We start from the raw sequence: 57671 nt of genomic DNA on the forward strand, positions 1-57671 counted from the left end.
GGCTGCCCGGCCCTTCAAGTGGACCAAGACCGCAGACCAGATCATCGACCGGATCTGCCACTACTGCGCCAGGATCTCCGGACCGGCTCACTAGGTGTATTGCCTCGCAGGGTTGTTTGCGCGGGTGATGGGTGGGTTGCCGCCGAGTGCGGTGTGGCCGCGGTGGTGGTTGTAGGTGTGGAGGAAGTCTGTCAGGGCTGCTGTGCGTTCGTCGTTGGTGGTGTAGGGCCGCAGGTAGGCCCATTCGTCGGCGAAGGTGCGGTTGAAGCGTTCGACTTTGCCGTTGGTCTGGGGCCGGTAGGCGCGGGTGAGTTTGCCGGTCGCGCCGAGGTCGGCCAGGACGGCCTTCCAGGCCAGGCCCTTGCGGTAGGACCAGGCGTTGTCGGTCAGGACCCGTTCGATGCGGGTGATGCCGTGGGCGCGGTAGAACGCGGCCGCGCGGGTGAGGAAGCCCGCGCAGGTCGCGACTTTCTCGTCGGGGTGGATTTCGCTGTAGGCCAGGCGGGTGTGGTCGTCGACCGCGGACTGGATGTAGTCGAAGCCGACCTCGACGCCCTCGTCGATCTCGGCGACCGGCTGCGCGCCGAACTGCCCCTGCGCATCGAGATGGGCGGGAACCTCTTCTACGCCTTCTCCGACCCCGACGGCGGCGCGAGCGAGTTGATCGGCCTCCTCGCCGCGGCCGCGATCCTGTTCCTGGCGTTCGGTTCGCTCGTCGCCGCCGCGCTGCCGATCGGCATGGCGGTCTTCGGACTGACCGTCGGGGTCGCCACGATGACGGTACTGGCGGGAGTCACGGACGTCCCCACCTTCGCACCGGTCCTGGGCAGCATGGTCGGGCTCGGAGTGGGCATCGACTACGCGCTGTTCGTGCTCGCCAGGCACCGGGAGTACCTCGCGCGCGGGCTCGATCCGCACGAGGCGGCCGGACGAGCGGTGGCAACGGCGGGGCGGCCGGTGGTCTTCGCCGGCGGCACCGTCGTCGTATCGATCCTCGGCCTGGCGGTCGCGAACGTGCCGTTCATGACGGTGGGCGGGCTCGCCGTCTCGATCGTCGTCCTGACGATGGTGGTCGCGTCGGTGACGCTGCTGCCGGCCTTCCTCGGCGCGGCGGGCCCACGCCTGGCCCGGGCCGGCCGGATCGGCCGGGCTCTGCAGACCGGAAAGCTGGGCCGACTCGCACGGCGGCGGGACACGGTGGCGGGCGCCGCTCCCGCCGCCGGTTGGCGGCGCTGGATCGGGCACGTCAGCCGACACCCGGTGCTGTACGCGGTCGGCGCGGCGGGGCTGCTGCTGACGGCGACGCTGCCCGTGCTCGGCCTGCGCGTCGGCCTGCCCGACGACGGCTCACTGCCCCACAGCCGTACCGAGCGCCGCGCCTACGACCTCGTCGCCGAGGGGTTCGGCCCGGGCACCAACGGTCCCCTCGTCATCGCCGCGGACCCCGCCGGTGATCCGGGAGTGCTGGACCGACTCGTCGCAACGGTCTCGGCGGATCCGGGCATCGCATCCGTCGCGCCGACGCACATCGATCGGGCCACCGGCATCGCGACCCTCGTGGTGTTCCCGACCACCAGCCCTCAGGACAAGGCCACGGCCGACACCATCGCCCGGCTGCGCACCGACGTGATGCCCACGGCGATCGGGCACGGCCCGGCCAGGGCCCACGTCGGCGGCGCCACCGCGAGCCTGTCCGATGTGGGCCAACGCACCAGCCAACGCCTGCCGGTGTTCGTCGCCGCCGTGCTGGCGATGTCGTTCCTGCTGCTGATGCTGGTCTTCCGCTCGATACTCGTACCGCTCACGGCGGTACTGCTGAACCTGCTGAGCATCGGCGCGGCCTACGGCATCATGGTCACCGTCTTCCAGTGGGGCTGGGGCGGCGCACTCATCGGGCTGGAAGCGACGGTTCCGATCGTGTCGTTCATCCCGATGTTCCTCTTCGCCATCCTGTTCGGCCTGTCGATGGACTACGAGGTGTTCCTCCTCTCCCGCGTACGCGAGGAGTACCTGCGCACCGGCGACAACGGCACGGCGATCGTTGAGGGTCACCCTGCCCCACCACAACGGCCGCACCGAGGGCGCCAACTGCAAGATCAAACTTCTCAAGCGTCAGCGGTACGGCCGTGCCAGCCACCCCCTCCTGCGCCAGCTCATCCTGCTCAACTGACCGTCAGCGGCACTGATCAACGCCTACGAAAATCTTGGAAGACCCATCTTTAGGACAGTCCCAGCCGGTGACTTCAACGGGGACGGCAAGGACGACATCGCCGCCTGGTACGACTACTCCGACGGCCACGACAGCCTCAACACATTCGTCAGCCTCGGCACCTCCACCGGCACCTTCCAGGCCCCGTACTCCGCCTGGTCCAGTGCGGCAGGCAACTTCTACTACGCTTCCATGCCCCAAATGGTCGCCGGCGACTACAACGGCGACGGTCGTGACGACCTCGGCGTCATGTACGGCTATGGCACTGGCTACTCCCGCATGCTCACCTGGACCGCCAAGAACGACAACAGCGGAACGTTCAACGCCATGACCCCCAGCACCTGGACCTCCCCCACCGGTACCTGGGCCAACACGGATGTCCACTTCTTCAACACCCACAGCTGATCGCTGACCGCATGACCAGGCCCGGCGGGACCATCGCCAACAATCGATGGTCCCGCCGGGCCTTTCCTTGCCAGGTCAGCCTGGGATTCACCCGGCCTACGCCGCCGCGACCCCAAACTCACCGAATCGACACAAAGCGATGTTCCGTCTTCGTTCTCCGCAAATCCGCCGACGAAAGCTGCCGCTCGGCATGTCAGGGCCGACCTCTTTAAACCGGGCGACGGCTCTCCGACCTGCGCTACCGTCTGATGCTCCGACACCGCTTTCCTCGGAACTTCGCAGGTGCGAGGTTGTCAGTCCCGTCCGCCGCGACGGTGGACACCCAGGCAATCGGCCGAGGCACCACCACCGAAGTCAGCAGCTTGTAAAAGGCAGTCCGATCCACGTCCGCGGGATCAAAATCGACGCGCATGCCAGCCAGTATCCATACAACCCGCCCACGAACCGCGCCTCTGCACCCCGGCGCGGCCAAGCCTCGTGTTCGCCGAGAAGAGCCCCGCAAGCCCGCATGGGCCGCGTGCTCCAGGCCTGTCCCGCAGCGGATAGCGTTGAAGCGATGTAGGTGACGGGATCGGAGAGTGATGAACGGTACTGGAGCGGAGGTCGGCGGCCCGCGCGGGGTGTTCTCCGTGGACTCGACCGATCCGGGCGCCGCACCGCGGGGGCTCGACGCCTTCCGGCGCGGGTGGGAGACGCAGATCGGTGACGATGTCTTCCAACTGCCGGCCTTCAGCCCGGACACCATCGGGGACTTCCGGGTCAAGGGCCAAGTGACCAAGGTGCACGGTGCGGCGATCGCCGATCTGCACGCCGCGTCGGCGACCCGGACCGCGGACGCCCCGGGCGGCGATCAGGATCTGGTGGCAATGTACGTGGTGCAGCGCGGCGCATGGACTCTGGGTGGGCCGCCCGGTCACGGCGAGCAGACCGTTTCGGCCGGGCAGTTCCTCGTCCGGCACGTCGGGAACCTGACGGCCTTCGAGACGACGGCTCACCTCACGGCGAAGTTCTTCGTTCTGCCTCCCGGTGAGCTCAAGCCCCTGCTCGGAAACCGGGTCATCACCGGGCCGGCGGACTCGGCCGAGATACGCCTGCTGACGGCCCTGACAGACATGATCCACACAACGGTGGCCGACCTCGGCCCGGCCGGTGCGGAAGCCGCCCACGGGGCCCTGATCGAGCTGGCCAAGGCGGTGACGAAGGGCCGGTTCGACGACGTGGAACCCCGGCTGGCTCCCGCGCTCACCCAGGCGGCCAAGGACCTCGCGGACCGTCGGCTCGCTGATCCCGAACTCTCTCCCGCGATGCTCGCGCGCGAACTCAACGTCTCGGTCCGTACGCTGCACCGGGCATTCGCCGCGGTCGGAGAACAGGTGAGCACCTACATCCGCCATCGGCGACTGCGCGAGGCCCGGCTCGCCCTCACCGCGCCGTCGGGTCGCCTGAGCATCTCGGAACTCGCCGCACACTGGCAGTTCGCGGACGGCAGTCACTTCACCCGAGCCTTCAAGAAGCACTACGGTCAGACTCCCAGCGAGTACGCCCGTTCGACCGGAGCACACCCGCCGGGGCGCGGGTCGGCCGATAGCGCGTGACCAGGGTTAGGACCGCGGTTCAGCGGGTGTCCCCTGCTTTCGGCGTATGCGGCAGCCGTCCGCACAGGCACTGGACCGTCGAGCTCGCCGGCAGCTGGTCGAAGGCTTCGACCAGCTGCCGGCGGTCCGACCGGCGTCGAAATGAGCGCGTGATCGAATCGCCCTGGACGCTGAAGGAGGCTCAGTCGATCAGTTCGGCGGCCCGTTCGGCAATGGCGTAGACGGTCGCGTTGGTGTTGGCCGAGGGGATGGAGGGCATCACCGAGGCATCGGCGACCCTCAGTCCCGTTATGCCGTGCACGCGAAGGTTCGCAGGGTCGACGACGGCATCGGCGTCGGTTCCCATGCGGCAGGTGCCCGTGTAGTGGAAGTAGGGGCCGGTGGCCTTGCGGATGAACTCGTCCACGTCTTCGTCGCTCGTCCCGGCGCCCGGCACCGCTTCCTGCTTGCGCCAGTCGGTGAACGCGTCGCCCTCCCCGATGCGGCGCGCCAGGGCCAGGCCCTTGCGCATGACCACGAGGTCACGATCGTCGCTCAGGTAGCCCGGGTCGACAACGGGAGCGCTGCCGGGATGGGCGTCCGCCAGGCGCACGGTGCCGCTGCTGTGTGGAGCCATCGCGGCGAAAGCGATCGAGTAGCCGTTGGCCGGCGGCTGGCCCCATGCCGACGGGAGCGGTGCGGCGACGACGTAGACCTGGAGGTCCGGCCGGCCGGCGGCGGGGTCGCTGTGCAGCAGGCCCATCATTTCGGCCGGCGGGTTGGCGGGAATGAACGGTACGGGCTGGATGGCCTCGTACACCACTCCCGCCATCGGGTGGTCCTGCAGATGGGAGCCCACCCCCGACAGGTCGGCGACGACTTCGATGGCGTGTTCCTCGAGGTGTTGTGCCGGGCCGATCCCTGACAGCATCAGGAGGTGCGCGGAGCCGATGGCTCCGGCGGTCAGTACCACCTCGGCGCCGTCGGCGGACAGGTGCTCCCCGCCAAGGGTGTACTCGACGCCCGTGCAGCGGCCCGCGGTGACGAGCAGCCGCTGCACGGTCGCGTCCGTGACGACGTCCAGGTTCGGCCGGTCCAGGAACGGACGGATGTAGGCGTCGGCCGCGCTCTGGCGGGCGCCGCCGGGCAGATTCATGTCACTCCACCCGAACCCGGTCCGCAGCCCGCTGCCGATGTCATCGGCGCGTGCGAACCCGGCCTCCACGGCGGCATCGACGCCTGCCGTGGCCAAGGGATGGGGTTCCGGGACCGGGGCCACCACGACCGGGCCGTCCGTGCCCCGCACGGAGGCATCCCGGCCGCGCGTGCTCTCGCTGCGGCGGAAGTAGGGCAGCAGATCGTCGAAACCCCACCCCGGAGCGCCGAGGCCGGCCCATTCGTCGTAACCCGAACGGTGCCCCCGCAGGTGGTAGAGGCCGTTGATGCTCGACGATCCGCCGAGCGCCTTGCCGCGCAGAACGTCAGCGGTCCTGCCCGTACCGGCCTGCACGGTCGAGGAGCCCAGCCAGAGGGACGACGGATCGAACCCCAGGAAGCCCCAGGGAGATGCCATCGTCTCGGTCGCGTCCCGGGCTCCCGCCTCCAGGAGCAACACCCGCACGCCGGGGCGCTCCGAAAGCCGGGAGGCGATCACGCATCCCGCCGTCCCCGCTCCCACCACGACGTAGTCATATGGGCTCTTGTCCATCATGTCTCCGCTTTCCACGGCAGTCTTGTCCGACCACCGGTCTCCAGAAAATCAGCTCCTCGACGAGCAGGGAGCTGATGATGCCTGTGTACCAACTCGTTTTTGGTGTGCATCCGTCCAGGAACAACGCAGGTGTTCCCTCGGCCTTCGCAGCTTAGGAAGACCGGCACAGCACGCACTTGGACCACTGCGACGTCCCTTCGGAACCTGCGCGCCACACGTTCCTGCCGGCGACCCTGTGGCTGGATGGCGAGCCGACTGCAGGTGTTCTGATGACACCCATCGCGCTAACGGACTGACCAGCAGACATCACACAGCGTCATTTCTGAGCCGTGACCCCCGGATTACCTTCAAATTGCCGACTGTGATGGCGAGTTGACGGCTGGAAAGGGTTGGACGTCGAAACGTGGTCTAGTCCCAATACCGGTGATTTAGGGAGTTTTCTGGCGGGTCGAAGCGGCTTTGTTCGGGCCGACGAGTTGGATGGTGGGTCTGTCGCGCAGGGATGGGCTGCAGTGCTCGGCCCGTTTGAGTGCCCAGTTCGACATCTTGCGTTTGATCACGCGGGGGGTGGATCTCAACTTCCTTGTGGGCAGGGGTCGTTCGGCCATTTCATGCAGGCTCTGGGTGGTGGCCCGCGCGAGTCGGGAGGGGGGAAAGAGCCGCCTGTCCGGTGACGTGGCGGCGGACGGTGCGAAGAGTACGGGTGAAGGAAATCCGGTCCGGATCGTGTCCGTCCTTGAGGGCGGCCTGGTGCATCAGGTCCCGCAGGGCGTGATGCACCAGGAGAAAAGCGAAGATCTCCTGCTCCACCCCACGCGGGTGTTGGGAACGCAGGACGAGCCCGGGGCGGCCCTGATGGTTCTTGATCTCGTCCAGCGTGGTCTCGATTTCCCACCGCTGGGCGTAGAGCGCGGCAAGTTCCGCGGCCGGTGCGGCTTTCGGGTCCAGGATGCTGGTGATCAACCGATAGACGGTGCCATCACCTCCCAGTGTGTACTCCACGACACGCACTCGCTCGGGATCCGCCCGCCGGTAGTGGTCCCGGGCGGCGACGATCTCCAACACGTAAGAACCGTCGTCGAGGACGGTCACGATGGGCAGTACGACCACACTCCGCACCCGCCACAAGAGATCGGCGCCGCTCGCCCGAGCGGCCCGCCACAAATCCAGCCCGCAAAATCCCCGGTCCGCGAGCAGCAGCATGCCCTCGGTCAGCGCAGGGAACAGCCCCTTGGCCAGGACGGTCTCGTGGACCGACAGCGGCCCGACCTCGGCTGCGAACACCGCGTGAGTTCCACACTCGGCCAAGACCGCCACCCTGGCCTGCGGATACGCGCTGCGGCCCTGCCCGCGACTGCTGCCCGGCCGTCCGAAGAACTCCGCATTCCCCGCCGTGTCCGGAACGTCGAACACCGTCCCGTCCACCGCGACCATCCGCCACCGCCGGTACCAGGCGCCCGGGGTCCGCTCGACGGCCACCGGCCGGCAGACCCGGGAAAACAGCACTCGCAACGGCTCCGGCCCCAGCCGCAAACGGGCCCGGCCAATCGCCGCCGTCGTCGGCACCCGCCACGCCTTCGTCCACCGGCCCTCACGCTCCAGGCCCTGCACCAAGAGCCGGGCCACCTCCTCGTATCCCTGGCCGAAGAACAGGCACATCGCCAGGACGAAGTAGACAACCACCCGCGCGGGCAACAACCGGTGCCGTTGCTCAACCCGGCCGCACTCGGCGACGACCTCATCGATCAACTCGGGTGGGAAAGCCCGTGTCAGGACCCCCAACGCAATCCGATCCGACAACCGGTCACCCAACGACGACTTCACCTGTCCAGGCCGTGGCACAACCTACTCAACGACACAGACCCACCAAAGTCACCGGTATTGCCTCTAGATGGGGTGTTTACAAACCCACACCCAGTGGGAAACCAAGTGCCCCGCTACCGCATGCACCAGCACCAGTGGCTCAGGGCAAGGAAAATCATCCCCGCTGTCATCGCCATCACGATAGAAGCACCTGTCAATGATGACTCGGTTGACCTTGTGTCCCTCGCCTTCGAGAAACTTCTTGGCGAACTCGTCAGGAGCTGCGAGAAGCGCGGACTTTTCATCCGGACTCAGTTCAACGTTGTAGATTTCTACCTCTTGCACCGACTCTTGCGGAGCCTCGCGTGTCATTTTCGCCATGAGTACCACCTCACCGGATAACCCTCTGGGGTATGGCGCCCCCCTCCGCCCTGCCGACCATGCTCAACCCGAGCTCGCTCACGGACGGCTCGAACCGATTTTCGCCGTGCGTACCGCCTCCTCACCGCCCCTCTCTCCAGCGTGCGCTTGCGACGGGTCTACGCAACTCGGCAGCTCCACCAGAACCGTCCACTCATCAATGAACCGTTCCGGGTATGTCGGAGACTCTACGATGTGACTGTGACCTGCTGTTTTGGAGCGGTCAGGTCGTAGCTGGCTTCGTATTCGGCTGGTGGGACGTGCACGTCCCCTATCTCACCGTGTAGGCGGCGATGGTTGTACCAGTCGACCCATTCGGCGGTGGCGAGTTCGACCTCGGACAGGGTTCGCCAGGGCCGCTGCGGCTTGATCAGTTCCGTCTTGTGCAAGCCGATGGTCGACTCCATGAGCGCGTTGTCCAGTGCGTCGCTGACCGAGCCGATGGAGGCGGCGATGCCGTCCCGACTCAAATGCTCGGCCAAGGTGAAAGACGTGTATTGCTTGGGTTCAATGAGTCGTTGCAACACTCCTGATAAGAGAGGTGTGGGGTCTGGTGCAGCTTTGGGTGACAGGTGCGGTCACGCGGCCTGGAGGGCCGGTGTGGTCATGACGGTCTCGAATTCGACGGGAGTCAGCCGGCCGAGTGCGGCTTGTCGGCGGCGGCGGTGGTAGGTCCGCTCGATCCAGGTCACGATCGCGATCCGCAGTTCCTCGCGGGTGGTCCAGCTCCGGCGGTTGAGGACGTTCTTCTGCAGCAGGCTGAAGAAGGACTCCATGGCCGCGTTGTCGCCGGCTGCCCCGACTCTCCCTATTGATCCGGCCATCCGGTGCCGGTCGAGCGCCCGGACGAATTTCCGGGAGCGGAACTGCTTGTCGCAACACTGCTTGTTAGCGAGCATATGTGCTCGCTGAAGACCTCAGCGGGAGTTCTCCACTCCAGCGTTTTGCGGGGGCGTGTGTTGAGTGCCCGTGCAACGGATTCAAGTTCGCGAGGGCTCCACCGGGACAGGTCGGTGCCCTTGGGAAAGTACTGCCGCAGCAGGCCGTTCGTGTTCTCACTCGTGCCCCGTTGCCAGGGACTGTGAGGATCAGCGAAGTAGACTGCCATGCCGGTGTCCATCTTCAACTGGGCATGCTGAGCCAGCTCCTTGCCGCGATCCCAGGTTAGCGACCGGCGTAGTTGACCTGAGATCGTAGCCATTCGGGCGGTCAGGGCCTCCCTCATCGCCTCGGCGCCATAGCCGGCCAGAGCCGGACCGTTCTTCACCCTCGGCTCAACCCCGTAACCCTCCATCCGCGGAAGATGGACCAGGACCGTGAACCGCGTCGCGCGCTCCACCAGCGTGCCGATCGCGGACCGGCCCGTACCGATGATGAGATCGCCCTCCCAATGACCCGGAACTGCCCGGTCCTCGACCTCGGCGGGACGCTCGCTGAGGATTACGTCGGGCGTGACGTGGCCACCTGGATGGCTGCGTGCGCGTGACCGCGGCTCGCGCAGTGCCCGCCCGGTCCGCAGGCATGCGACCTGCTCGCGCTCGAGCCCGCCACGTCCCTGGATGTAAAGGGCCTGGTAGATCGCCTCGTGCGAGATCCGCATGGACGCGTCGTCGGGGAAGTCGACCGGCAGCCGGTTCGCTATCTGCTCCGGACTCCACGCCGTCGCCCAGCGCCGGTCCTGACGGTGGGGCTTGTTCCGCCCCTTCCACGCCTGCGTCGCGGGACCGGCCACCGGCCTCCCGTCCGGAGCGTGGATCACGCCGGCGAGCCGGTCCTGCACGTACTCACACAACCGCTTATCGGCAGCCAGCTTCGCCGTCTTCGGGCGCCGGGCCCGCCGCTCCGCATGCCACTGAGCGGTGGACGCTCGGTACTCCGGCCGATAAGCCCGCGTCGACGCGTTCCGCCGAAGCTCCCGCGAAATCGTCGACGGGGACCGACACGTCAGGCGCGCGATGTCACGGATTCCCAGGCCCTGAGCCCGCCACACGGCAATGTCCTCGCGCTCCGAAAACGACAAGTAGCGCCCCGACACCGTCGGCGCAAGGTTCGGTTGCACGCCCCCAGCGTGCCGGAACCACCTACCCCCGACGGCAGGCGACTCCCCGGCGACGGCGGCCGCTTCCTCGGTCCGCAGCCCCTCGGCGATCGCAACCCAGAACCGGACGCGATCCTCGCGCCAGACAACCGTCGGCCGACCGGGCGAGGGCATCTGCCCCCGATACTCGCGAACCCTTGCCTGCTGCGGGCCAACCCCCACCACTCCACCTCCGGCTATGAGGTGTTGCGACGATCAGTTGAATCCACCCTGCGATCCGCGATCGCTGTGCAGGATGCATCCGTCGACGTGCTCGCGCCGGGCCACGGCGTTGTCCAGGGCGGTCACGGCCAGGCGGGACTTCATCCGCGCGTCGATGGAGTAGCGCACGATCCTGTTGCTGAAAACGTCCTTGATCGCGCAGAGGTACAGCTTGCCGTCGCCGGTGGCATGTTCGGTGATGTCGGCGAGCCACAGCCGGTTCGGGCCGGTCGCGGTGAAGTTGCGGCTCACGAGATCGTCGTGCACCGGCGGGCCGGCCTTCCTGCCCCGGCCGCGTTTCTTCCCGAACACGCTCCACCAGCGGTTGTCCCGGCAGATCCGCCACGCGGTGCGGTCCGCCATCGCGGACCCGGCGCCACGCGCTTCATCGGCCAGGAACCGGTAGCCGAACTCCGGGTCGTCGCGGTGGGCGTCGAACAGCGCGTTCCCGCGATATGCCTCCTCCAGCACGGCGTCGGCCACCGGCTTGTCGAGCCAGCGGTAGTAGGGCTGTCCGGCGAGCTTCAGCACCCGGCATGTCACCGTGACGGGCATCGCGTCCCCGGCCAGCTCTTTCACGAGCGGGTAGATCCTTTTCCCGGCAGATGCGCCTGTGACAAATAAGCTGCGGCCCGGCGCAGGACGTCCGTTCTCCTGCTCCAGCAGCTTGATGCGCCGACGTGCTTCCCGCAGTTCCACGCTCTCCTGGCTGGAAGTTCCGGGCTTTGTCCCGTCGTCGATGTCCGCCCGGCGCATCCACTTCCACAACGTCATCGGATGAACTCCGAAGTCGGCGGCCACCTGCTCGACCGTCACACCCGGACCACGATTCCTCGCAACCCGCACAACGTCCTGGCGGAACTCTTCCGGGTATCGACCCAGCTACCGCGAGGGTCCACTGCTGGTTCGACGTAACGAGCGACAGCGCTGGACTCTCAGCATGTCCGCAACCGACCCACCCAACGAAAACGGCCCGCCGGAGATTCCGACGGACCGTCACGAAAGATCGAGGCTAAGCGTGGAGATTGACGCGGACCCACTTGGCAACGTCCTCCCGCGAGGCGAAGCGCTTGGCCGCGATGGCTTGCCCGAGATACCAACCGCACACGCTGAGCCGGAGGTCTTGGATGCTGTTGCCCGAGAAACTGTAGTTGATGGGGATCTTGGCCAGGTGCGGCTCGGCGGCTGCGAGATTGATCACCGAATTGTTCCCCAGAGCCGACAGAGCGGCCGCCCAGGCACTCATATCGGACGGTGTGACCGCCTCGAACTGGACGCGAAACCCGCTCACCACGCTCATGGCCGCCCCGGCCGCGGCCCCCACGATAGCTCCGATGGAACCACCCGGGAGTCCTCCCAGTGCACCGGCGGCCGCCGAGGGTGCGTCCACCGTGGGGTCTGGTGCCTTCTCATGACCGATAACCAGCCGCTGCACCACCTCCCGGTCGCTCATGGTGTCTGGAGCCCGGAGCAGCCATCGCACGGTGGGCCCTACCCCTCCGACCTCACGGCGGATCACGTCGGGCTGAAAATTCATGCCGACCGCCGAGAGGAAGTGGCCGACCTGATTGTCGCTATTCGGCCACGGGTCGCGGAATCCTGGCCCTCCCGGGGTGGGTCGGCTCTCGCCCTTGAATCCCCGGTCGTGAAAGCGGATCCGTGTCTGAAGACCGGGAATTGCGAAGTGTTCTGTGATGGCCAGGATCTCCCTGAGCCGGCCCGCTACCGTGCCGTCGTCGATGATCCCCGGATCCGAGAACAGTAGCGCCAGGGCCTCACAGTCGTCCGAGCCGGCGGCGAGCTTCTGGGCGCGGTCCATATTTCCCAGCCGGACCGGTGCAAAACCGGTGGGCGGGCCCGGTGACAGGACTTGGTTCTGCGGGGCGAGGGAGGCTGGCCGCAGGGCTGCTCCGGCGGGTGCCAATGCCACGTCGGGCGTGGGGGTGCTCATTGGCCGCTACCGCTGACGACGTGGGCACCATCGGGGCTCGAGGTGCTGGCGACGGTCACTCCGGTGTCCGAGGCGGAGACCGAGATCTTGCCGGGCAGGGCGACGGAGGGGGTAAAGAGGTCCTTGTAAATCTTGGATCTGACGTTGTCGCTGTCCGTGACGAGCTTCTGTCCCAAAGCCTCGCGGTCGTTGTCGAGTGCGCGTTCGCGGACGGCATTGAGTTGCAGTCCCTGCGAGTAATCGTCGAGGGCGTTTCCTTGACCCAACAGTGAGTCCACGACGACGCCCTCGGTCCGCATGACCGTCTTGTCCACGTTCAGGATGACGCCGGGAACGGCGATCTCGTTTCCGGTCGCGTCGCGGTAGGTGGACGTCGTCTTCCGCCATCGCAGGTAGGTGTCGGTTGACCCGGCCGCACCGATGGTGCGTGTTTCCACCATGGGCGGGTCGACCAGCTTGTCCTGGTAGTCGAAGAGCGTGGACAGTTGGTCAAGGACCATCTTGCGCAGGTCGCTCTTCTTCTCGGGCTTGACGTAGGTGTCCAGCAGGTCGTTGAGCCGGGACAGCGGAACCTCGTGTACCGATTCGCCGTAGCCGTTCCAGAAGGCGACGCGCACGTCAACCAGGTGCAGGATGGTGATGTGTTCCTGGTTCATTTGGCGGAAGACGAAGTTCAAGGTTCGTCCGACATTGATGTTCTCAAGCTGACGGGTGATCGAGGTCTCCTCGCCGCTTTGCGTCTTCACCTCGTCGGAGGTGTTGATCTGCACGTCCCGCTTCGCTGACGCCTTGGATGCATGCTTGTTGATCGCGTTGCTCGTGTTCTTGGCGAACTGCTCGCGCTGGGCTGCGGAGGAGCCTTTCACGCCGCCACTGACTTTCGCGCTGGCAAATCCCCAGGAGCCGGAGGCTTCTGCCTCGACGTGCCACTCAAGGCTCTTCTGCTGGGCCTGTTTGTCAGAGTTCTCGTGCTGGATGGTGTTCTCGAAGTCGTCCGCACTTTCCTTGGTGAACGAATCGAGCACGCTAGAGGCCGACTTACTGTCGGTCTCGGTCTTGCGGAAAGTCTTGATGCTGATGGTGGTCTTCTCACCCGGTAGGAGGGTGAACGTCTTCAGCGTCCGGCCAGCACCATACTGGCCAAGGAAGGTGGACAGCCGGTAAGTCTCCACCAGTGCGATCTGCGGCTTCCCTTCCGGCAGCACCCCGTCGGCGGCGGGCGCCCCGAATGGATCCGGGAGGAAGGTGTGCATGTACTCCCCCCACAGCGTGCGGTGCACACTCAGCCGATAGCCCGTCTGCAGCATCTCCGTGACATGTGCGATGTCCAGATCGGTGATCTGTGGCCGCACCATGGAATCGGCCAGGGTGGCCTGGGAGAGGATCGAGCCGCGCACCGCCCGGGCCAGGTGCATTACCTCAGTGGGGGTGATGCCTGGCGTGTTTGCGGCGCTCTCAAGGGCTGGGCCACTGGGCGGAGGCGGAGCTGGGGTCGGTGTGTCTGCTGTTTGGGTCAGGGGTGTCAGATCCGGTTCGACAGTGGCCTTGCGCAGTGCCTGGGCAAGGACACTGGTGGTGGCCGTGTCCAGCGCGCCCGCGCTGCCCGCGACCGCGCTGTGCGAGGCAAACAGCCCTGCGTAGGTGGCGGCTGGATTCTTGATCCCGGGGAAGGTCTTGAGGTCTCCGGTTCGGAGCATGGCGGCCACGTCTGCGGCTGTGAGCTGGCGCAGTGTGTGGGCCAGTGTGCGCTCTGGAGGCTTGAATGCGGCGTCGAGGAACCAGTCCTTGGGGTTGTCCACATCCAAAGCAATGATGTTGCCGCCGGTGTAGGAGGTCGGCTCCGGAACGTTGTAGCTGAGGATCGCGGCCTTGCCACTCGGGTCGAACTTGGTAATCGGCTCAGACACCACGGCTCCCTGTCACCTGGCCTACTCCGGATGAGCGGGCACCACCACAGAGTAGAGACGAATGTCGAATAAAATAGGACATACACACGCGCGGGAGGGTGATTTTCGAACACCAAGAGCGGGAGCCTCTTCGTCTAACGCCAGCGCTCCTGCGCACCAGCCACCTCGCCGCGTGACCGGCCCAAGAAGGCTTCCCGTGCTCTCGGCAGACGACGAAGTGCTGATCACCTCGTGCGCGGACAAACCCCGCCCCGCCGGACGGACGGGAGTCGTCGTCGAAGTCACCCCCGGGCCGCTCACCGGCGGGGCGTTGGCTGCCGCCAGGTCGGCCTGCAACGAGGCCCGGCTGACGGCCGGTCCCAGGCCGCCAGGGACGGTGGACGGCTCGGCGGCCTGGCGTGGATCTGGCCGAGCAGGTCGCGGTGGCGGTAGAGGCAGGTGCGGTCCACGCCCGCGCCGCGGGCGATGGCCGCGACGCTTCGGAGCCGTCGACCACGGTCGCACGGCCGTGGACGATGGGCTCGACGTGCCAGTACACCAAGATCCCGCGCCCGCCGTAGCGCGAGTGCCACTCCGTGAACAGGTTCTGGCCCCACGAGCGGAAGTGCGTGGAGTCCGAGGCCACCGCAGTCGAGCCCGCACCCCCCAGGCCGCTGTCGCGGACAGCCAAGGTGGCGTTCGCGACCGCGATCCGCTGCGCGACCTCCGGGGTCAGGTAACGGCGGCGCACATAGCGGATCTCCTCCTCGCTGTGCAGGCTGCCCGCCCCGATGACCTGCCGGATCCCGGTATTGGTGCCGTAGGCGTAGATCGCCAGCATCAGCCGCTCCGCCAGCACCCCCGCCTCCAGTTTCCCGCCGCCGGCCACGGCGGTGACCTGCTCCTGGCAGCCGGTGCGCAGAGCCGCCTCCTTGAGCATGTCCACCAGCGGGACTGCGTTCCACCGGCGGCCCACCTCGTTCTTGAGCCGGCGCAGGTTCCGCGGCTCCTTCTGCCCGCCCGGGACGGTGAACCTGATCGCCCCCGCCGCCCGCTCCTTGACCTCCACCCAGTCCAGCTCAGGCAGCGCCCGGTCCAGCGGGGCCAGCTCTCCGGTCATCTCCTCGCGCAGCTGGCCGATGAACTCGCCCGGGTCCAGCGGCTTGCGCAGCTCGCCGTAATGCTCCCTGCGGCGCGCCTCGAAGTCGCGCGGCAGGTCCTGGTCCGGGTCGCGCCACCGCCCCGCGCCAACCACCCAGACCTCCTTGCAGCGCAACTGCTCGCGCAGCGCCTGGAAGGTGGCCACCTCGTAGACCTTCCGCACCACCCGCCGCCGCACCCGCCGATGCTCCCGGTGCACCAGATCGGCCCACTGGCCGGTGGTACCCCGGTGCTCGGGCGTGGCCTCCCCCAGCGGGTAGTAGGTGGTGTTCCCGGCCTTCGCATACCGGGCGGCTTCATGGCGTCCCTCGCGCAGCTGCTCACCGGCGCAGCGAAGCGAGCCGACCAGATCGAGCCCGACCGTGACGGCGGCGCCTCGTGCCCGCTGCACGAAGCCGCTGCCCTGATCACCGACCACATCGGGCAGCGCCCCATCTGGGCCGCCCGCGCCCTCGACCCGCAAGGAGACCCGGCATGACCCTGCTGATCTACCCGGAACTGCCCGAAACCTGCCTGGTGGTCCTCATCGGCGTATCCGGCGCCGGAAAGTCGACGCTGGCCGCTACCTGGCCCGCCTCCCAGGTCCTCTCGTTGGACGAGCTGCGCGAAGCTGTCTGCGACAACTTCCCTGTCAAGTTCGGCGTGTTGAGCCTTCGACGAGGACGCCTCCCCGCTACGGATCGGCAACCTCGCCATCGGCGCCGACCGGATGCCGTCACCAGCCACGTGGCGCTCGCGCTGCGCTCGGGGATGCTGATCTCAGCCCCGGGACACGTACACCGTTCGCCCTGTGGTCCGTCACAAGGGACCTGGACGAACTGCCCGAAGAGCTGTGACACGGCCGCGTCCAAAACGCCTGGACCGTGGAAGCCGTGTCTGTCGAGGTGCCCTGGGGCAGGTACCGCTCCTGTCTACCGTGGCCCCATGGGGCTACGTTCATACCTCCACCGTGTCAATCAGCGGCACCCATGGAGTCACAACGACCACTACGGCCCCTGGATCGCCAGCCGGGTGGCCGGGTCCGGGGCTCGCCACATCCTCGACGTCGGGTGCGGCGCGGGGAATCTTGCCGCGCTTGTGCGCCGTCGGGCTGTCACCGTCACCGGGCTCGAACCCGACCCTCAGATGGCCCGCGCCGCGGCGGAGCGCTTCGCCGACGACCCTGCGGTCACCATCGTTGAAGCCGGCTTCGCCGGGCGCGCCCCGCAGCGGCGCTTCGACGCCATCACCCTGGTCGCTGTCCTGCACCATCTGCCGCTGGTGCCCACTTTGCTGGAGCTGCGCGGCTGTCTCGCTCCGGGAGGGCGCCTCGTGGTCGTCGGCTGCTATCGGCAGGCCGGGCCTGTCGCTCTGCTCGTCTCCCTGCTGTCCGTGCTCTTGAACCCGGTCATGGGGCTGGTCAAGCATCCGGGCCGCGCCGCCGCGCTGCCCTTGCACATGACGGCGCCTACCGCTGATCCGCAGGAGACGTTGGGGGACATCCGGGCTGCGGCCGCGCAGGAGCTGCCCGGCGCCCGGATCCGGCGTCGCCTGTTCTGGCGGTACAGCCTGGTTTACGACGCTCCCGCCCGGCACAGCCCGGCCTGACCACTACGAGCCGCTTGAGAGGTCCCTCATACGGTCTCCCGCGCGATGCCGCCGCGCCGCGCCCCCAGATGTGGACGCCCCGGTGCCATCAATTCCCAGCAAGACTGATCTTCATCAACGCGGTGGTGGCTCCCGAACTCGCGTCGAAGTGACACCCGTGGAAGGTGACACAGCCACATGGTCTAGGGAGCGCCCTCAGAAGTATCCCGAAAGGCTTGAAACACCATGCGCTTCATCTCCAAGACGTCCTTGGGCGGCGTGACCGAACAGCTCTTCACCCTCGACGAGATTCCCGGCGTGCTGTGGACGCTGGAAGACGCCCACGGCACTCGTCCCTTGATCCTGATGGGACACGGCGGCGGGCAACACAAGAAGGCCCCCGGCATCCTGGCCCGCGCGCACCGCTTCGCCGCCGAGGGCGGGTTCGCGGTCGCCGCGATCGACGTGCCCAACCACGGCGAGCGGCCGACGGACGAGGAGTTCGACCGGATCGCGACCGAGTACCGGGCGCGTATGGCCGCCGGAGACGATACGGCTGTGCTGGACACCGCCATGTATACGCTCGTGGCCGGGCAGACCGTCGCGGAATGGCAGGCGGTCCTGACCGCAGTCCAGCAACTCGACCATATCGGCGGCGGACCGGTGGGCTATTGGGGCGTGTCGCTGGGCTGCGCGTTCGGTATACCGTTCGTCGCCGCAGAACCTCGAGTCCGCGCTGCAGTGCTGGGCCTGCAAGGGTCGCCCGCGCTGGCCGGGGCCGCCGCGCAAATCACCGTGCCGGTGCAGTTTCTGGTCCAGTGGGACGATGAGCGGATGCCCCGTGCACCGAGCCTGGCGTTGTTCGATGCCATCGGTTCAGCCGAGAAGACACTGCACGCCAACCCCGGCAAGCACGGAGATCTACCGCAGTTCGAGATGGACAACTCGCTGCGGTTCTTCGCCCGGCATCTGGGCTGATACGTCTGTAGCTACCTGCCGGGAGGCGTCTGCGTCGGCAGTACGCGTACGGCCGCATGGCGGTCGGCGAGCTGCTGGCGCAGGTGACTGTTCTCCACCGTGGCCTGGTGCAGGGCGCCGACCAGAGCCTCGACGTCGGCCTTGAGCCGGGCGATCTCCTGCGCGTACGCAGCCCGGAGGTCCTTGAGCCGCCGGACCTGCTGGCGCAGACGCCGCTCGCTGTCCGGCGTCCCGCCACGTGCACGGACCTGGTCGTAGATTTCCCTCTTCAGGTCGGTGTGCCGCTGGGTGAGAGTGTTGCGCGGGACGCCTGCCTCGATCGCGAGGGCGACGATCGTCAGCGCATTGTTCGAGTGCTGGCCTGCGCCGCCCAGGATGCGGTCCGTCGCGGACGGATCCGCTCGCGCTCGTCCGGGGCTGGGCTCATAACATCGGCTCCTGTATATGGATGCGGTCGTGTTCGTGCCGGTCGGCCAGCCTCCGCAGGTACCCGGCGTGCCGGGCCAGCCGGTCGGCGAGCGGATCGGGCAGCGCCTCGGAGGCGGCCTGCTTGTCCAGCACCTGCGCGTGCTGGCGGAGTTGGTCGGCGTGCTGGTCGGTGCGCGCGATGTTCGCGCACGAGGGCTGGCATCTGTCCAGCCGTGGGGCGTCGGCGGTGTCCAGCCAATGGCAAAGCGCCCGGTCCCGGTTGTAGACGCACATCAGGGTGTCCGGTACCGGACGACTCCAGCGACGGTTGGGCCCTTCATGACCTGCGCCTCGACTGGGTTCTGGACTGGCACCAGGCCACCACGAAGCCGTGGGTCAACCTCAACAGACTGCTGTGAATTCGCCCCGGACAGCTGGCTGCCGGCGTTCAAAGCAGTCCGCCCGTCCGGGGCCACCTACCCCGTACGAAACGAGAGGGACATCCCCGTATGGACTCCGCCCTGCGCGTGCAGGCCCCCTGCGGGCATCGCGCCTTGCTCATCACCGCACTCGCGGTCCCGCTCACCGGCTGGACCGCGCCACGCCCTCACACTCCATCGACGTCTTGCCGCTGAGCGCATCAACCCGTTAACCGGAGGCCAGCGCCGCCGTTCCTTCGAGCGCCGCGCCCAGCGTCTGGTCCACCGGCACCGCGCGGACGCGGTCGTCTGCCTGGTCGATCTCGACCAAGTCAAGGGCCTGAACGATGAACACGGCCACGCGACGGGCGATCTGGCGCTCGCTGCGAGCGGTGAGCGGCTGGCCCGGTGGGCTGGACCCTGCGGGATTGTAGGGCGCCTGGGCGGTGACGAGTTCGCCGTCGCCACCCGCGTGGACAGCCAGAACGGCGAGGACGCCATGGAAGCGCACCTGGACCAGCTCATGGGCGCGCTGTGCGAACCGGTCCTCACCGACGCCGGGCCCATCGCCATCGCCGCGTCGGTAGGAACCGCCGCTCCGGCCTACCTGGGCACCAGCGCCCTGCCGACTCTGCTCCGGGGCGCCGACCCTCGATGTAGCGGAGCAAGCACACTGGGAACTGCGGATGGGCCGAGATCGAGGACCTGCAGACGGCGACCGTCAACGGCCGCCGTGCCGGCCGCCCGGGACGCACACCCTGGCGCGTGCCGTATGAGCCCGCCGAACGCGAGGGCGACGACTGGATCCGAGGCATCACCATCCGCCAGCCCTGGGCGGCCTGCATCCTCGCCGGTAAGACCGTGGAGAACCGGCCCAAGCCAGGGCGGGCGCGGCTGGATCCTTGTCCATGCCGGAAAGACGAAGCCGGACCGCACCGTGCTGCGCGACCCGCTGGTCGCTCGCACGGGCGGCCGCGAACTGCACCTCGGTGCGGTCATCGGCGTCGCCCGCCTCACCGGCTGCCACCAGGACGATGGCCCTGCTGGTAGTTCCGGCTATCAGCAGTTGCGTAATGGGGTGTTGGAAGGCGACGCCCGATGTCCCCGCTACGAGCGAGAATGAGCCTCCGGGGGTCCCGATGGCGTCCTTTACGGTCAGCCTCCGTGCACGGTGAGCCGGTAGCCCTCGGGACCGGTGAAGGAGAACGTCGGCCCGAACGGGCTGTCCTGGAGCGGGGTGACGTCTTCCGTACCGGCCGCGACGAGCTGCTCGCGCAGCGCCGGGGCGTCGGTGGTGCGCAGCCACAACGCCACGCCCAGGCCAGGACGTACGACGGTGTCCAGGTCGACTCCGGGCAGCAGCTCGCGGACGGCGAACGGGATCGGGGTGGTGGCGAAGACGACCGCGTGGGCCGGTCCACCCGGGGCCCGCCGCAGCCCGAGCCTCTCCTCGAAAAACGCGGCCGCACCCGGTACGTCCCTTACCTGCAGGGCGACGAAATCGGGGCCTTCGACAGTGGCGGTCATGGTGTCTCCAAGAGGTGATCGACACGAACATTAATGTCAGAGCTTTGACATAGGAGACTGTAGGTGTCACGTCCCCCGTATGTCAAAATGCTGACATGGAAGACCATGCACCTGTCCCCCCACCCCATCCAGCCCAGGACGTCACCGAGCACGTTGGATACCGGCTCAAGAAGGCTTCGGCCGCTCTGCGGGGCGCCATGGACAAGGCCCTGCGCGAACACGATCTGACCGTCCCGCAGTACTCCTGCCTGGAACTCCTCGACGAACAGCCCGGCCTGTCCAACGCCGACCTGGCCCGCGGCACCTTCGTCACCCGGCAGTCCGCCAACGTCGTCCTGCGCGGCCTCAAGGACGCCGGCCTGATCACCCAAGCCACCAGCACCGACCACGGCCGGGCCCTGCCCATCCACCTCACCGCGGCCGGACAGCAGCGCCTGCACGCCGCTCGCAGCGCCATCTACGCCATCGAGGAACGCATGATCGAGAGCATTCCCGCGCGACGGCTGACGGAGCTCCTGGCCGACCTCGACACGATGGCCGAGGCCCTCGGCGCATGACCTGCGCGGCCGTTACCGCCCTTCCCGCGGGCACGGCGGTAACGGCCGCGGTGTCGAGGTCCCCCTGGAGGACCGCAACGGACCTCCAGGGGAACGAAGAACCGTAGTTCAGTTGGCCTGGGCTGCGGCTTCGGCCTCAGAGTCGGCGATGCCGAGGTTGGCGTAGGCGACCGGGTTGGCGCACTCCCAGACCTTGACGATGTGCCCCTCGGCGACATCGATGCGGAAGACGTGCACGTTGTTCACTGCCGGAGTTGATCTCGTGGTGGTGCTCGATCACGCGTTTCAATGCTTCGAGGGTTCGGGGAGGGTGGTCCCGCGGAAGACAAGGATTCTGGCGAGCTCGGGCCCGGCGAAGGCCAGCATCGGCTTGGACCTCCCGGTGTGGTAGCTCAGCACGTGTTGCGCTTGCGGCCCATCAGTTCGGCCGCGAGGGTCAAGGTGACGGTGTTGCGGCTGCGGAGCACTGCGGTCAGGACGCGGTGGCGGTGATCGAGGGTGCCGAAGCCGGGGTTGCGGCCGCGACCGTCCCTGCCTGTGCTCTGGCGTTCGGCTTCGGTCAGGACCTGTTGGCACGGTTCGAGCTGGAGCACGAGCTGTTCGAACAACTGGTGCGAAGCCAGACGGCGGGGGCTACTGCTGTGGCAGTGCGGCGGCCTGCAGGCTGCGGTGGGCACCATCCGGGGCGCGCCGCACGTCAGTTCCCGTGGGCGATGAGGCGAGGGTGGTATCGCAGGCCGAAGCGCAGCTCAAGGGCTCGGTTTGTCGCGGCAGGAGTAGGCGTCGATGGTGTCGGCGGTGGGTTTGTAGCTGGACGGCCAGTCGGGTTCCTTTTCGTCCAGGAGGGGGAGGGAGGATCTGATGTCATCGATCCAGGCGTTGCTGTCCACATAGCCTTTCAACCAGGCAGTCAGCTTGCGGCAGTCCTGGCGATGTTCTTTGCGCACTCCGATCCCGTACAGCTGAGGTGCTCCGATCGTGTAGGGCTCGACGCGCCAGCCGGTGTGTTTGTGGGCGAAGCCATAGAGGATGGCCCGGTCGGTCGAGATCGCGGTGACCGTGCCGTTCTCCAGGTCGCTTTCGCACGCGGCGGCGCTGGTTTCGACCTTCGGCTCCACCCCGTTGGCGGTGAGGGCCTTCTGCGAGGTGGTGCCGCCCCATGCGCAGACAACACCTTTCTTCACCTTGTTCAGGTCCTCCTTCGACGCGATGACCGGCCCGTCCGCCTTGACGAGGAAGCCCTGGTAGGTCGTGAGGTAAGGACCGACGAAGTCGATGTCGCGCATGCGGTCATCGGTGATGGAGAAGGAGGCGATCGTCATGTCCGCCTTCTTCCCCAACAACTGGGTGACCCGGTCCTGGGACGACACATCTACCGTTTCGCTGAAGTTGACGCCGTCGCTGTCCAGTGCTTTCTTGAGGCTCTCGTACATCAGGGACTCAAACCCGGATTGCTGGTAGGACGGCTTGTAGGAGATGCCGGGGAGGTCCTTGTGCATCGCGACGGTGACCTTGTCGACGCCGAGGAACCCTGAGCCGGGGCTGGACGTGGGCCCGGAGCAGGCCAAGGCAGCGGTCAGGACGGCGACGGTTAAGGCCGTGGCCGCGGTCGGTCGCCGTAGCAGGCTCGGGGACCGTCGCGGTGCTGGTGCGCGTGACATGTTCCGTACTCCTCAGTCGTGCAGTGCGGCGTCGGCCACGGTGAACTTCATCTCGCATCCTTTGTCGACCGTGAGGGTGACCAGGACACGAATGTCGTCGCGCGAGCCGCCGAGGGGCAATTCGACGGCTTCGCCGGAGCGCGCCTTCGTGACGCGGTCGGCGTCGCTCCCTCCAGCAAGCTGCGCGGCGTACCGGGCCGCAGGCGTGCACGCCTGGGATCCGGAAACGTCATCGGCGTCGTAGATGTTCAGTTTCAGGCGGAGGTAGGAGCGCTTCGGGGCGCGGTCCACGGCGACCTGGAGGGTGGATCCGTTCATCACCGGGAGAGACGAGATGTGTGCGGTGACGTCGATCTCCCCGTAGTCCGCGAGGTAGTGCATCCCGATAAGACCCACGGCTGCGAGGAGCAGAGACAACGCCGACATCACAGGGCGCCATACGGCTGACCGGAGACGGTCAGGCACGCCCACCACGCGGGCGAACGACAAGGTGATGGCGCAGCCGATGACGGCCCACACCCATAGGAACTGGGGGGCCGGTCCCGCCGGTGCAGTGATCAACGCTGTAGCGCCCACTGCCACCACCAGGACAAACGGCGGCCAGTTCCAGCCGCTCCAGGGCTTGGCCCGGCCAGCGAACTCACGGACGTCACCGGCGAAGACGCTCAGGAAGAGCCTGCTCACCTTGCCGATCGCCGGTGCGCCGCTGCCGTCCGTTCGCACGTGGAAGGCGTCGCCGGTTCCGGTTCCGCTGGGTGGGTGCTCGCTCAACTGCCCCTGCCCCCTTGCGGGCGGTGGCCGAAGTACACGTTCCCGTGGTGGATCCGGCCGATCGCCGGCGAGTTGTCGCCGTACGTGGCCACCTGGAAGATGTCGGAGGAGGAGTGGATCTCACGGGCGATCTCGATGTGCTGGTGGAGGGTGGCTGCACTCAGGTCTGATCCGGCGCTGATCCAGTTGCCGATCGCGGTCTCCAAGATCCGGCGGTTGTCCGCGGAAAGGCTTTGAATGGCTGCGACGGCGGCGGCGTCCTGCGGGGTTTGCGGTGGATCCTCAGGATGACGGCGCAACAGCCGGTCGAGGAGGCAGCGGCCACGCTCCACGGCACCCTCCGCCATCCGGCTCTGGGCAGAATCGACAACAGTGGCGGCGAAGGTCGTCGCCGCGGTGCTGACGAACGGAACGATGGTGGTGGCGGCTGCCAGTAGTTCTGACACAGAAGATCCCCCAATCCTCGGAAATACAGCCGTGAACGCCAACCCGTCACACGTTTTACGGTGATGTGCCGATTATCCAGAGCCGCCCAGCGGAATTCAGGCGTTGTCCCAAGTTCGCCAGCGGCAAGTGGACGATGGTGATGTTGCCGGTCGGCTCGATGGCGGGATAGTGAAACCGCAGCCTGTCGTGACAGCTCAGCAAACCGCGGAAACCGTCCGCGTCGGCGTCCAGCTCGCTCATCTGGGCAACTCCTTTCGCAGTGACCCGTGCGACGACACCCCGGCAGCGTCAGCTCGTCATCCAACTCCACCACCAGGCTCACTGGCCCCATCTCTACCGGGTCGCAGAACGCACCGTGGTCGTCTTCTGCTCGGCGCAGACCGCATCGAGGTAGCCGAACACGGGCTGTCCCTCCCCTCGTAGCGTAGAGACCATGGCCGGCGGGGAAGTTGGGAGTCATGGCGGAGAAGAGACGTAAGTTCGACACGGAGTTCCGTGAGGGACGTTGTCGCCTAGACCGGTAGACGCCGGCCGAGGTGGCACGGGACCCGGGGATCAACAAGAGGACCCTGGCCACCTGAGTCTCCCGCGCGCGGCAGGCCGGCGCTTCCGCACCCGGGGAGAGCGAGGAGCTGGCGCGGTTGCGTCGGGAGAACCTGCAGCTCACGCGGGACAACAAGAAGCTGGCGATGGAGCGCGCCTCAAACGCTGCAAGGCCCTGTGGGTGAAGCAGCTGCGGCGGACCCGGCGGCGCTCCTCGGGGCGATCAGCGACCACAGGACCAGGCACGGCATCCCGCACACCGTCGCCGGCCGCGCGCCGGGGGGTGTCCCAGGCCTGGTTACAAGTGGCGACACAGACCGGCCGAGCCGACGAAACGCGAGGTCAGCAGGGCAGCACTGGAAGAGCGGATCACATACTTCTTCCGGGAGCCCGGTGACACCCACGGCTCACCGAGGATCACGCTGGATGTGTGGGCCGATAGCTGGCAGGCCCGCCCTGCCGCCGGCCCTCTTCGCCACCGGCTCGGCCCATCACCTCGTGGGAGCAGGTTGGCCCGCTCCCAGGCCGTGATGTGCGCGTCAGGGTCGGTGTGACGTCAGCTGGTGGCAGCGTCGGCCACGGTCGACTCGAGCGCGGGCGCTGCTGCGGGCCCGGATGGCGCGGGCTGTCGAGCGATGCCCTTGCACCACCGGCACTGACGGTCAGACCCCACCGGCTGATCTCGGCCGTGCGGCACCGGTCCACCAGCGGTAGGCATCCTCGACTCGTCCCACAGCCGGCCCCGTCCCACAGCCGGCGCGGGCCGCCCCGGTAGACCGTGCAGGACCGCCGGCAGCCCGGCAGCGCTCCGCGATCCCGTACCACCAGACGCCGGCGCTCGCGCCCCGCCGGTCCTTGACGCTGACACCGTCCCGGCCGCTGGGGAGAGCGGCGGCGAACGCGCACGCCGGATCCCCGCGATCGGCTGCGGCCGGTCGTGGCAGGATGACGCTGTGGAGGACCTGCAAGAACTGCTCAACGAGTGCCAGCGCGCCGCCCGCGCCACCGCCGGTCAAGGCGAGGTCGCCGACTACATTCCGGCGCTCGCCGCTGCCGACCCCGAGGCGTTCGGCATGGCCATCGCCACCGTCCAGGGGGAGCTCTACCACGTCGGCGACTGGGAGCAACCCTTCTCGATCCAGTCCATCTCCAAGCTCTTCACCCTGCTCCTGGCCCTGTCCCACGGGGATGACACGCTCTGGCAGGGCGTCGGGCTCGAGCCGTCCGGCACCCGCTTCAACTCCCTGTTCCAACTGGAGTCCGACCACGGCAAACCCCGCAACCCCTTCATGAACGCCGGCGCACTCGTCGTCACCGACCGGCTGCAGGCCCTGACCGGCGACGCCTCCGGGGCGGTACTCGACCTCCTGCGCACCGAGGCCGGCAACCCCACCATCACCATCGATCCGCTGGTCGCCGCCTCGGAGGCGCAGACCATAGACCGCAACGCGGCGCTGGGCCACCTCATCAAAAGCTACGGCAACCTGCGCAACGAGGTGTCGGTCGTCCTCGACCACTACATCGCGCACTGTTCGATCAGCGCCAGCTGCCGCGACCTCGCCCTGGTCGGGCGGATGCTGGCGCGGCACGGGCTGGCCGCGGATGGAACGCGACGGCTCACCCGCTCGCAGGCCAAGCGGATCAACGCGGTGATGCTCACCTGCGGCACCTATGACGAGGCCGGGGAGTTCGCCTACCGCGTCGGGCTGCCCGCAAAAAGCGGGGTCGGCGGCGGGATGCTCGCCATCGTCCCCGGCCGAGCCGCGATCTGCGTCCGGGGCCCGCGCCTGGACCCGGCCGGCAACTCGGTAGCAGCCATGACCGCGCTCGACCACTTCACCACCGCCACCGGCTGGTCCATCTTCTAACCAACGTGGCCCCGCGACCAGCACCAAAACCACCCCTCCCGGCATTCCGGTCCTACGACCGGTGCGCAGCTACCTCCGGCCACGCCCCAACACCGAACCCCAGGCCCAGGCCCGGGCCGGGACACGGCCACCCCCGCCCCGCCCAGCACGGCCCCCGGTCGCCGGCCTCAACCTGCCCTGGAGCTCCGGAGTCGTCGCAGGCCACGTCAACCGGATCAAGATGCCCAAGCGCCAGATGTTCGGGCGGAGTGGCACTATCGGTCGTGCTGGGTAAGGCCGAACAGAGCGCCGGTGGGATCACGCAGGACCACGTCTGCGTTGGAGTCCTGGCGAACGTCGGTCGCACCGAGCTGTCGGGCCCGCTTGGCGTCGGCATCGGGTCTGTTGCTGGCGAAACTGACCAGCCAGAGTGATCGCTGCGCCGTTGGTTTCACTGGCGCCGGGCTGGTGGGGGCGATGGAGTTGTCCGGCAACCGGAACTCGGTGTGCTCAGGGTTGGAGTTCCAGTGCAGGGCCGGCCGGTAGAAGGCGGCAGCCTGCTTGGGGTGGTCGGTGAGAAGGCTGATGCCGGCGAAGGTGCCTGGTTCGTGGGTCAGCTGCATGCCGGTGTGGGTGCCGGGCTGCCAGAGTGACAGTGGTGCGCCGACGGGGTCGAGTGCGACGGCGGCGTGGCCGAGTGTCCCGACTTCGGTGGGTGCCACGATGATCTGTGCGCCCAGGTTCGTGAAGCGGGTGGCGGTGGCTTGGATGTCCGCCACGGTGACGTTGATCGTCCAGTAGGGTGCGCCGGCGTCCTCGGCCGGCCCCAGGGCGGCGACGAGTTGTCCGCGCAGCGTGCAGAGCCTGTAGCCGTTGTGGTCCGGTGGGGCGACGACCCAACCGAACAGCGCGGTGTAGAACGCCGTCGTCGTCTCCGTGTCGGGGGTGCCGAGGTCGACCCAGGTCACGCTGTTCTCGGGGTGCCGCGTGATGTTCATCGAGATGCCTCTGCGTTGGGGGCGCCTCGCCACGGTAGTGCAGCGAGGCGGTGTCCAGAGCTGACGTTGGCGACGATCTGCGGTGTCAGGTGTAGTAGGGCGAGTTCAGGTCGATGCTGGCGTCTTTGACGATCTCGCCGTCGAACAGTCGTGTTGTTGCCGGGGCTCCGGCCCGGCGGGCTTCTTCGGCGAAGGGGCCCTGGGCGAAGGCCAGGGCGTTCTCGGCGCTGTCGAACTCGTAGAAACCACCGATGGTGTGGGTGCCGATCCCGGACAGCCACGTCTTGCGGATCAGGCCCGGTGCGGTTTTCAGGGCCGTGTTGACCTGGTGCCAGTCGAACTGCTCGAACGGCACTGCCGCCTGGATCTCGGTGTAGAGAAACGTCTTGCCCATTGCGGACCTCCGGATTCGGGGCCTGTCCGGCCCACCTCACTAGTACGTGCGTCCTAGTGAATTGAGCATGGAGTAGGATGGCCGTACTAGTCAAGGGGGTTGCGATGGCCGCGGACACGAAGTCCCGCATGATCAGCGCAGCGATCGGGCTGCTGCAGCGCCATGGCCTGGCCGCGATGTCCTTCACTGACGTCCTGGCCGAGAGTGGTGCCGCGCGCGGGGCGATCTATCACCATTTCCCGGGCGGCAAACAGCAACTCGCCCTCGAAGCCGCTCGCCGCAACGCGGAGGACGTCCGCGGTCACCTGCACGAACTGCCGGCCCGCACCCCACGCGAAGTTGTGGAGGCGTTCCTTGGCAACGTCCGCCCCGTGGTGCAGGCGTCCGCCGGGGGCGGCGGTTGCGCAGTCGCGGCGGTCACCATCGACGGCGGTGCGGCCATCGGCGACCCGAGCAGCCTGCGCACTGTCGCGGCCGAAGGATTCGCCGGCTGGGTCGGCGAACTCACCGGAAAACTCGCCCACGCCGGCATGGGCTCGTCCCAGGCCGCCGATCTGGCCACCCTCATGATCGTCACACTCGAAGGCACCCACATCCTGTGTCGCGCAGCGGGCAACATCGCGCCCTTCGACCAAGCCGCCGCAGCCCTGCTCTCCACGCTCCCGAGCCCGGGTTGACCCGGCGCCAGAACACAGCAACGTGACGCGCTGCAACGACCACGCTTCTGCCATGACATGAACAGGACCGTGCGGGCTGGGTGTTGCTGTGACGGAATACCTTGACCGCAGAGCCTTGTCCCATCGCCTCTCCACCCACCTCCACCGCCGTCGGACTCGGTTCACTGATTACGGAGTTGGCCGAAGCGTCGATGGCCGCACAGGAGAGCGCGCGCCTCGGTGGCCGGGCGCCGGGAGCTGCTCACGCGCACCCACACAGGCCAGCGGCGCGGTCAAGGCCGCACCCCGGTCCGGTCCGGCCTCAGCCGGAGCGGCATTGAGGAGTCGTCACCGTGCAGCACCCCATCGCCCAGACCGCCGCCTACGACATCGACATGGTCAACGGCGGCGACTTCCTGGTCCGTACGGCCAAGCTGCAGCCGGGCGACACGATCGGCCATGTCTACTTCGAAGGCGAATACGGTGAGAACGCCCTCGCCGGAGCCACCTACGCCGCGCGGCAGCACAAGCTGAGCATCGTCGAGCAGAAGATCAAGCCGACCGATCAGGATCTGACCGCCCAGGTCACCGCATTGAAGCAGGCCGGCGTCAAAGCCACCCGCTATGCGGGCCGGGACGGCGGCGCCGTGCTGTCCCGGACCGTCAGGCGCGTCGAGACGATGTCGGTGCCCGAGCGCGGGACGTCGTGTTCGCGGATCTGGCGCAGGACCTCCTGGACGCTGCGCCGGCCGACCTCGGCGAAGTCCTGGTGCACCGTGGTCAGGGGCGGAATGAAGTGAGCCGCGTCGGGGATGTCGTCGAACCCGACCACGCTGATGTCGCCGGGGACGGCTCTGCCTCGTTCGTGGAAGGCGCGCAGCAGGCCGAGGGCCATCTGGTCGTTGGCGGCGAACACCGCGGTGCACTGCGGCTCTTCGGCGAGCGCGAGGCCGGCCGCGTAGCCCGAAGCGGCCGACCAGTCGCCCCGCAGGGGCGGCGGCACCGGCCGGCCGGCGTCCTCCAGGACCGTCCGCCACGCCCGGGCCCGCCGCTCGCTCGCGTACGACGACTCCGGGCCGGTCACGTGCCAGACCGTCGCGTGGCCGAGGTCGAGCAGATGGCTGACGGCACGCCGGGCGCCGCCCGCCTGGTCGGTGTCGACCACGGGGTAGCGGTCTCCGGCGTCGGAGTCCACGACGACCACGGGCACGCCGGGCGGCAGCGCCACGGTGCCGGCGTCGAGCAGGTGGATCTCCATGAAGACGATGACGGCGTCGACGGCCAGTTCGCCCATCCGCGTGAAGGCGCCCAGCACGTTGTCCTGGGTCGGGATGTCGACGGGGATCAGAGTGATGGCGTATCCCTCGGCGGCGGCCTGGGTCGCGATCGCCTCCACGGTGTTGCTGTTACCGGTGGTGGACAGGCCGTGGAGGATCACGCCGATGGTGTTGAACTGTCCGTACCGCAGGGCGCGTGCCGCGCTGTTGGGGCGATAGCCCAGTTCGCGCATGGCTGTGAGTACCTGCTCGCGGGTCGAGCCGATGACGCCGGCGTGGCCGTTGGACACCCGCGACACGGTCTGGGACGACACGCCCGCGCGCTGCGCGACGTCGGCCATGGACACGCGCTGCTTGCGACGTCCGCCCGGTATGCCCGAGCCGCCGCGCTGCGCGCCGCCGGCAGGAACAGGATCTTGTGCTCCCCGCTCACTCAGGTCCATCGCCCCTTCACCCCTGTCCGTCCGCCCGTCGCCGTCCGGTGCGGCCAGCGGAAACGTAACATCCGCGAAACCTTGACCGATCGACGTAACGGGTGCCACGCTACCGCACAAGTTTACGTAAACATCGCGCCGCCCGGCCCGCTCGGCCTCCCCGCACGGATCGGATCGGCGCCTTGTGTCCGGCACGATGTTTACGTAAACACCCGCCGCCCGGACAGGTCGGTGTCCCAGCAGCGACGATCAAGGAGCGACATGGTGGCCGCAGTACCAGAGGCGGGGGCCCGACCCGCCGCGAGGCCATCGGCCCCCGAACGGCGGTCGTGGACCGGCTGGCAGTTCGTCGGTCCGTTCATGGCGGTGTTCGCCCTGGTCTTCCTCGCGCCGATCGCTTACTCGATCTACCTGAGCCTGTTCCGCACCCGGCTGATCGGCGGAACGAGCTTCGTCGGCGCCGACAACTACACCGAGGCGTTCGGCGACGCGCAGTTCTGGTCGTCCTTCGGCCGGGTGGCGGCCTTCCTGGCCGTGCAGGTGCCGATCATGCTGTTCCTCGCGCTCCTGCTCGCGCTGGCCATCGACAGCGGCCGCCTGTACGGATCGAGCTTCTTCCGGATCGCGGTGTTCCTCCCCTACGCGGTGCCGGCCGTCGTCGCCACACTCATGTGGGGCTTCATGTACGGCACGCGCTTCGGCCTGGTCGGCAATCTCAACGACGCGTTCGGGATCACCCTCCCGGACCCGCTCTCGCCCGACCTGGTCCTCGCGTCCATCGGCAACATCGTGACCTGGCAGTTCGTGGGCTACAACATGCTGATCCTCTACTCGGCACTGCGGACGGTGAATCCGGCGCTCTACGAGGCCGCGGAGATCGACGGAGCGGGACAGTTGCGCATCATCCGGGCGATCAAGCTCCCGGCGCTGCGCGGGGCCCTGATCATCGCGACGATCTTCTCGATCATCGGGAGCTTCCAGCTGTTCAACGAGCCGAGCATCCTCAAGAACCTGGCGCCGAACGCGATCACGTCCGACTTCACCCCGAACCTGTACGCCTTCTCCCTGTCCTTCGCCGGGCAGCAGTTCAACTACGCGGCGACCATCGCCATCGTCATGGGCGTGATCACGATGATCATCGCCTACGCCGTCCAGCTGCGCGGCATGCGGAAGGAACTCTGACCATGGCGACCACCACTCCCCGCCTGCGGCACACACCCCGCCCGGCACGGCGCCCCGGTACCCGCTCCGGCCCGCTCACCCTGCGCGCCACCCGCAGCACCTCACGCCACAAGCGGCGCAGCGCCACCCTGACCGCCCTGACGACGATCATGCTGATCTACACGCTGCTGCCGCTGGCCTGGCTGGCGATCAACGCCACCAAGACGCAGCAGGGCCTGTTCAACTCCTTCGGCCTGTGGCTCGACGGTGACTTCGCCCTGTTCGGCAACATCGCCGACACCTTCACCTACAACGACGGGATCTTCACCCGCTGGCTGCTCAACACCCTGCTGTACGTGGTGGTCGGTGCGGGCGGCGCGACCTTGCTCGCCACGCTCGCCGGGTACGGGCTGGCCAAGTTCGACTTCGTCGGCAAGAAGGCCGTGTTCGCCACCGTCATCGGAGCGGTCGCCGTGCCCGGCACCGCGCTGGCGGTCCCCACGTTCCTGATGTTCTCCGAGATGGGGCTGACCGACACCCCGTGGGCGATCATCATCCCGTCGCTGATCTCGCCCTTCGGCCTGTACCTGATGTGGACCTTCGCCACCGACGCCGTCCCGAAGGAGATCCTCGAGTCGGCCCGGGTCGACGGCGCCAACGAGTTCCGCGCGTTCTTCTCCATCAGCATGCCGATGCTGGCACCCGGCATGGTCACCGTCCTGCTCTTCAACGTGGTCGCGACCTGGAACAACTACTTCCTGCCGCTGATCATGCTGAAGGACCCCGACTGGTATCCGCTGACCCTCGGCCTCAACAGCTGGAACGCCCAGGCCGCCACCGTCGGCGGGGACGTGGTGTTCAACCTCGTGATCACCGGATCGCTCCTGACCATCGTGCCCCTGATCGCGGCGTTCTTGCTGCTGCAGCGGTACTGGCAGTCGGGCCTGGCCGCCGGAAGCGTCAAGGGCTGACCGGCGCACGGCCCCACTCACCCCCCTCCCCCGCACCCCGATCCACGTCTGACGACACCCTCATGAAAAGGAACACCCCCATGGCGATAGCCCGCCGTCGCGCCCTCCTGCTGGGCGCGGCCGCCCTGTCGGTCGCTCTCACCGCGACCGCCTGCGGCTCCTCCGACTCCAAGGACTCGGGCGGCGCGCAGCCCGCGTCCGCCGCCGATCTCCAGGCAGCCCTGGACACCGGCGGCAGCATCACGGTGTGGGCCTGGGATCCGACCCTGCAGAAGGTCGTCACCGACTTCCAGGCCAAGTACCCCAAGGTCAAGGTCAAGCTGGTCAACGCCGGCACCAACAAGGACGAGTACACCGCGCTGCAGAACGCGGTCAAGGCCGGAAAGGGCGTCCCCGACCTCGCGCAGATCGAGTACTACGCGCTGCCGCAGTTCACGCTCGCCAAGTCCGTCGCCGACCTCACGGCGTTCGGCGCCGACCAGCTCAACTCCAGCTTCACCCCCGGCCCGTGGGGCTCCGTCCACGCCGGCGCCAAGGGCGTGTACGGCCTGCCGATGGACTCCGGCCCGATGGCCCTGTTCTACAACAAGGAGGTCTTCGACAAGTACAAGATCGCGGTGCCGACGACGTGGGACGAGTACCTCGCCGCAGCCAAGAAGCTGCACGCGGCCGACCCCAAGGCGTATCTCGCCAGTGACACCGGCGACGCCGGATTCGCCACCAGCATGATCTGGCAGGCCGGCGGCAAGCCCTACACCGTCGACGGCACCCAGGTCGGCGTGAACTTCGACGAGGCCGGCACCAAGAAGTTCACCGCCGCCTGGCAGCAGCTCGTCAGCGGCAAACTGCTCTCCCCGGTCACCGCCTGGAGCGACGCCTGGTACCAGGGGCTGGGCGACGGCAGCATCGCCTCGCTCGTCACCGGCGCCTGGATGCCCGGCCCCCTCGAATCCGGCGTCAAGGGCGGCTCCGGCAAGTGGCGTGTCGCGCCCATGCCGCAGTGGCAGAGCGGGGCCAAGGTCACCGCCGAGAACGGCGGCAGCTCGCTGGCCCTCACCGAGGCGAGCGCCAACAAGAAACTCGCCTACGCCTTCCTGCAGTACGCCACCGTCGACGCGGGCGCGCAGAGCCGCGTCGACGCAGGCGCATTCCCCGCCACCACCAAGCAGCTCAACTCCCCCGCCTTCCTGGACAAGCAAGACCCGTACTTCGGCAACCAGAAGATCAACCAAGTGCTCGCGCAGTCGGCGACCCAGGTCGCCCCCGGCTGGTCCTACCTGCCCTTCCAGGTCTACGCCAACAGCGTCTTCAACGACACCGTCGGCAAGGCGTACGTCAGCGGCACCACCCTGGACAGCGGGCTGAAGGCCTGGCAGGACGCCTCCCTCAAGTACGCCAAGGACCAGGGCTTCACCGTCAAGTAGACCCCCGCGCGGGAATCCTCCCGCGCATGCTCCGCCCCGCCGACGTGCACCCGACCGGCGGCGGGGCCCCGCTCCCGGCCCACCGGACCGCGCCCCGGCATCGCCATGCGCTTCTTCCTGCTCGTCGTCGTGCCTGCCCCGAGGTACTGCCTCACAGAAAGGGAAAGCCATGCCCCACCCCTCCCCGTCCCGCACCGCCCGCCGCGTCCTGGCCTGTCTGCTGGGCGCCGCGCTGTTCGCACCGCTCACCGCCCTGACCGACGCGTCCCCGGCCGCAGCCGACACCCCGCCGTTCGCCGCCGCACAGTTCCAGGGCGTGAACTGGGCCCGCCCGGGCGACAACTACGTCGACGGACCCGTCGTCCTCGAAGGACTGAACGTCACCGACAGCTACGTCACCGTCAAGGCCAAGGCGGACGCCGTCTACAACGGCTTGAAGGCCACCCTCGGCGCCAACACCGTCCGCCTGCCGGTCAACACCAAATCCGTCGGCACCGCCTGGTGGAACGCCTACACCGGCGCCATCGACTCCGCGACCGCCAAGGGCTTCAAGGTCGTCCTGTCCTACTGGGAGGACGGGGCGTCCTCCAACGGCCGGATCGTCGACATGGCCGCCTTCAACACCATGTGGAACACCGTTGTCGCCAAGTACGGCTCCAACGGCCTGGTCTACTTCGAGCCGATGAACGAGCCCCACGGCTACGACGCCACCGAGTGGACGAACCTCGCCGCCACCTGGCTCGCCGACCGCCCCTCGGTCCCCCGGGGCCGGATCTTCATCAGCGGTGTCGGCTACAACGGTGACGTCAAGCCCGTGTGCGGCGACAGCCGCCTGGACGGGACCTACCTCTCCTACCACCACTACGCCTTCATGAGCGCCGCCAAGACCTACGACCAATGGGTCGCCCACTTCAAGGACGGCATCGGCTCCTGCGCCTCGCGCACCGTCCTGGACGAGTTCGGCGCGCCGATGGACGACGGCCTGAACTACAACACCACCACCAGCACCGACAACTTCATCCGCTACCTGCGTGCCGACACCGACACCGTCCGCGCCCTCGGCGTGGGCGCGGTCTACTGGCCTGCCCTCGGCGGCCCGCACAACGAGCGGCCCACCTACGACTATTACTCCCTGTTCGCCCTTCAGGGCAGCGGCACCAACCTGTCGCTGGGCGTCCGCAACATCAGCGGCATCGACCGGCTCAAGTACGCCTGGGGCCTGGATCCCGGCGTGCACACGGGCGCCCTGCACAGCCTCAGCGGCACGAACCGCTGCCTCGACGTCCCCGGCGCCACCCATGCCAACAGCACCCAGGTCATGGCGTGGACCTGCAACGGCGGCGACAACCAGAAGTGGACCAGGACGCCGTCGGGACAGCTCACCGTCTACAACGGCGAGAAGTGTCTGGACGTCGGCGGCCAGGCGACGGCCAACGGCAGCGCGGTCGGGATCTACGACTGCAACGGCGGCGCGAACCAGAAGTGGACGTTCTCCTCGGACGGCACGATCCGCGGCGTCCAGTCGGGCCGCTGCCTCGACCTGGACCAGACCACCGCCAAAGGCCAGCTCTACGACTGCTGGGCGGGCGACAACCAGAAGTGGCAGACCCTCTAGCAGTTCACCGGCCCAGCAGTTCGGCGGCGGAACAGATCGCCGGCGCGTACGGGTACCAGGCCGGCGGCCGCCGCGGGCGCCCTCCGCGCGGCCGGCCGGCCCACCCGCCTCTTCGAGGCCGGCACCGCCCCACCCCACACTCCCCCTTCAGCACAGGAGTACTCGCACATGCCCGTTCTTGACTTCGACGACAACGGGTTTCGGCTCGACGGCGCACCCTTCCAAATCCTGTCCGGAGGACTGCACTACTTCCGCGTCCACCCCGCGCAGTGGGCGGACCGGCTGCACAAGGCCCGCCTGATGGGCCTCAACACCGTCGAGACGTACGTGCCGTGGAACCTGCACGAGCCGCGCCCGGACTCCTTCCGGGTGGACGGCGAACTGGACCTGCCGGCCTTCCTCGACCTGGCCGCGGCCGAGGGGCTGCACGTACTGCTCAGGCCGGGCCCGTACATCTGCGCCGAGTGGGAGGGCGGCGGCCTGCCGTCCTGGCTGCTGGCCGAGCCGGACATCGCCCTGCGCAGCCGGGACCCCCGGTTCCTGTCCGCGCTGGACCGCTACCTCGCCCAGCTCCTCACCCCCCTGCAGCCCTACCTCGCCACCCGCGGCGGCCCGGTGCTGGCGGTGCAGGTGGAGAACGAGTACGGGGCCTACGGCGACGACACCGCCTATCTGGAGCACCTGGCCGCCACGCTCCGCCGGTGCGGTGTCGACGTGCCGCTGTTCACCTGTGACCAGCCCGCCGACCTGGAGCGGGGCGCCCTGCCGGGCGTGCTCGCGACAGCCAATTTCGGCAGCCGCTCGGCGCAGAGCCTGGCCGCGCTGCGCGCACACCAGCCGGCCGGCCCGCTGCTGTGCGCCGAGTTCTGGAACGGCTGGTTCGACCGCTGGGGCGCCCACCACGTCATCCGCGACCCGGCCCAGGCCGCCCAGGAGCTGGACGAACTGCTCGCGACCGGGGCCTCGGTGAACTTCTACATGTTCCACGGCGGCACCAACTTCGGCTTCACCAACGGCGCCAACGACAAGCACACCTACCGGCCGACCATCACCTCCTACGACTACGACGCACCGCTGGACGAGGCTGGTGACCCCACCGAGAAATTCACCGCATTCCGCCGGGTCCTCGCCAAGTACGCGCCGGTCCCCGCCGAGCCCGTCCCCGACCCCGGGGCCAAACTCGCCCCCCACACCATCGCGCTCACCGACAGCGCCTCCCTGCTCGCGTGCGCTGCCGACCTGGGTGACGCGGTGGCGTCCGAGCGGCCGCTGACGATGGAGGAGCTCGGGCAGGACTTCGGGTTCGTACTGTACGAGACCGCGCTGCCCGCGGCAGGGCCGGTGCTGCTGGAAGTGGAGCAGGTGCGCGACCGCGCCCAGGTGTTCCTCGACGGCCTGCCCATCGGGGTGCTGGAGCGCGAGAACCACGAGCGGGCCATCGCCTTCACCGTGCCGCGCGCGGGCACCGTACTGAGCGTGCTGGTGGAGAACCAGGGGCGAGTCAACTACGGGCCGGGCATCCACGACCGCAAAGGCCTGCTCGGCGCCATCCTCCTGGACGGATCCGCACTGACCGGGTGGTGCAGCCGGCCCCTGCCGCTGACCTCCCTGACGCAGCTGCCGTTCACCAACACCACCACGACGCCGACCGGGCCCACCTTCCACCGCGGCACCGTCGACCTCGCCGAGCCGGCCGACACCTTCCTCCACCTGCGCGGCTGGACGAAGGGCAACGCCTGGGTCAACGGTTTCGCCCTGGGCCGCTACTGGTCGCGCGGCCCACAGGGGTCGCTGTACGTGCCGAAGCCGGTGCTGCGGGCAGGCGCCAACGAGATCGTCGTGCTCGAACTGCACGCCGCCCACCGCCCCCGTACCGTCGAGCTGCGCCCGACCCCGGACCTCGGCCCCACCGAGCAGTAGCGGTCGCCGCCGTATGCCAACCCGCAGGCCAAGAGCCCCGCCATGAACGCCGGCCGTCCCCGGGACCGGATTTCGTGCCTGGTCAGGTGCCGGACGCCTGGTCCGGTGCACCCGGGGTCCCGTCGTCGGTGCCGATCCGAACGCGGTGGAGGGACCGTCGGTGGTCGAGAAAGACGTGTAACGCTTTTGGACGCCCGAGCCAAGCAGAGATGTAAGGCAGTGCTGCGACTCCCAACGATAGATGCCACTTGGGAGCTCCGCTGACCTGGGCTGGTGTCAGTTCGATCCAGTTGGCCGCCAGCCGATTGGACCGACCTGTGCTCCGCCATCCCCACACTCGAGCGACGTGCCACCCAACGGGACTCCGCCATCGGCACGTCGTGTGGGCCGGGGTCACCCAGGCCGAACATCTCAACTGCCCGCTACTTGCATCGGTCGGCACGGGATCGGACCGAAAGCGGCGGGTTGACGAGATTGCCCGACTCCTTACCCGTCCGCCCCAGAAGGGCAGCGTCCTCGAACTCCACCACCGACTCGACGAATACGCTGACCGCCTCGCGGCGCGATGCGACGGGGCCGCCACTCCTGTTGGGTCGTTCACGAGTAGTGGCGACCAGGACCGCGAGGCACCGCCTGAAGATCACTTACCCGCCGGGCAGGTGATCGTTTCCCGAAACTGAGGCGCTGGAGGTTGGAACACCGGACCAGAAACGATCTCACTGGTCGTCAATGCTCCTTCGGTGAATTGGCGTTGGGCCGAGCGTCCTGCAGTTGCTCACGCTGTCGTGTCGTACTACGACAGGGCCCACTTCTGGCTGTTGTTGCCGTTGCAGGTCCACAGGACCAGCTTGGTGCCGTTGGCGGTCCCCCCGCCGGTGGCGTCCAGGCAGAGGCCGCCGCCCACGTTGGTGATGGTGCCGTCCGCGTTCACGCTCCACTGCTGGTTGCTCTGGCCGTTGCAGTCCCAGATGACGACCCTGGTGCCGTTGGCCGTGCCGCCGTTGTAGGCGTCCAGGCACTTGTTGCCATAAACCACGAGCTGCTTGCGGGAGGTGTTGTTCCACGACTGGTTCTCACCGCCGCTGCAGCCCCACAGATGCGCGTCGGTGCCGTTGCTGATGGTGTAGTTGTTGATGTCGAGGCAGCGGTTCGACTGCGCTCCGACCACCTGGGCGCCGTTCGCGCCGGGCAGCGGGCGGACCTCGATGGCGTCGAAGTCCGGTGTCCAGGCCGAGGAGTTGGAGAACGACAGCGTGTTCGACGAGCCCTTGGCCAGGGAAGCCTCGACCGAGACGGTGCCGGGCGTGGTCCAGGAACCGGTCGGCGGGAAGGAGACGGTGGTGGCCTGCTGTCCGTTGACCTGGAGGACGGCCGTACGGGCGGCGTTGGTGCCGTTGGTGTAGGCGATGTTGATGACCTTGGTGCCCGTGGCGTCGGCCGTGACGTTGTTGAAGCGGAGGGTGTTGGCGGCGCCGTTGCCGACGTTGCCCACCTTGGTGCCGCCGGAGCAGTTGGCGCAGGTGGCGTTGGTCGCGGAGCCGCCCTTGGTGTTGGCGGTGGCTTCGGCCTCGTAGGTGGAGCTCGCCGCCTCGGTGCCGCCGGCGACCGTGAGCATCACGGAGTCCTTGGCGGGGACGGTGACGGTGTAGCTGGTGCCGAAGCTGCCCACGTTGGAGCGCGTCCAGACGTTGCGGACGGTGGCGGAGGCGGCGGTCAGGCCGAGGTCGGACCAACGGACGGTCATGTTCTGTGCGCTGGAGGTGCGGTTGAGCAGGGTGACGGCCCGCTTGCCGGTTCCGGACAGGACCTTGCCGTAGACCTGTAGTCCGGTGGTGTCCTCGGCGACCTTGACGCCCTGGAGGCCGCGCGGGTCCTGGTCGACCGCGATGACCTCGGGGTTGGTGAGGATGTCACGCGTCTGCGTGCTCATCGTGGCCACGTTGTTGCCGGCCAGGAGCGGGGCGCCCGAGATGGCCCACAGGTTCATGTGGCTGCGGTTCTGGGCGGCGGTGAAGCCGTCCATGCCGACCATGAGCATGTCCGGGTCGTTGTAGTAGCCGGTGTGCTGGGCCGAGGGGTGCACGTTCGTGTCGAAGTTGGCGAGCATCCTGTCCCACGACGGCGACTCGCCATGGAAGATGATGTCGGTGTTGGTACGCCACAGGGACGACATGCCGGCGCCCCAGTTCCACGGGTTCTGCTTGCCCCAGTTGCAGATGGACAGTTTCAGCTCGCGGCCGGTGGTGGCGGTCGCATTCGCGGCGGCGTCGCTGATGGCCTGGTACGTCGTCTTCGCGTCGAGGCCCTCCACGTCGCCGCCGCACCAGTCGACCTTGACGTAGTCGAAGCCCCACTGGGAGAACTGGAGCATGTCCCGCTCGTAGTGGCCCTCGCTGCCGCTGCCGGGCGCGGCCGGGCGGCCCGTCGGGTAGTAGTAGCCGCAGCCGTCCTTGCCCGCGTCGGTGTAGATGCCCGCCTTGAGGCCCTTGCTGTGGATGTAGTCGGCGATGGCGCTCATGCCGCCGGGCCACTCGGACTCGTCGACGGTGATGTTGCCCTGGCTGTCGCGGGTGCCCTGCCACCAGCCCTCGTCGAGGTTGATGTACTTGTATCCGGCGGCCGGCAGTCCGGCCGCGACGAACGCGTCGACCTGCGCCTTGATCACGTTGTAGTCGATCTTCGCGGCGAAGGTGTTCCACGAGGCCCAGCCCATCGGCGCCGGGGGTACGGCGATCTGGCTGGACGTCACCGCGACCGTTTCGGTCCGGTCCAGTGCGGTGGCCGGCTGGTGCTGGAGACCGGCGAGCGCGCCGGCAGCCATCGCGAGCACCGCGCTGCGGACGAGAACGGCTCTGCCCAGACGCCTTGTTCGGGGGGCAAAAGGCTGAAGCGGCATGTGGGTTCCTTCCGAAGGGAGACAACCGAACACGGAAGATCGATCGACATGTCGATCAGTGCACGGTTGACCGAGCCGGCCGAGCGCGTCGCCGTGTGGTGTCGCCGTGGTGACGGCGGGACCGTTGCGCAGCCCGGTCCCGCGGGTCGGGGCAGCACCGCTTCCAGGTCGTTGACGTGAACCGGAGGTTGCGCGGCCGTTTTGCTCTCGTGAGATTGTTAACGCTCACAATTCGTCGGGCAAGGGGTAGGACCGCCGTTACCCAATCTTGATCCGGCGCGTAGGGCATCCTCCGTCGTTGTCGGCGGTGCGGCGACGCTCAAGTGGAGGATGGCGGGACCGACAGCGACCACGCGTGCGCCGAAGCGCTGCTCCCAGCCTCGTACGACGGCGGAAAACTTGGCAGTGTCGTTGTCGTAGTTGAGTGGCCCGTCCCAACCCGCGACGGTGAGCGCGTCGGAGCCCGTTGCGGCCGCGACGAGTCCCAGCAGCGACTGCGGCTGGTGGGAGGCGAAGTGTTCCGGCGTACTCGGCGGCCATCTCATCCGCATCAAGAGGTGATCTGGGACTGGGTGCGAGTCCTGGCCAGAGCTGCCCGAAGGGCGCGGTGACGGCCAGACGTTCTTCCAGCGAGGAGCAGTCGGCGGAGGACTGCGGCCACCGCGCCGAGCCATCGGCGTGCCCGTGAACTCCGGAGGAACTCCCCGAGATCGACTGCCCGGATCGCGGCCTTGATCAACGGTTGGCGAAAGGCTGCGGTCGGCTTGACGGCCGTCGAGCCTCGGCAAGGTCAGCGTCCCATAAGGGACATCCTCCGAAAACCTTCCCGTTACATCTTGACGCGGCTGATGTTACCGCTCACAGTCGTGGTGCGTTCGGCCGCACCGCCGGTTGGCTACTCAACACCTACACCCCCACATATTCCTGCACGGTTCGCCCTCGGAATTGTTAACGCTAACAGGTCACTTCCCGCGCAGTCGTCCGTGCGCGGGTGTCGTCGGCGTCCGCGCCGATGCGGCCCGTCTCATGTCGTTGATCCCAAGGATGGAAGGAAGACGCTATGTCGGTTTGGTTAGCGCGCGTCGCGAGGTGGCGTCGTCGGTGGCGGTCGGGGGCGGCCGCCGCGGCAGCCATGGCGATCGTGGGCGGGTTGCTCACGGTGGCCACGACGCCGGCGTCGGCCGCCACGGTGGACACCACCGCCTGGTACGTACTGGTGAACCACAACAGCGGCAAAGCCCTCGACGTCTACAACTCCTCCACCTCCGACGGCGCCAACGTCGTCCAGTGGACCCGCACCAACGCCACCAACCAGCAGTTCCAGTTCGTGGACTCCGGCGACGGCTACTACCGGCTCAAGGCACGCCACTCGGGCAAGATGATCGACGTATCCAGCTGGTCCACAGCCGACGGCGCCGCCATCCACCAGTGGACCGACCACGGCGGCGCCAACCAACAGTTCCGGCTCGCCGAGTCCGACAGCGGCTACGTCCGACTGCTCAACCGCAACAGCAACAAGGCGGTCGAGGTCCAGAACGCGGCCACCAACGACGGCGCCAACGTCGTGCAGTACAGCGACTGGGGCGGCACCAACCAGCAGTGGCAACTCGTCCAGGTGGACAAGGGCACCGGCACCGGCCCGTGCGACATCTACGGCGCAGGTGGTACGCCCTGCGTGGCGGCGCACAGCACAACGCGCGCCCTCTACAGCGCCTACAACGGAGACCTGTATCAGGTCCGGCGCTCAGACAACACAACCCGCAACATCGGCGTGCTGACCCCTGGCGGCGTCGCCAACGCGGCGGCCCAGGACTCTTTCTGCGCAAACACCACGTGCGTCATCACCGTCCTGTTCGATCAGTCCGGGCGTGGCAACGACCTGTGGTACCAGGGTTCCAGCGTGGTCCCGGGCTCACCACAGACCCGCCCGGCCGTAGCGACCACCGAATCGTTGACGGTCGGCGGCAGCAAGGCCTACTCGCTGTACATCAACCCCGGGACCAGCTACTGGCGCGACGGCCACCTGACGGGTATCCCGACGGGCAGCGCACCCGAGGGCATGTACATGGTCACCAGCGGTACGCATGTCAACAGCAGCTGCTGCTTCGACTACGGCAACAGCGAAACCACCCGCAAGGCCGACGGGCCAGGTGCCATGGACGCCATCTACTTCGGGACGAGCTGCTGGTTCGGCGGCTGCTCCGGAACCGGACCCTGGGTGCAGGCCGACCTCGAATGGGGCCTGTTCCCAGGTGGCAGCAGCAAGTGGAACCCGAACCAGCAGGCGTTCAGCAACAAGTTCGTCACGGCGACACTCAAGAACAACGGGACGTCGCGATTCGCGATCAAGGGCAGCAATGCCCAGTCCGGAAGCCTGAACACCCTATGGGACGGCGCGCTTCCCAACGAGCCCAACGAATACAGCCCGATGAAGAAGCAAGGCGCCATCGTCCTGGGCAGTGGCGGCGACTGCTGCTCACCCGAGGTAGGCAACATCAACGACAGCGCGGGCACGTTCTACGAGGGTGCCATGGTCTCGGGCTACCCGTCGGACGCGACCGAAAATGCGGTCCAGGCGAACATCGCCGCCGCCGGCTACCGATGAACCAGACCCGGCCGCCGGCCTGACGGGTACAAGCGGTGCCGCCGCTCTATGGCGGCGGCACCGCTTTACCCAGATGTGCTGATAAACCCTGCCCAGGTTGAACCACGGGAAGGGGTCGGGCGCGGACGTGCCTGACCCCTTCCGCACAGCGGCCATACCGGGCGCGCCTATGCGGAGGTGGCCCGACCATCACCGCCGCCATCCGTGCGGCCCAGGACGTCGCCGTTATTTCGCTGAAACAGCGGCCGATGTCATCGCTCACAGTGCACGTTGTGGTTCACGGCTCCCCCCGGGAAATGTTAACGCTAACACGACACTTCCCGGGCAGTTGTCGTCCGCCCCGATGCGGCCCGTCTCATGTCGTTGATCCCAAGGATGGAAGGAAGACGCTATGTCGGTTTGGTTAGCGCGCGTCGCGAGGTGGCGTCGTCGGTGGCGGTCGGGGGCGGCCGCCGCGGCAGCCATGGCGATCGTGGGCGGGTTGCTCACGGTGGCCACGACGCCGGCGTCGGCCGCCACGGTGGACACCACCGCCTGGTACGTACTGGTGAACCACAACAGCGGCAAAGCCCTCGACGTCTACAACTCCTCCACCTCCGACGGCGCCAACGTCGTCCAGTGGACCCTCACCAACGCCACCAACCAGCAGTTCCAGTTCGTGGACTCCGGCGACGGCTACTACCGGCTCAAGGCACGCCACTCGGGCAAGATGATCGACGTATCCAGCTGGTCCACAGCCGACGGCGCCGCCATCCACCAGTGGACCGACCACGGCGGCGCCAACCAACAGTTCCGGCTCGCCGAGTCCGACAGCGGCTACGTCCGACTGCTCAACCGCAACAGCAACAAGGCGGTCGAGGTCCAGAACGCGGCCACCAACGACGGCGCCAACGTCGTGCAGTACAGCGACTGGGGCGGCACCAACCAGCAGTGGCAACTCGTCCAGGTGGACAAGGGCACCGGCACCTGCACGCTGCCGTCGACGTACCGCTGGACATCGACCGGCCCGCTGGCAACCCCGAGCGCGGGGTGGGCCTCGCTCAAGGACTTCACCAACGTCGTCTACAACGGCAAGCACGTCGTCTATGCCACGACGCACAACACCGTCGCCGGTGACCAGGGGGCCTGGGAGTCGACGGCCTTCAGCCCCTTCACGAACTGGTCCGACATGGCGTCGGCCACCCAGAACAGAATGTCCTTCGGTGCCATCGCGCCGACGCTGTTCTACTTCGCCCCGAAGAACCTCTGGGTGCTCGCCTATCAGTGGGGGGGTTGGCCCGACCCCTTCTCCTACCGCACCTCGAGCGACCCCACCAACCCCAACGGCTGGGGCCCGCAGCAGCAGCTGTTCACGGGCACCCTCCCCGCCCCTGGGGCCCCCATCGACCAGACCCTCATCGCCGACGACACGAACATGTACCTGTTCTTCGCCGACGACCGCGGCGGCATCTACCGCGCCAGCATGCCCATCGGCAACTTCCCAGGCAGCTTCGGTTCGTCGTACACGAAGATCATGAGCGACACGCCGCTCGACCTGTTCGAGGCGGTCGAGGTCTACAAGGTCCAGGGTCAGAACCAGTACCTCATGATCGTCGAGGCCCAGAACTACACAGGGAGTGGTCGCTACTTCCGCTCGTTCACGGCCACCAGCCTCGACGGCACGTGGACACCGCAGGCCGACACCCTGAGCAACCCCTTCGCCGGCAAGGCCAACAGCGGCGCCACCTGGACCAACGACATCAGCCACGGCGATCTGGTCCGCACCAACCCCGACCAGACCAAGACCATCGACCCCTGCAATCTGCAGTTCCTCTACCAGGGGCGCGACCCCAGCACCGACGGCGGGGACTACGGCCTCCTGCCGTACCGGCCGGGCGTGCTGACACTGCAGCGCTAGAGGTCCCGCTGCTGGCGGTCCCCGCCGACGCCACCCCTTCGTATCCCAACCGAACAAGGGACTCAAACAGTGAAATTCACACTTCAGCGGTGGTCGAAACGCGTCCTCGCCTTGACGATAAGCCTTCTATGTATGATGGCTTTTCTTCCGGCCGCAGCCCGGGCAGACAACCCGATCGTGCAACACATTTACACCGCCGACCCGGCACCGCTGGTCTACAACGGCCGGGTCTACCTGTACACCGGGCACGACGAGGACGGCTCCACCTCCTTTGTGATGAAGGACTGGCGGGTGTGGTCCTCCGCCGACATGGTCAACTGGACCGACCACGGCTCACCGCTCAGCCTGAACACCTTCAGCTGGGCGGGCGCCAACGCGTGGGCGGGCCAGGCCGTCGAACGGGGCGGCAAGTTCTACTGGTACGTGCCGGTGTCGGTCCGGGCGACCGGGCAATTCGCCATCGGCGTGGCGGTGTCGGACAGCCCCACCGGCCCGTTCCGGGACGCCCTCGGCCACCCGCTGGTGGAGAACAGTGAGATCGACCCGACCGTCTTCATCGACGACGACGGGCAAGCCTACCTGTATTACGGCAACCCGAATCTTTGGTACGTGCGGCTCAACGCCGACATGATCTCGTACTCCGGCAGCCCGACGCAGATACCGCTGACCACCGCGGGGTTCGGCACCCGCACGGGAGACGCGAACCGACCCACCCTGTACGAGGAAGGCCCGTGGTTCTACAAGCGGAACGGCCTGTACTACATGGTGTTCGCGGCGAAATGCTGCTCTGAGTTCATCGCCTACTCCACCTCGCCCGGCCCGACCGGACCGTGGACGTATCGCGGCACCATCATGCCCTCGGAGGGCAGCAGCTTCACCAACCACGTCGGCGTCGTCGACTTCAACGGCGGCTCGTACTTCTTCTACCACAACGGCGCTCTGCCGGGCGGCAGTGGCTTCACCCGGTCGGTCGCGGTGGAGAAGTTCAGCTACAACGCCGACGGCACCATTCCAACGATGAATATGACGACGGCCGGGGCGCCGCAGGTCGGCACACTCGATCCTTATGTCCGTCAGGAAGCCGAGACCATCGCGTGGGGCAGCGGCATCGAAACCGAACCCTCCAGCGAGGGCGGGATGAACATCAGCTGGATTGAAAACGGCGATTACGTCAAGGTCAAGGGCGTAGCATTCGGCGCGGGTGCCGGCTCGTTCACCGCCAGGGTGGCATCAAGCACCAGCGGCGGCCGAGTTGAGCTGCACCTGGACAGTACTACTGGGCCAACGGTCGGGACATGCACTGTGTCGGGCACCGGAGGCTGGCAGACCTGGAGCACGGTCTCGTGCCCTGTTACCGGTGCGACCGGGACCCACGATCTGTACCTGAGCTTCGCCGGTGGCAGCGGGTACCTGTTCAATATGAACTGGTGGCAGTTCACCGCCGGCCAGCCCACCTTCTCGTCAACCGCCGTCGCCCAGCACAGCGGGTACTGCCTGGACGACCCCAACCAGAGCACCGCCGACGGCACTCAGTACCGGCAGTACACCTGCGGCGCCGGTGCGGAACAGCGGTTCGACTTCCGCCCGGTGCCAGGGGTGGCGGACACCTACTTCCTGGTGAACCACTACAGCGGCAAGTGCCTCGACATCAGCAGCTTCTCCACCGCCGACGACGCGGCGGTCCACCAGTGGACCTGCCACGGCGGCACGAACCAGCAGTTCACGCTGCGGCAGGTCGCCGCCAACGACTACCAGCTCGTCGCGGTGCACAGCGGCAAGTGCGTGGACGTCAGCGGGATCTCCACCGCCGTCGGAGCGCTGGTCCACCAGTGGACCTGTGACTCCGCCAGTGCCCTGACCACCAAGAAGAACCAGGTCTGGCGCCTGACCGGCAAGAGCTGAATTAACACAGGGTCGGGCCCGGGCCGGCAACCCGGCGCCCGACCCTGTCCAAGGCCTTTGCTGGCCGGGGTAGCCGATATACGCCACTGGACGAGCAGCAGTTTCAGCAGGTCAGGCAGTTGCAGGCGGTTTCCTCGGAGTCGTCGTTGAGACAGCGGTCACGGCCCGGAGTCACCGTGGTCGTGGCGGTTGATGGGCAGCGGCCGCCGTCTGTCTCTTCCTGTGCGTCCTGTGCGGCTTCAGCCGCTCAGCCATCGCGGGCGGTATGCGGCCGGAAGCATGTGACGGTTCGCGCCGTCGAGGTGGAAAGGGAGCCCGGGCGTGCCACCGGGTCACGGGGTCACCGGGTCCGGTGAGACGGTGCGACCGGGTCTCGGCGAAAAAATGATTGAGACGGCAACCTTTCCGCTCCGACTGGCCACTTAGGGGTGTACCGACGAGGGCGAGCCGTGGTCAGCGGCGCTACGCCCTCTGTGTCAACACCCGATCGGAGCCCCACATGTCACCAGACAACCCGAGATCCGCCGAGCAGCCGATGCCTCGGGGGCGCACGCCCCGCCGTAGCCGGATGCTCCGGCATTTGGCCGGAGGGGCGGTGGCGGTGCTCGCCGCCTCGGCCGGTGTCGGCGCCCTGGCGCCCAGCGCGGGCGCCGCGGCGACCGTCGGCATCAGTGTGGATGCCGGTACCTCCTTGGGCACGGTGCCCAGCAGTGGTGTCGGCCTCAACACGGGCTTCGGCGACGAGCACATGGGTGACGCCAAGGTGACATCGCTGATGAAGGCCGCGGGAGTTCGGCAGCTGCGCTATCCCGGCGGCTCCGGCGCGGACGACTACCACTGGAAGACCCACACCTCCGGCGACGGCAGCGGCTGGATCCCCTCCAACACCGACTTCGACCACTTCATGGCCACCGCGAAGAAGGTCGGCGCCCAGCCGATCCTGACCGCGAACTACGGTTCCGGCACCCCCCAGGAGGCCGCCGACTGGGTCAAGTACGCCAACGTCGACAAAGGCTACGGCGTGAAGTACTGGGAGATCGGCAACGAGGTCTACGGCAACGGGCACTACGGCGACGGCAAGGGCTGGGAACTTGACAAGCACGCCGACAAAAGCCCGACGGCGTACGGGAAGAACCTGATCGCCTACGCGAAGGCGATGAAGGCCGTGGACCCGAAGGTGAAGATCGGAGCGGTGCTCACCACCCCCGGCGGCTGGCCGGATAAGGAGAAGGCTCCCGGTGACAGCGCCGACTGGAACAACACGGTGCTCTCCATCGCGGGAAGCTCGATCGACTTCGTCATCGTCCACTGGTATCCGGGCGGCACCACCACAGCCGACCTGCTGAACACCCCCTCCCGGATCGCCGGTACCACGTCCGAGCTGCGCTCGCTGATCGCCAAGTACGCGGGCTCGCGCGCCGCTTCGGTGGAGATCGCGGTCACCGAGACCGACGGCGTCGGCTCGCCCGCCTTGACCAGCCAGGCCGCGGCCCTGTTCGCGCCGGACACCTACATGACCTGGTTCGAGCAGGGCGCCACCCACGTGGACTGGTGGAACCTGCACAACGGCACGAGCGAAGCACCCACCACCGTCCACGGCCAGACCGACTACCGTGACGGGGGTGTGCTCTCCGCTGGAACCTGCGCCGGGGGGAAGTGCCAACCGCAGCGCGACACGCCCTTCCCCACCTACTGGGGCATCCGCTCGCTGACCGCACTGGCGCAGCCCGGCGACACCATGGTCAAGTCGTCCTCGGGCAACTCGTCGGTCACTGTGCACGCGGTGCGGAGCAGCAACGGCGGTCTGAACGTCATGCTGACCAACAAGAGCCCGCAGAACGTGGCGCAGGTGTCGCTCTCGTACGCCGGATTCACCCCGACCGCAGGCGCGGTCACGACCGTTTCGTATGCCAAGGGAGGCACCGCCCTGACGACGGCGAAGCGGGGCACGGCAGTCGCACAGACGCTGCCGCCGTACTCGATCACGACGCTTCAACTGAAGCGCGCGTCGGGGACCGCCGCCGACAAGCCATCGCCCGCGCCCACGCCGACCGCCGCCACGCCGGTTGTCTCCGCCTCCGGCACGACCGGCACCCGTGCGCAGGCGGAGAACGGCGTACCTGTCGGCCAGCGGACCGCGAGCAGCACGTCCGGCGACCTGGCTTCCACCGGGGTGGGCAGCGCTGTCACGTACAGCGCCCTCGGTGGCCTGCTGGTCATCGCTGTCGGCGGTGTGCTGGCGCTTCGCGGACGTCGCCGCAGGGCTTTGCACGGGAAGTGAGACCGCGTGAGTGACTGACGGCCCGGCAGCGACGCCACCCACCCGTGGCGTGCGCGCCGGGCCGTCGGCCTCCGCGCCGGCGTCGGCGCGCGCCGCTCTCGACCAGGGCGTGACAGTACGGCGTGGTCAGGGCTATACCCTGCGCGTCACCGCCGTCCCCGCGGTGCACCGCCAGCTCCTCGCCCAATGCCAGCCGCTCGACGGCGCCCAGGGCGTCGTGGCGGTCCCGGCCCAGCGCAAGGCCCGCCGCGAGTAAGAAAATTGCGTCAGCACCCTCGCGCCGATCGAACCGTGATCGTTCTCGTCGATGACCACGGTTCCATTGATCCCCGAGGCCGACTTCGCCGACGAGCTGCTGCGGCGCCGGATCAACACCCAGCTCAACCGGCAGGAGTCCCGCCACCAGCTCGGCCGCCGGATCTTCCACGGACAGAAGGGCGAACTGCGCCAGTCCTACCGCGAGGGCCAAGAAGACCAGCTCGGGGCACTGGGACTGATGCTCAACGTGGTGATCCTCTGGAATACCGTGTACCTGCAGCAGGTCATCACCGAGATGCGCGCCGAGGGCCGCCACGTCCGCGACGAGGACATCGCCCGTCTCTCGCCCCTGATGTTCTCCCACATCAACTTCCACGGTCGCTACAGCTTCGCGCTCCCCGCCGAGGTCCAGGGCGGCCAGCTCCGCACCACCCGCAAGCAACTGGCCCAGCCAGATGACCAAGTCCCAGCGCGTCGAACACGCCCGCGAGGCCACGCAAGCCCAGGCGGCCTCGACCGACCGGCTGGCGGCCTCCGCCGAGCCCACCGACCCACCCCGAGAGTCCGAGCAGACCGCAGGGAACGTGCTGCAGTGGCCGCAGCGGGCTGGGCAGACCCGAGGCAGTCTCGACGCCGAGTGGCGCCGCCGGAGAGAAGCCGCAGTCCCAGTCGCACAGAAGCCACCGCCCCAGTTGGGGTCGAGCTTCCGCGAACGCAACGTGTTCCTCCTTCGGCGAGACCGAAGCCCCGTGCCGCGTCGCGGTAGCCGGCCGACGACTCCAGCGTCTGCCGTGCCTCGCCGCCGGGCTCGAACAGGCCCTGCTTTCATTCACCCCCGGCCGGAAGATCATCCGACCGAGTCGCCACATTCGAACCGACGTTCACAGAGATCGATAGAGCAACGGCTTCCAACTGCCGCCCGCGCCGAAGAGTGTGAGCGCTCACGTCAGTCCCCGTCAACAACTCTGACAGGACGAGATTCTGATGACGCTTCAGTAACGGACAGATTACGGCATGGTACTTGACGGCCTCTCATGTCCCGTGGTTTTCTCCTGCAACACGCCGGATGTTCGACTTCAAGTTGTTAGCGCTAACAACGTGCCGGAGGCCCGGTGCCCCCACCCCGCAGGGGTCACGTCTTGCCGCCGCCTCGGACGTGCCGTGCCCGGTCCGCACGCACCGAGAAGGACCGGCCCTTGCCCAAGTCGCCCCTAGGAGGGTGCAGATGAACGCTCTCGGTACAGCTCCACGAACCCCGGCACGGCGAGGATGGCGGCCGCGGATGGCCGCCCTGCTCTCGATGGTCTTCGTGGCCGGCTTGCTGGCGATGGTGAACCCGTCGTCCGCCTCGGCCGCCTCGGTCGACACCGGCAAGTGGTACGTGCTGGTGAACCGCAACAGCGGAAAGGCGCTGGACGACTACAATTTCGCCACCGCCGACGGTTCGCCCGTCGTCCAGTGGACCCGCTCCAGCAACGAAGCCCAGCAGTGGCGCTTCCTGGACTCCGGCAGCGGCTACTACCGCCTGCAGAACCGGAACTCCGGCAAAGTGCTCGACGACTACAACTGGTCCTCGGCCGACGGCACCGATGTCGTCCAGTGGAGCGACCTCAACGCGACCAACCAGCAGTTCCGCCTCGCCGACTCCGCCGGCGGCTACGTCCGCCTCCTGAACCGCCACAGCAGCAAGGCCCTCGAGGTCCAGAGCGCCTCCACCGCCGACGGCGGCAAGATCGTCCAGTACGCCGACTGGGGTGGCAGCAACCAGCAGTGGCAACTCGTCCCCGTCGCCGACGTCGGCACCGGCACGTGCGCTCTTCCGTCGACCTACCGCTGGACATCGACCGGCCCGCTGGCGAACCCGAAGTCGGGGTGGGCCTCACTCAAGGACTTCACCAGCGTCGTCTACAACGGCAAGCACATCGTCTATGCCACGACGCACAACACCCTCGCCGGTAACGACGGGAGGTGGGGATTGACGACCTTCAGCCCCTTCACGAACTGGTCCGACATGGCCACCGCCACCCAGAACACGATTCCCTTCGACGGCATCGCGCCGACGCTGTTCTACTTTGCCCCGAAGAACCTCTGGGTGCTCGCCTACAACGGGGGTTGGCCATACGCCTTCTCCTACCGCACCTCGAGCGACCCCACCAACCCCAACGGCTGGTCCGCGCAGCAGGAGCTGTTCACGGGCACCCTCCCGAAGGGGGGTCCCCTCGACGTGACCCTCATCGGCGACGACACGAACATGTACCTGTTCTTCGCCAACGATGAGGGCGACATCTACCGGTCCAGCATGCCCATCGGCAACTTCCCGGGCAGCTTCGGTTCGTCGTCCACGAAGATCATGAGCGACACGGCGCTCAACCTGTTCGAGGCGCCGGAGGTCTACAAGATCCAGGGTCAGAACCAGTACCTCATGATCGTCGAGGCCCAGAATTACACAGGGTATGGTCGCTACTTCCGCTCGTTCACGGCCACCAGCCTCGACGGCACGTGGACACCGCAGGCCGACACCGTGACCAACCCCTTCGCCGGCAAGGCCAACAGTGGCACCACCTGGACCAACGACATCAGCCACGGCGATCTGGTCCGCACCAACCCCGACCAGACCAAGACCATCGACCCCTGCAATCTGCAGTTCCTCTACCAGGGGCGCGACCCCAGCACCGACGGCGGGGACTACGGCCTCCTGCCGTACCGGCCGGGCGTGCTGACACTGCAGCGCTAGCCGGTGGCGTGACACAGGGCCGGCTCCGGTGTTCCTGACGTTGGCGGGCAACGACGTACGCCGAACCGGGTGAGCGTCACAGTGAGCGCTCAGGAACGGGTGGAGTTGGAGCGGCGGGCTCGGTGCGAGGCCGAGCCCTCCGTGCATGTGGAGAACCCGAATGGTGGCGGCCTCGTCCTGGTCGACCATGAGACGCGGAACGTGTCGAGCGGGTCTGTACGGTCTTCGGCCCTGTCCCGTAATCGGTGGTAACGAAGGGTGACGGTCGTCGTTGGCATGGCATGTGTGATGTCAACGAGCTTCCGAACGGGGCAAAACCCACCGCTCAGCACGCGGTGCAGTGAGAATCCGACAACACCGATGAGACCTAGTGAGAATCCGCCAGCTGCGACGCGACAGGACACTGAGTCACATCGTGCCACAAGTCAGTTGACGATCTTGGTGACAATTATCGCTGTCATGTGTCAACTAGAGGTCTTAGTAGCTGTTGTCTTTCCGATGTTGAGAGATGCGCGTCGAACGGGAGTCCCGATTAGGTGGTCCTGGGTGCTTGGGGGCGCGTTCGCATCCCGCGGATCCGGGGTGGCCCCCGTGCCGACGGTGTTGCCGCCGTCCGGAGCCAGCACCGTGTTGACCCGCCTGCGGGCGATCGCCCACTCCTGCCATTCCAGCTCGGCCGCGGCCAGCTCGGCCTGGATGCGGCAGCCTCCTCACGCAGCCCGTCGACTCGACGGCGAGCGGCGAACTCGTACTGTTTCCAGTAGCCCGACCCCGACGGCATTCGAGGCCTCCCCGCGAGCGACAACACGACAGGCCACAGCTCCCACGGAATCACCGACCCTAAGCTTGACCAGCTGACACGCCGTCCTCAAGTTCGGCAAGCCAACAGCCACCCACCCTTACCGCTTCAGGGGCGGCGGCGCCGTGCTGCTTCTGACCACCAGGCGGGTGGGAACGATGTCGGTGCCGGATCGAGGGACGTCGTGTTCGCGGATCTGGCGCAAAGCCTCCTGGGCACTTTTCCGGCCCACCTCCGCGAAGTCCTGGTGGACGGTGGTCAGGGGCGGGGCGAAGTGGGCGGCATCGGGGAGGTCGTCGAAGCCGACCACGCTGATATCGCCGGGGACGGCCTTGCCACGGTCCTGGAAGGCATGCAGGAGACCGAGTGCCATCTGGTCGTTGGAGGCAAACACCGCGGTGCAGTCCGGCTCTTGTGCGAGTTCGAGGCCGGCCGCGTAGCCGGATGCGGCGGTCCAGTCGCCGTGCAGGGGCGGTGGCACAGGCCGCCCGGCTTCCTCGAGCACGGTCTGCCATGTCTGGGCTCGGCGCTGACTTGCGTATGACGTCTCCGGGCCCGTCAGGTGCCAGACGGTCTCATGTCCGAGTTCGAGCAGGTGGCTGATGGCCTGTCGGGTGCCGCCGGCCTGGTCGGTGTCGACCACGCGATAGCGGTCGTCGGCGTCGGAGTCCACGACGACCGCGCGCACGCCGGGCGGCAGCTGCACGGTGCCTTCGTCGAGCAGGTGGACCTCGATGAAGACGATGACGGCGTCGACGGCCAGTTCGCCCATCCGGGTGAATGCGCCCAGCACACTGTCCTGGGTGGGCATGTCGACGGGGATGACAGTGATCGCGTATCCGTCGGCCGCGGCCTGGGTCGCGATCGCTTGCACGGTGTCGCTGTGGCCGGTGGCGGAGAGGCTGTGGAGGATCACGCCGATGGTCTTGAACTGCCCGTACCTGAGGGCGCGCGCGGCACTGTTGGGCCGGTAGCCCAGTTCCCGCATCGCCGCCAGCACTCGCTCCCGGGTCGACCCGATCACGCTGGGATGGCCGTTGGCGACCCTGGACACGGTCTGAGGCGAAACGCCCGCAATCTTAGCCACGTCGGCCCTCGTGGCGTGCTGCTTTTGGTGGCCGCCCGGCAGGGCTGAACCGCCTGGCTGTGCACCCTCCGCAGGACTCAGTTCCTGCTGTCCCCGCTCACTCAGGTCCATCGGGCCTTCACTCCTGTCCGTCCGCTCGTCGCCGTCCACTGAAGGCTCCGCGGCGGAAGTTTTAACGTGCGAGAAACCTTGACCTCTCGCTGTGACGGGTGCCACGCTACCGCATCATGGTCACGTGACCATCCCTCTGTGAGCTGGATGGTCACGTGAACAAGGTTTGAGTCGGCATGTTGAGCCGGACTCGATATTCACGTGACCACGCAATGCGGTCAGTGTTCGAGCAGCAAGGGGTGAAACGGTGGTCGCAGCACCACAGGCAGGGGTTCTAGGTGCCAGGAAGGCATCGGCCTCGAGACGGCGGTCATGGGTCGGCTGGCGGTTCGTCGGGCCGTTCGTGGCAGTGTTTGCGCTGGTCTTCCTCGCGCCGATCGGCTACTCGATCTACCTGAGCCTGTTCCGTACGCAGCTGATCGGCGGAACGGCCTTCGTCGGGGCCGACAACTACACCAAGGTGCTGGGGGACGCGCAGTTCTGGTCCGCCTTCGGGCGGGTGGCGGTCTTCCTTGCCGTGCAGGTCCCGATCATGCTGCTCCTCGCGCTTCTGCTGGCCCTGGCGATCGACAGCGGCCGCCTGTACGGGGCGGGCTTCTTCCGGATCTCGGTGTTCCTGCCTTACGCAGTGCCGGCTGTCGTCGCGACGCTGATGTGGGGCTTCATGTACGGAACCCGGTTCGGCCTGGTCGGCAACATCAATGAGGCGTTCGGGATCTCGCTTCCCGACCCGCTGTCGCCCGGTCTGGTCCTGGCGTCGATCGGCAACATCGTGACCTGGCAGTTCGTCGGCTACAACATGCTGATCCTCTACTCGGCGCTGAAGGTGGTCGATCCGGCGCTGTACGAGGCCGCGGAGATGGACGGGGCCGGGCAGCTGCGGATCATCCGGGCGATCAAGCTCCCGGCGCTGCGCGGGGCTCTGTCGATCGCGACGATCTTCTCGATCATCGGCAGTTTCCAGCTGTTCAACGAGCCGAGCGTCCTCAAGAACCTGGCGCCGAATGCGATCACGTCCTACTTCACGCCGAACCTCTACGCCTACTCGCTGTCGTTCGCCGGACAGAGGTTCAACTACTCGGCCACGGTCGCCATCGTCATGGGCGTGATCACGATGATCATCGCCTACGCCGTCCAGCTGCGCGGCATGCGAAAGGAATCCTGATCATGGCGACCACGACTCCCCGCGTTGGGCACAAGCCGCCCACCGCACGGCACACGGGTGCCTCTGCGGGCCCGCTGCTGGTCCGCCCAGCCCGGCGCGCCTCCCGCCGGAAGCGGCGCAGCGCCACGCTGACCGCCCTGACGGTGATCATGCTTGTGTACACGCTGCTGCCACTGGCCTGGCTGGTGATCAACGCGACCAAGACGCAGAAGGGGCTGTTCGACTCCTTCGGCCTGTGGCTGGATGGCGACTTCGCCCTGTTCGGCAATATCGCCGACACCTTCAGCTACAACGACGGGATCTTCACCCGCTGGCTGCTCAACACCGTGCTGTATGTGGTGGTCGGGGCGGGCGGCGCTACCTTCCTCGCGACGCTCGCCGGATACGGGCTGGCCAAGTTCGACTTCCCCGGCAAGAAGGCCGTGTTCGCGACCGTCATCGGAGCGGTCGCGGTGCCCGGTACCGCACTGGCGGTTCCCACCTTCCTGATGTTCTCCGAGATGGGGCTGACCAACACCCCGTGGGCGATCATCATCCCGTCGCTGGTCTCGCCGTTCGGCCTCTACTTGATGTGGACCTTCGCCACCGACGCCGTCCCGAAAGAGATCCTGGAGTCGGCGCGCGTCGATGGCGCCGGCGAGTTCCGCACGTTCTTCCGGATCAGCATGCCGATGCTGGCGCCGGGAATCGTCACCGTTCTTCTCTTCAACGTGGTCGCGACCTGGAACAACTACTTCCTGCCGCTGATCATGCTGAAGGACCCCGACTGGTACCCGCTGACCCTCGGCCTGAACAGCTGGAACGCCCAGGCTTCCACCGTGGGTGGCGAAGCGGTCTTCAATCTCGTGATCACTGGATCACTGCTCACCATCGTCCCGCTGATCGTGGCGTTCCTGCTGCTCCAGCGGTACTGGCAGTCCGGCCTGTCTGCCGGAAGCGTCAAGGGCTGATCTGCGCCCACCGACTGCCATCCCTCCCAGGTACACCGCACGAAAGGGAACACCCCCATGACGAGAACACGTCGTCGCGTCCTGCTGCTGGGCGCAGCGGCCCTGTCGGTGGCACTCACCGCCACCGCCTGCAGCTCCTCCGGCACCGAGGACTCGGGCAGCGCCAAGCCTGCGTCCAACTCCGACATCCAGGCCGCCCTGAACGCCGGCGGCGAGATCACGGTCTGGGCCTGGGACCCGACGCTGAAGAAGGTCGTCAGCGATTTCGAGGCCAAGTACCCCAAGGTCAAGGTCAAGCTGGTCAACGCCGGTACCAACAACGACCAGTACACCGCGCTGCAGAACGCGGTCAAGGCCGGATCGGGTGTCCCTGACGTCGCCATGATCGAGTACTACGCCTTGTCGCAGTTCTCGCTCGCCAAGTCCGTCTCCGACCTCAGTGCCCTGGGCGCGGACAAGCTCAAGGAAACCTTCTCCGCCGGCCCGTGGAGCGCCGTCCACGCCGGCACCGAGAGTATCTACGCCTTGCCGTTGGACTCCGGCCCGATGGCCCTGTTCTACAACAAGGAGGTCTTCGACAAGTACAAGATCAAGGTGCCGGCCACCTGGGAGGAGTACAACGCCGCGGCCAAGAAGCTGCACGCCGCCAATCCCAAGACCTACCTCACCAACGACACCGGCGACGCAGGCTTCACCACCAGCATGATCTGGCAGGCCGGCGGAAAGCCGTACACCGTCGACGGCACCGACGTCGGCGTGAACTTCGACGACGCCGGCACCAAGAAGTTCACCACCGCCTGGCAGCAGCTCATCAGCGACAAGCTGCTCGCGCCGGTCACCCCCTGGAGCGACGCCTGGTACAAGGGCCTCGCCGACGGCACCATCGCCTCCCTTGTCACCGGCGCGTGGATGCCCGCGCCCCTCGCATCGGGCGTCAAGGCCGGCGCAGGCAAGTGGCGTGTGGCGCCCATGCCGCAGTGGAAGAGCGGGGACGCTGTCACCGCCGAGAACGGCGGCAGCTCGCTGGCTGTCATGCAGGCCAGCACCAAGAAGAAGCTCGCCTACGCATTCCTCAAGTACGCCACCGTCGACGAGGGCGCACAGACCCGCGTCGACGCCGGGACGTTCCCCTCCACCACCAAGCAGCTGAACTCCGTGGAGTTCCTGAACAAGCAAGACCCGTACTTCGGCGGCCAGAGGATCAACGAGGTGCTCGCCAAGTCGGCCCACGACGTCCGCATCGGATGGTCCTACCTTCCCTTCCAGGTCTACGCCAACAGCATCTTCAACGACACCGTCGGCAAGGCTTACGTCAGCGACACCACCCTGCAGGACGGCCTCAAGGCATGGCAGGACGCCTCCCGCAAGTACGGCCAGGAACAAGGCTTCACCGTCAAGTAACACGCCGCCGACCCGTGTCCCGCCCGCCTGTTGGCGGGACAGCAGGACCGTCCAACGGCACTTCTTCGCACCTCCACCCTGAGGGCACGAGGTCGCACGACCGGCCGCCAACGGCCGCCGCTGACGACGACCTCAGCGACCCGCCCCCACCATCGCCCCGCCGGCCACCTGACAGGCCGGCGGGGTCCCACCCCAGGCTCACCGAGCCACACGCGGCCTCCCTCCCCCATGCCCTGAGCCGCCCGTACCCGAAGGAGCAACCCGGATGCACGGACGCTCGCCCAGCATCCTGCCCAGGCCACCGCCCGTGCGGATTCGGGCACCGGTGGTCGCGATCACCGCGGTCGGCCGCGCAGCCGCCAACAGCATCCCGTGCCCGCCGCCCCGAGCAAGGACACTCAGCGGGCGGTGACAACGCCGTAGCGGGCCCCACCCGCAGTGGCCCCTTCTCCACAACAAAGGCCGTGCCCGCCAGCCCAAAGCGAGCACGTCAACTCAGCCGACCCCACGTTCCCCGGCCGCCCGGCGCCCATCACCACCTCGCGCCGTGCCTTCTCCGGAACACACCCAGGCGCCACCACCGCATCACAAC

Annotated in this window: 43 protein-coding genes and 9 pseudogenes; 26 read left to right on the plus strand and 26 right to left on the minus strand. The window is 67.5% G+C overall.

Annotated features, from left to right (window positions below; translation table 11 throughout):
* Positions 1 to 90: 90 nt before the first annotated feature.
* Positions 91 to 546: pseudogene (locus tag AC07DC_RS27240) on the minus strand (integrase core domain-containing protein); the annotation flags it as partial.
* A gap of 60 nt (positions 547 to 606) precedes the next feature.
* On the opposite strand from AC07DC_RS27240, the pseudogene AC07DC_RS27245 reads away from it, so the two are divergent.
* Both AC07DC_RS27245 and AC07DC_RS27250 read left to right on the plus strand, forming a co-directional pair.
* Positions 607 to 2028, plus strand: a pseudogene (locus AC07DC_RS27245) (MMPL family transporter); the annotation flags it as partial.
* Between the two features lie 187 nt (positions 2029 to 2215).
* Complete coding sequence (locus AC07DC_RS27250; protein WP_478917414.1) at positions 2216 to 2614, plus strand: FG-GAP repeat domain-containing protein; 399 nt, start codon at positions 2216 to 2218, stop codon at positions 2612 to 2614.
* 271 nt (positions 2615 to 2885) lie between these two features.
* Here the strand turns inward: AC07DC_RS27250 and AC07DC_RS27255 are convergent.
* Positions 2886 to 3026 (minus strand): annotated as a pseudogene (locus AC07DC_RS27255) (flavin reductase family protein); the annotation flags it as partial.
* Between the two features lie 169 nt (positions 3027 to 3195).
* Here AC07DC_RS27255 and AC07DC_RS27260 point away from each other — a divergent pair.
* Positions 3196 to 4209 (plus strand): helix-turn-helix domain-containing protein, encoded by a 1014-nt coding sequence (locus AC07DC_RS27260; protein ID WP_478917139.1) that lies wholly within the window; start codon positions 3196 to 3198, stop codon positions 4207 to 4209.
* Positions 4210 to 4390: 181 nt separating this feature from the next.
* Here AC07DC_RS27260 and AC07DC_RS27265 read toward each other — a convergent pair whose 3' ends face one another.
* The 10 genes and pseudogenes from AC07DC_RS27265 to AC07DC_RS27310 all read right to left on the minus strand — a co-directional run bounded on the left by AC07DC_RS27265 (position 4391) and on the right by AC07DC_RS27310 (position 15837).
* Positions 4391 to 5899: a GMC family oxidoreductase gene (locus tag AC07DC_RS27265; RefSeq protein ID WP_478917140.1), complete on the minus strand. Its 1509-nt coding sequence runs from the start codon at positions 5897 to 5899 to the stop codon at positions 4391 to 4393.
* Positions 5900 to 6508: 609 nt separating this feature from the next.
* A complete protein-coding gene (locus tag AC07DC_RS27270) occupies positions 6509 to 7741 on the minus strand; it encodes an IS4 family transposase (RefSeq protein WP_478917141.1) in 1233 nt (410 codons plus the stop codon).
* Between the two features lie 45 nt (positions 7742 to 7786).
* Entirely contained in the window at positions 7787 to 8083 is a 297-nt protein-coding gene (locus AC07DC_RS27275) for a hypothetical protein (protein ID WP_478917142.1), read from the minus strand.
* 227 nt (positions 8084 to 8310) lie between these two features.
* Positions 8311 to 8646 (minus strand): integrase core domain-containing protein, encoded by a 336-nt coding sequence (locus AC07DC_RS27280; protein ID WP_478917143.1) that lies wholly within the window; start codon positions 8644 to 8646, stop codon positions 8311 to 8313.
* A gap of 54 nt (positions 8647 to 8700) precedes the next feature.
* Positions 8701 to 8991, minus strand: a pseudogene (locus AC07DC_RS27285) (integrase core domain-containing protein); the annotation flags it as partial.
* Entirely contained in the window at positions 8931 to 10334 is a 1404-nt protein-coding gene (locus AC07DC_RS27290; protein ID WP_478917144.1) for an IS30 family transposase, read from the minus strand. The gene AC07DC_RS27290 and the pseudogene AC07DC_RS27285, both read right to left, overlap by 61 nt.
* Before the next feature lie 81 nt (positions 10335 to 10415).
* Positions 10416 to 11303: an IS3 family transposase gene (locus AC07DC_RS27295; protein WP_478917415.1), complete on the minus strand. Its 888-nt coding sequence runs from the start codon at positions 11301 to 11303 to the stop codon at positions 10416 to 10418.
* Between the two features lie 130 nt (positions 11304 to 11433).
* On the minus strand, positions 11434 to 12240 hold the full coding sequence (locus AC07DC_RS27300) for a hypothetical protein (protein WP_478917145.1): 807 nt from the start codon (positions 12238 to 12240) through the stop codon (positions 11434 to 11436).
* Positions 12241 to 12368: 128 nt separating this feature from the next.
* Positions 12369 to 14279: a hypothetical protein gene (locus tag AC07DC_RS27305; RefSeq protein WP_478917146.1), complete on the minus strand. Its 1911-nt coding sequence runs from the start codon at positions 14277 to 14279 to the stop codon at positions 12369 to 12371.
* Complete coding sequence (locus tag AC07DC_RS27310; RefSeq protein ID WP_478917147.1) at positions 14272 to 15837, minus strand: Tn3 family transposase; 1566 nt, start codon at positions 15835 to 15837, stop codon at positions 14272 to 14274. Before AC07DC_RS27310 ends, AC07DC_RS27305 begins: the two co-directional genes overlap by 8 nt.
* 506 nt (positions 15838 to 16343) lie before the next feature.
* Here AC07DC_RS27310 and AC07DC_RS27315 point away from each other — a divergent pair.
* A complete protein-coding gene (locus AC07DC_RS27315; RefSeq protein ID WP_478917148.1) occupies positions 16344 to 17006 on the plus strand; it encodes a class I SAM-dependent methyltransferase in 663 nt (220 codons plus the stop codon).
* Between the two features lie 225 nt (positions 17007 to 17231).
* Positions 17232 to 17963 (plus strand): dienelactone hydrolase family protein, encoded by a 732-nt coding sequence (locus tag AC07DC_RS27320; RefSeq protein WP_478917149.1) that lies wholly within the window; start codon positions 17232 to 17234, stop codon positions 17961 to 17963.
* Positions 17964 to 18386: 423 nt separating this feature from the next.
* Here the strand turns inward: AC07DC_RS27320 and AC07DC_RS27325 are convergent, their stop codons facing one another.
* Positions 18387 to 18665 (minus strand): hypothetical protein, encoded by a 279-nt coding sequence (locus tag AC07DC_RS27325; RefSeq protein WP_478917150.1) that lies wholly within the window; start codon positions 18663 to 18665, stop codon positions 18387 to 18389.
* 45 nt (positions 18666 to 18710) lie between these two features.
* On the opposite strand from AC07DC_RS27325, the pseudogene AC07DC_RS27330 reads away from it, so the two are divergent.
* Positions 18711 to 19385, plus strand: a pseudogene (locus tag AC07DC_RS27330) (GGDEF domain-containing protein); the annotation flags it as partial.
* A 170-nt stretch (positions 19386 to 19555) separates the two neighbouring features.
* Positions 19556 to 19841, plus strand: a pseudogene (locus AC07DC_RS27335) (ASCH domain-containing protein); the annotation flags it as partial.
* 104 nt (positions 19842 to 19945) lie between these two features.
* Here AC07DC_RS27335 and AC07DC_RS27340 read toward each other — a convergent pair.
* Positions 19946 to 20317, minus strand: coding sequence for a VOC family protein (locus AC07DC_RS27340; protein WP_478917151.1), 372 nt, complete (start codon positions 20315 to 20317; stop codon positions 19946 to 19948).
* 95 nt (positions 20318 to 20412) lie between these two features.
* Between AC07DC_RS27340 and AC07DC_RS27345 the strand changes: the two genes are divergently transcribed.
* Positions 20413 to 20874, plus strand: a complete 462-nt coding sequence (locus AC07DC_RS27345) for a MarR family winged helix-turn-helix transcriptional regulator (RefSeq protein WP_478917152.1) — start codon at positions 20413 to 20415, stop codon at positions 20872 to 20874.
* A 108-nt stretch (positions 20875 to 20982) separates the two neighbouring features.
* Here the strand turns inward: AC07DC_RS27345 and AC07DC_RS27350 are convergent, their stop codons facing one another.
* The 6 genes and pseudogenes from AC07DC_RS27350 to AC07DC_RS27375 form a co-directional block, all read right to left on the minus strand.
* On the minus strand, positions 20983 to 21120 hold the full coding sequence (locus tag AC07DC_RS27350) for a hypothetical protein (protein ID WP_478917445.1): 138 nt from the start codon (positions 21118 to 21120) through the stop codon (positions 20983 to 20985).
* Positions 21119 to 21479 (minus strand): annotated as a pseudogene (locus AC07DC_RS27355) (ISAzo13 family transposase); the annotation flags it as partial. The pseudogene AC07DC_RS27355 and the gene AC07DC_RS27350, both read right to left, overlap by 2 nt.
* A gap of 144 nt (positions 21480 to 21623) precedes the next feature.
* The gene (locus tag AC07DC_RS27360; RefSeq protein WP_478917153.1) at positions 21624 to 22535 is read right to left on the minus strand and encodes a transporter substrate-binding domain-containing protein; all 912 of its coding nucleotides are present in this window, start codon (positions 22533 to 22535) and stop codon (positions 21624 to 21626) included.
* A 12-nt stretch (positions 22536 to 22547) separates the two neighbouring features.
* Positions 22548 to 23306 carry a hypothetical protein gene (locus AC07DC_RS27365; RefSeq protein ID WP_478917154.1) on the minus strand — a complete coding sequence of 253 codons (759 nt, stop codon included), beginning with the start codon at positions 23304 to 23306 and terminating at the stop codon, positions 22548 to 22550.
* Positions 23303 to 23752, minus strand: a complete 450-nt coding sequence (locus tag AC07DC_RS27370) for a hypothetical protein (RefSeq protein WP_478917155.1) — start codon at positions 23750 to 23752, stop codon at positions 23303 to 23305. The genes AC07DC_RS27365 and AC07DC_RS27370 overlap by 4 nt, the downstream gene beginning before the upstream one ends.
* A gap of 55 nt (positions 23753 to 23807) precedes the next feature.
* Positions 23808 to 23993 carry a hypothetical protein gene (locus AC07DC_RS27375; RefSeq protein ID WP_478917156.1) on the minus strand — a complete coding sequence of 62 codons (186 nt, stop codon included), beginning with the start codon at positions 23991 to 23993 and terminating at the stop codon, positions 23808 to 23810.
* Positions 23994 to 25249: 1256 nt separating this feature from the next.
* On the opposite strand from AC07DC_RS27375, the gene AC07DC_RS27380 reads away from it, so the two are divergent.
* Complete coding sequence (locus AC07DC_RS27380) at positions 25250 to 26164, plus strand: glutaminase (protein WP_478917157.1); 915 nt, start codon at positions 25250 to 25252, stop codon at positions 26162 to 26164.
* Between the two features lie 254 nt (positions 26165 to 26418).
* Here the strand turns inward: AC07DC_RS27380 and AC07DC_RS27385 are convergent, their stop codons facing one another.
* Together AC07DC_RS27385 and AC07DC_RS27390 are read right to left on the minus strand one after the other, a co-directional pair.
* Positions 26419 to 27141, minus strand: coding sequence for a VOC family protein (locus AC07DC_RS27385; RefSeq protein WP_478917158.1), 723 nt, complete (start codon positions 27139 to 27141; stop codon positions 26419 to 26421).
* 85 nt (positions 27142 to 27226) lie between these two features.
* Positions 27227 to 27535, minus strand: coding sequence for a hypothetical protein (locus AC07DC_RS27390; protein WP_478917159.1), 309 nt, complete (start codon positions 27533 to 27535; stop codon positions 27227 to 27229).
* 104 nt (positions 27536 to 27639) lie between these two features.
* Here AC07DC_RS27390 and AC07DC_RS27395 point away from each other — a divergent pair, with 104 nt between their 5' ends.
* Together AC07DC_RS27395 and AC07DC_RS27400 are read left to right on the plus strand one after the other, a co-directional pair.
* Positions 27640 to 28212 carry a TetR/AcrR family transcriptional regulator gene (locus tag AC07DC_RS27395; protein ID WP_478917160.1) on the plus strand — a complete coding sequence of 191 codons (573 nt, stop codon included), beginning with the start codon at positions 27640 to 27642 and terminating at the stop codon, positions 28210 to 28212.
* A 356-nt stretch (positions 28213 to 28568) separates the two neighbouring features.
* A pseudogene (locus tag AC07DC_RS27400) lies at positions 28569 to 28808 on the plus strand (ABC transporter substrate-binding protein); the annotation flags it as partial.
* 5 nt (positions 28809 to 28813) lie between these two features.
* Here the strand turns inward: AC07DC_RS27400 and AC07DC_RS27405 are convergent.
* A complete protein-coding gene (locus tag AC07DC_RS27405) occupies positions 28814 to 29809 on the minus strand; it encodes a LacI family DNA-binding transcriptional regulator (RefSeq protein WP_478917161.1) in 996 nt (331 codons plus the stop codon).
* Positions 29810 to 30163: 354 nt separating this feature from the next.
* Here AC07DC_RS27405 and AC07DC_RS27410 point away from each other — a divergent pair, with 354 nt between their 5' ends.
* The 5 genes from AC07DC_RS27410 (at position 30164) to AC07DC_RS27430 (ending at position 36993) form a co-directional block, all read left to right on the plus strand.
* Positions 30164 to 31084 (plus strand): carbohydrate ABC transporter permease, encoded by a 921-nt coding sequence (locus tag AC07DC_RS27410; protein ID WP_478917162.1) that lies wholly within the window; start codon positions 30164 to 30166, stop codon positions 31082 to 31084.
* 2 nt (positions 31085 to 31086) lie between these two features.
* Positions 31087 to 32034 (plus strand): carbohydrate ABC transporter permease, encoded by a 948-nt coding sequence (locus AC07DC_RS27415; protein WP_478917163.1) that lies wholly within the window; start codon positions 31087 to 31089, stop codon positions 32032 to 32034.
* Between the two features lie 80 nt (positions 32035 to 32114).
* Positions 32115 to 33458 (plus strand): extracellular solute-binding protein, encoded by a 1344-nt coding sequence (locus AC07DC_RS27420; protein ID WP_478917164.1) that lies wholly within the window; start codon positions 32115 to 32117, stop codon positions 33456 to 33458.
* A gap of 169 nt (positions 33459 to 33627) precedes the next feature.
* Positions 33628 to 35073: a ricin-type beta-trefoil lectin domain protein gene (locus AC07DC_RS27425; RefSeq protein WP_478917165.1), complete on the plus strand. Its 1446-nt coding sequence runs from the start codon at positions 33628 to 33630 to the stop codon at positions 35071 to 35073.
* 168 nt (positions 35074 to 35241) lie between these two features.
* On the plus strand, positions 35242 to 36993 hold the full coding sequence (locus AC07DC_RS27430; RefSeq protein WP_478917166.1) for a glycoside hydrolase family 35 protein: 1752 nt from the start codon (positions 35242 to 35244) through the stop codon (positions 36991 to 36993).
* Positions 36994 to 37786: 793 nt separating this feature from the next.
* On the opposite strand, the gene AC07DC_RS27435 is transcribed toward AC07DC_RS27430, so the two are convergent.
* Both AC07DC_RS27435 and AC07DC_RS27440 read right to left on the minus strand, forming a co-directional pair.
* Entirely contained in the window at positions 37787 to 39814 is a 2028-nt protein-coding gene (locus AC07DC_RS27435) for a ricin-type beta-trefoil lectin domain protein (RefSeq protein ID WP_478917167.1), read from the minus strand.
* Positions 39815 to 40107: 293 nt separating this feature from the next.
* The gene (locus AC07DC_RS27440; RefSeq protein WP_478917416.1) at positions 40108 to 40563 is read right to left on the minus strand and encodes a DUF4253 domain-containing protein; all 456 of its coding nucleotides are present in this window, start codon (positions 40561 to 40563) and stop codon (positions 40108 to 40110) included.
* Between the two features lie 386 nt (positions 40564 to 40949).
* Here AC07DC_RS27440 and AC07DC_RS27445 point away from each other — a divergent pair, with 386 nt between their 5' ends.
* The 7 genes and pseudogenes from AC07DC_RS27445 to AC07DC_RS27475 all read left to right on the plus strand — a co-directional run bounded on the left by AC07DC_RS27445 (position 40950) and on the right by AC07DC_RS27475 (position 51566).
* Entirely contained in the window at positions 40950 to 42494 is a 1545-nt protein-coding gene (locus AC07DC_RS27445; protein WP_478917168.1) for an arabinofuranosidase catalytic domain-containing protein, read from the plus strand.
* A 463-nt stretch (positions 42495 to 42957) separates the two neighbouring features.
* Positions 42958 to 44391, plus strand: coding sequence for a non-reducing end alpha-L-arabinofuranosidase family hydrolase (locus tag AC07DC_RS27450; protein WP_478917417.1), 1434 nt, complete (start codon positions 42958 to 42960; stop codon positions 44389 to 44391).
* A 177-nt stretch (positions 44392 to 44568) separates the two neighbouring features.
* Positions 44569 to 46293 carry a family 43 glycosylhydrolase gene (locus AC07DC_RS27455; RefSeq protein WP_478917169.1) on the plus strand — a complete coding sequence of 575 codons (1725 nt, stop codon included), beginning with the start codon at positions 44569 to 44571 and terminating at the stop codon, positions 46291 to 46293.
* A gap of 568 nt (positions 46294 to 46861) precedes the next feature.
* Positions 46862 to 48574, plus strand: coding sequence for a glycoside hydrolase (locus AC07DC_RS27460; protein WP_478917170.1), 1713 nt, complete (start codon positions 46862 to 46864; stop codon positions 48572 to 48574).
* Between the two features lie 10 nt (positions 48575 to 48584).
* Complete coding sequence (locus AC07DC_RS27465) at positions 48585 to 48830, plus strand: hypothetical protein (protein ID WP_478917171.1); 246 nt, start codon at positions 48585 to 48587, stop codon at positions 48828 to 48830.
* Positions 48831 to 48920: 90 nt separating this feature from the next.
* A pseudogene (locus AC07DC_RS27470) lies at positions 48921 to 49259 on the plus strand (Tn3 family transposase); the annotation flags it as partial.
* Positions 49260 to 50114: 855 nt separating this feature from the next.
* Positions 50115 to 51566 (plus strand): non-reducing end alpha-L-arabinofuranosidase family hydrolase, encoded by a 1452-nt coding sequence (locus AC07DC_RS27475; protein WP_478917172.1) that lies wholly within the window; start codon positions 50115 to 50117, stop codon positions 51564 to 51566.
* 899 nt (positions 51567 to 52465) lie between these two features.
* Here the strand turns inward: AC07DC_RS27475 and AC07DC_RS27480 are convergent.
* Positions 52466 to 53563, minus strand: coding sequence for a LacI family DNA-binding transcriptional regulator (locus AC07DC_RS27480; RefSeq protein WP_478917418.1), 1098 nt, complete (start codon positions 53561 to 53563; stop codon positions 52466 to 52468).
* 247 nt (positions 53564 to 53810) lie between these two features.
* Here AC07DC_RS27480 and AC07DC_RS27485 point away from each other — a divergent pair, with 247 nt between their 5' ends.
* Genes AC07DC_RS27485 through AC07DC_RS27495 form a run of 3 tightly spaced genes read left to right on the plus strand, consistent with a single transcriptional unit; the run spans position 53811 to position 57079 of the window.
* Positions 53811 to 54728 carry a carbohydrate ABC transporter permease gene (locus AC07DC_RS27485; RefSeq protein ID WP_478917173.1) on the plus strand — a complete coding sequence of 306 codons (918 nt, stop codon included), beginning with the start codon at positions 53811 to 53813 and terminating at the stop codon, positions 54726 to 54728.
* 2 nt (positions 54729 to 54730) lie between these two features.
* Complete coding sequence (locus AC07DC_RS27490; protein ID WP_478917174.1) at positions 54731 to 55678, plus strand: carbohydrate ABC transporter permease; 948 nt, start codon at positions 54731 to 54733, stop codon at positions 55676 to 55678.
* 57 nt (positions 55679 to 55735) lie between these two features.
* A complete protein-coding gene (locus tag AC07DC_RS27495; RefSeq protein WP_478917175.1) occupies positions 55736 to 57079 on the plus strand; it encodes an ABC transporter substrate-binding protein in 1344 nt (447 codons plus the stop codon).
* The last annotated feature ends 592 nt before the right edge of the window (positions 57080 to 57671 follow it).

This window comes from Streptomyces sp. NPDC045021 (assembly GCF_056432645.1).

Bases quoted from the DNA above. Each gene is read 5' to 3' on its own strand.
- AC07DC_RS27260 (WP_478917139.1), top strand. From the start codon at position 3,196: ATGAACGGTACTGGAGCGGAGGTCGGCGGCCCGCGCGGGGTGTTCTCC.
- AC07DC_RS27345 (WP_478917152.1), top strand. From the start codon at position 20,413: ATGGAAGACCATGCACCTGTCCCCCCACCCCATCCAGCCCAGGACGTC.
- AC07DC_RS27435 (WP_478917167.1), bottom strand. From the start codon at position 39,814: ATGGCTGCCGGCGCGCTCGCCGGTCTCCAGCACCAGCCGGCCACCGCA.
- AC07DC_RS27300 (WP_478917145.1), bottom strand. From the start codon at position 12,240: ATGGACCGCGCCCAGAAGCTCGCCGCCGGCTCGGACGACTGTGAGGCC.
- AC07DC_RS27385 (WP_478917158.1), bottom strand. From the start codon at position 27,141: ATGAACATCACGCGGCACCCCGAGAACAGCGTGACCTGGGTCGACCTC.
- AC07DC_RS27340 (WP_478917151.1), bottom strand. From the start codon at position 20,317: ATGACCGCCACTGTCGAAGGCCCCGATTTCGTCGCCCTGCAGGTAAGG.
- AC07DC_RS27395 (WP_478917160.1), top strand. From the start codon at position 27,640: ATGGCCGCGGACACGAAGTCCCGCATGATCAGCGCAGCGATCGGGCTG.
- AC07DC_RS27315 (WP_478917148.1), top strand. From the start codon at position 16,344: ATGGGGCTACGTTCATACCTCCACCGTGTCAATCAGCGGCACCCATGG.
- AC07DC_RS27375 (WP_478917156.1), bottom strand. From the start codon at position 23,993: ATGAGCGAGCTGGACGCCGACGCGGACGGTTTCCGCGGTTTGCTGAGC.
- AC07DC_RS27325 (WP_478917150.1), bottom strand. From the start codon at position 18,665: ATGTGCGTCTACAACCGGGACCGGGCGCTTTGCCATTGGCTGGACACC.
- AC07DC_RS27450 (WP_478917417.1), top strand. From the start codon at position 42,958: ATGGCGATCGTGGGCGGGTTGCTCACGGTGGCCACGACGCCGGCGTCG.
- AC07DC_RS27275 (WP_478917142.1), bottom strand. From the start codon at position 8,083: ATGGCGAAAATGACACGCGAGGCTCCGCAAGAGTCGGTGCAAGAGGTA.
- AC07DC_RS27425 (WP_478917165.1), top strand. From the start codon at position 33,628: ATGCCCCACCCCTCCCCGTCCCGCACCGCCCGCCGCGTCCTGGCCTGT.
- AC07DC_RS27320 (WP_478917149.1), top strand. From the start codon at position 17,232: ATGCGCTTCATCTCCAAGACGTCCTTGGGCGGCGTGACCGAACAGCTC.
- AC07DC_RS27265 (WP_478917140.1), bottom strand. From the start codon at position 5,899: ATGATGGACAAGAGCCCATATGACTACGTCGTGGTGGGAGCGGGGACG.
- AC07DC_RS27495 (WP_478917175.1), top strand. From the start codon at position 55,736: ATGACGAGAACACGTCGTCGCGTCCTGCTGCTGGGCGCAGCGGCCCTG.
- AC07DC_RS27360 (WP_478917153.1), bottom strand. From the start codon at position 22,535: ATGTCACGCGCACCAGCACCGCGACGGTCCCCGAGCCTGCTACGGCGA.
- AC07DC_RS27445 (WP_478917168.1), top strand. From the start codon at position 40,950: ATGTCGGTTTGGTTAGCGCGCGTCGCGAGGTGGCGTCGTCGGTGGCGG.
- AC07DC_RS27490 (WP_478917174.1), top strand. From the start codon at position 54,731: ATGGCGACCACGACTCCCCGCGTTGGGCACAAGCCGCCCACCGCACGG.
- AC07DC_RS27415 (WP_478917163.1), top strand. From the start codon at position 31,087: ATGGCGACCACCACTCCCCGCCTGCGGCACACACCCCGCCCGGCACGG.
- AC07DC_RS27410 (WP_478917162.1), top strand. From the start codon at position 30,164: ATGGTGGCCGCAGTACCAGAGGCGGGGGCCCGACCCGCCGCGAGGCCA.
- AC07DC_RS27430 (WP_478917166.1), top strand. From the start codon at position 35,242: ATGCCCGTTCTTGACTTCGACGACAACGGGTTTCGGCTCGACGGCGCA.
- AC07DC_RS27405 (WP_478917161.1), bottom strand. From the start codon at position 29,809: ATGGCCGACGTCGCGCAGCGCGCGGGCGTGTCGTCCCAGACCGTGTCG.
- AC07DC_RS27475 (WP_478917172.1), top strand. From the start codon at position 50,115: ATGGCCGCCCTGCTCTCGATGGTCTTCGTGGCCGGCTTGCTGGCGATG.
- AC07DC_RS27440 (WP_478917416.1), bottom strand. From the start codon at position 40,563: ATGGCTCGGCGCGGTGGCCGCAGTCCTCCGCCGACTGCTCCTCGCTGG.
- AC07DC_RS27460 (WP_478917170.1), top strand. From the start codon at position 46,862: ATGCTCCGGCATTTGGCCGGAGGGGCGGTGGCGGTGCTCGCCGCCTCG.
- AC07DC_RS27420 (WP_478917164.1), top strand. From the start codon at position 32,115: ATGGCGATAGCCCGCCGTCGCGCCCTCCTGCTGGGCGCGGCCGCCCTG.
- AC07DC_RS27480 (WP_478917418.1), bottom strand. From the start codon at position 53,563: ATGGACCTGAGTGAGCGGGGACAGCAGGAACTGAGTCCTGCGGAGGGT.
- AC07DC_RS27290 (WP_478917144.1), bottom strand. From the start codon at position 10,334: ATGCCCTCGCCCGGTCGGCCGACGGTTGTCTGGCGCGAGGATCGCGTC.
- AC07DC_RS27390 (WP_478917159.1), bottom strand. From the start codon at position 27,535: ATGGGCAAGACGTTTCTCTACACCGAGATCCAGGCGGCAGTGCCGTTC.